The sequence below is a fragment of the Vibrio gelatinilyticus genome (genome assembly GCF_022836845.1).
Taxonomy (GTDB): domain Bacteria; phylum Pseudomonadota; class Gammaproteobacteria; order Enterobacterales; family Vibrionaceae; genus Vibrio; species Vibrio gelatinilyticus.
This window is the reverse complement of the sequence record NZ_JAJNNZ010000006.1, coordinates 173,015-214,014: the sequence shown is the minus strand read 5'-3', so window position 1 is coordinate 214,014 and position 41,000 is coordinate 173,015. Positions and strand designations below refer to the sequence as shown.

Here is a 41,000-nt window from a genome sequence, read left to right as displayed (position 1 = left end):
CCTGCATAGGGGCTTGTTTTAGCTCTAGGTTCGAGCGGCCAAGTAGGCGTCATAGTCGGGGATTTCAATATCTACTTCCTCAGGAAGTAGAGTAGAAGTAAATAAAAAATTAGCCGTTGCGCGGTTTGTCGCCACGGGAATGTTCCATACACTAGAAATTCGTAGCAGGGCCTTGACATCGGGGTCGTGTGGTACGGCGTTGAGTGGATCCCAAAAGAAAACCATCATATCGATTTTCCCTTCAGAAATCAGGGCTCCTAGTTGTTGATCGCCACCCATCGGGCCACTGATCATGCTTTTTATCGCTAAACCTGTCTCTTTACTCAGCATATGACCGGTGGTACCGGTAGCGTAAAGGAAGTGACCCTGTAGCTTTTCTTTATTTTCCTTGACCCAGCGTAGTAATTCCGGTTTATAGTGATCGTGAGCAACGAGCGCAATATGTTTATGGGCTGGCATCGTTCTTGTTGTTTTTTGCATTGATTTTCCCTAATGATTTGAATTCTATTCCAATGAACACTGATTATTCGCGATGAACATGTTGTTCAATGGTCATTGGAATCATTGTTCAAAATGTTAATCGTTTTTACCCTTGAAATGCAAACTAAGGTGTAACAATTATGATTATTAGTCAGGAGAGACGCTAAACGTAGGCCGATATCCTGAAGGAGACAGAGACTGACTAATAATATTTTGGTCAATATTTGAAGGAGTTAGCACCTCGATTTTGGGTGCTTCGTCATATTGATAGGGCTGATTATTCAAATAATGGCTGGCTTGAAGCACCGAGAGTTGTCCTTGTAACACCATTTTGTCACTCGTGGCGAACTCGACCTTATTTCGAATGAGCCCACGGTAAACCCCATGACTTAAGTACGTAGAAACAAGACCGATAATTTGCTGTTGGTTAGCGACGCGAATTTCACTTATGGCAGCTTCGATAGCAACGGCGCTACCCACGATATAAGACACTTGGTTAGATTCAATGACCTCTTGCACTAAATTCCGCTGTAGTTCTTTGTCGTTATCAGCCCACTTCGTTTGTGTGATAATAACATCACTGTTTATTATTGCTTCTTTGAATCCCGCAATAACGGGTTTGGTCCCACCACTGTGCTTTGGACCAGCCAGTAAAGCAACATTAGCCTTACCTGAACCTTTTGGGTGTTTGTCAGCAAGGTACTTACCTGCTTTAAACCCCATCCAATACCAGTCTACGCCAACCACACCCTTGAGATATTGCTTTTGCTCGCCACTGACAATCAGGTGATTGACGGTTGCGAATACAGGGATTCCCTGGCTGTGAGTGCCTAGATCATCGATGTAGGCACTCGGAGATACCGTACCTAGGATAATGGCATCGGCTTCCCACTGCGCACATTGTTCTATTTGTTTCTTCTGACGGTCTAGGTTGGGGTAACCACCGGATTCCAGGACTTTAAGTTGAAGCCCCTGTTTTTCCGATTCTTTAACCATTCCGTAATTAACAGACAACCAGTATGAGTCTTTTAGGTGGGGATAGATGGCACAAAGTTTGGTATTGGCGGCACTCACAGAAGCACTCGAAACGAGAGTCAGGAGAGCTAGTGATATAAATCTGCGTGCTATTTTCGCCATGTGATCACAGTTGATTGGTATATTGTGGCTGAACATTGCAAAATATAGCGTATATTCAGTTAGTAAAGAAGAAAACTTTTGGAGCGCTCTTATGTTACTCGCTAAAGCAAGCATCGGACGAAAACTACTTTTTTCGTTTCTCGCCATGGCGCTCTTAGTGATGTTATCTGCGACCATTGGTATGTCCGGTTTTTCATTAGTGGCCAAAACTGAGCGAACCGTTGTTGATTCAGCAATTCCCTCTATGATCGAAGCTCGTGAAGTTTCTGAGCTCAGTGCGCGAATTATTGCCTCGGTGCAAACACTTTCAACTGCAACCACTAAAGATGATCATCAACGCGCCGGAAAGCAGCTATTTACACGATTAGAAGCACTGCTATCCCATATCAAGTCGTTAGGCTCTGATACGTTTGATGAAAACTTGCTTAGTCAACTTGAGAACAATGTCCAAGAAGTAATAGACACTTTGGTGGAGCTTGGAGTCTCTGTTGAGCGTTCAATCAGTTTAGAAAATCAGATTAGTAAAGATGTAAAGCAATTACGCCTTGATGCTAAAGAGTTGGAACAGCTAACGCGAACGCAAGTCCTAAACACCAGTACCATTGCAGTGGCAAATGTCACACACATTTATGATTTGCTAGAAAGTCGTCAGATAGAACAGGTCTATCAGGCTTTGGACGCATTGGTTGAAGTCGACCTCGATCTTTCCGAACGGTTGCACGAACTCCATTTGCTTGCCTTTACGGTTCTTAATCAGATTGAAGAGACACGCACCGTGACAGATATTGGTCGTATAGAGCAGATTGAGCGAAAATACTCGGCAAACCTATCGATAATGTCAAGGCGGATCGGTGGTGTCGAAGACCCGACTCGCTCTTTACAGATGCTTATCTTGCTTGACCGATTAGCCCATGGTGACGCTGTGTTTGAGATGCTTAGAATTAAAAACAGTGAAAAAGAGCGTTCTCAAACATTGATGCAAGATTCAGTAAAGCAGCTATCCATACTCAATGGAACAATCAGCCGCTTGATTGATCACTCTAATGCTACGGCGACCAAAGCTATTTCCCAGTTATCAGACACGCTAAAATATGCTCAGTGGACGCTGTCGGTGTTATCTCTTGCTGGCTTAATCATTGTGGTATTGATCGTATGGAGAGTTGTCTATATCTCGGTTGTGAAGCGCTTGGCCGAATATTCTTCAGCATTGCTTTCAATCGCTAAGGGCCAGCTTAAAGTTGATGTGAAAGTAAAAGGTAATGATGAACTCGCACATATGGGCCAAGCCATTATAACGGCGAGAAATACGGCTCAAGCACTTAAGGTTGTTGCGGAATCAGAAGCTGCTGCGCGCATGGAGTTGCAAGAGCATAAAGTACACCTAGAGGAATTGGTTGAAGAGCGTACTATGCAACTTCAGGAAACCAATGATAGTTTAAATCTAGAGATCCTCAATCACAGTAAAGCCCGAGATCAAGCCGAACAAGCAAACAAAGCGAAATCGGCATTTTTAGCCACGATGAGTCATGAGATTCGTACTCCTATGAACGGTGTTCTCGGAACGGCCGCATTGCTCGAAGAAACCAAGTTAGACAGCAAGCAAACCCATTACTTAAATGTGATTAATCGAAGTGGCCAAAATTTACTCTCGATACTCAATGACATCTTGGATTATTCGAAAATCGAGGCAGGGCATCTCGACATACGCAAACGACCGTTTGATCTTTATCGAATGGTACAAGATTGTTACCAATTAATGCATGGGCGGGCCTTAGAAAAGAATATCGAATTTTGCTTCCATATCGAAAGCGATGTAAGGCAATTGTACAGTGGTGATGTTACACGAATTAGCCAAGTGCTAAATAACCTGGTGGGGAATGCAATAAAGTTCACTGAGAAGGGAACGGTTGATATTTATGTTTCTGTCGATTTTGATGATGAACGCTGCCTATCCTTTGAAGTGTCGGATACTGGGATAGGCATCAGTTCTGATGATCAGCTCAATTTGTTTGACGCATTTACGCAGGCTGAGGGTTCTCACTGTAAATCCGGTGGCACAGGTCTAGGTTTAGCGATCAGCTTTAGGCTTGTTCATGCTATGGGAGGGCAGGTGTATGTGGACTCTTACGAGGGTGAAGGCAGTCGTTTTTGGTTTACTGTTCCGTTAGAACAAGCCACAGAACTTGATGAACCCATTCTTCTTGAAGCCATAGAAAATCAGAAGCTTAACGCGAGGATACTATTAGTCGAAGACAATCCTGTCAATTTGATGGTCGCAGAGGGTTTTTTGGTCAACATGGGACACCATGTAATGTGTGCCGACAATGGACAGCAAGCTAAACAGTTGTTTGCACAACACGAATTTGACCTAGCGTTACTTGATATTAACCTACCTGATTGTGTTGGTACTGATTTATTGCGAGAGTTAAAAGAGTTAGAAGCCAACTTAGTCAAAGAAAAACGGCTACACCGTACGATCCCAATGATAGCAGTATCTGCCCATGTATTTACCGAAGAAGTTGAAGGCTATTTACAAGCAGGATTTGATGGTTACCTGCCCAAACCAATCGACAGAGAGGCACTGCAAGAAACCATAGCTAGGCTACTTGATGGTCAGACGCTAGTGTCGAGCTTTGAGTCGATGTACAGTCCTAGAGATCAAGTGGTTGATGATGTTCTAGATTCATCGATTCTAAAGGCTGACATCAATGTGTTAGGGATGGGTCGTGTAGGCAAAATTCTCGACGCATTTTACGTATCCGGTGAAGATATCATGCGACAGCTTGAATTGGCAGAAGACGACGACGATCTGCAAGGCGTTGTCAGTTTGTGTCATAAATTAAAGGGTTCTGCGGGCTCCCTGGGGTTAACGGCACTTTACAAGCGATGTTTATCGATTGAAAAAGCGAATCAGCCACTGCTGGAGTTCAAAGACAAAAAACATGAGCTTAATGAAACTTATCATGATTCTGTTCTGGCTCTGGTTGAGTTTCAACGCAGCAATGGTTGAGAGTTGATGTATCATGATAACGCCTTAATACTGAAATGTATCTCAGGGCGTAGCGTAGCGCTACATTATCTAAATCACCAACAAAAAGGGCCCACAATAATACATGGGCCCTTTGATCTGTTTCCTTGATCCAATCTTACATTAGAAATCATCACTAAAGTAATTCGGTGCATCTTCACCGTACAATAGTTCACTTAAGTCCTTACCAGAAAGACTCCTTAGGTGTTCTAGCTTATGTTCTAGCACAGTGACTTTATCGTAATCACCATCTGAACAGGCGACATATATCTGTTGTTCAATCGCTTCAATGCTATCTTGGATGTTCATATAGCACCTCCTAAGTGTCGTACTGAACACTCATCTGTTCTCAAACCGATTATAGTCCAAAAGACCAAATTCGATAGGCTGAGTACGCTGGTAGAAGGCGTGTACTTCATCGCTAAATGACCAGAATTCAGGCGAGGTTCGCCTAACTGCATAATTGTCGAGAAGTTTAATATAGTCTTGTTCGTTGTTCATGTTTTTCAAAGACGATACGAAATTATGAATTTGATCTTCGTTTAGAGAAAAATAGGCGGCTGGGTAACTACCGATGACACCTCTAACAAAGCTAAGACCATCATTGGAAAAATCCCTGTTTCTTTCTTCTGCAAACAGGCTAGAAATGTTGGTATGGGCGTTATCATGAAGCATGGTAAACAACTGCTGGCTGCCATTGTTGGTTTTGACCATTACCATAACAATTTGTGGTACCGCGATGAGTCCGTCACCACTAATGTTATTGATGGAAGCCAACAGGGCCTCATTGCTTTTGGATAGCCCGGTATTCACGATGTCATACCTATCATGAAGGATAGGGGCCATTTCATTTCGAATAATATCGAATAGCTCTGATTTGTGGTTGTTAGTTTTGTATTTCACCTGTGTTGGTTGGCTAAAAGGCGCTACGTTCCGCTGCAAGAACGCGCTAAATTGCGGGCTTTGATCTTTGTACCAACTAGAAAACTCATTATGTCTGACCTCATTGGGCAATAATGCAAGGAAATTGCTTTCTCCTTCCATACGCAAAAAGTCCATGAACATGCGGGTAATTAATTGGTGACCAAAGTTACCGTAGACATCAAAACCAGCGACTAGCAGATAATGAATTCGTTCTAGTAATGCATAGTCAAGGATCCAGGCTGTCTTCGGTTTGCTACCGACCATTCCTTGCACTACTGAGGCGCTATCAAAGTGCCTAAAAATAGTCAGTGCGGCATTAGGGTTCTCTTCGTTACCTTTCCAAAGAATGTCGGTTGTTAAATGTTGCCCATCTTTAAACCATTTATTCATAAATTGGGCGCGTGCTTCAAGGTAGCGTGCTTGCTGGCGAGAATAAGCAACCCAATTGGTCAGTGGCACAGTGGTACTGTCCAATTCGCTAGGAAGTTTGAGGTTATTGGTTTGTTCTTGATAAAACTGATTGATTTCGGGAATATCGGAGCTTTCGGGATCAATAAAAAATATCCAGAAATGGTCATTGATTACATTGAGTGCTAACTGGCCGCGACAAACAGGCCCCTTGATGTAAGCCATAATCGTATTCTGAGCGTTGTCGAGCATGAAACTAAAACGCGCCCTGTACGGCAAAGCCGTGAATGCCGTCATAGGGTTGGCGGCGACGTGGATTTGATAACTTGGTAGATCTGAGACAGTGTACTCCGGTTCTATAAACCATTCGTACCACTGTTGAAGCCTTCGTTCATTAAGCGCGAAAGGCATGTGTGTCTTATCGACAATCGTGCCTTGCTCTGGGATCAGCCGATAGTAGACGCGATCGACACCTGGTGGGTCATAAGGTCGACGGGTAACAATTCGCTCTACTGGTTGACCTGGTGGTGTGGCTGAGCGAATAAGAGTAAAAAAGCGGGGTTGACCTTCAATCTCAGAAAAATACAGGTGTGACAGAAATAGGTGTTCGTATATATAACGAGCTGTCAGTTGGTTCTTTCGTGCGGACTTGTTGAGCAACAATTCGTATTCATCTACCAATTGTTGTTCTTCCATTGTCAGGGGTAGGGGAGAGTTCATGGTAGCACCGCTACCTACCCAGCCAATTAACGTGTTGTATTCATTGTCGCTTAAGTTAGGCATACCAAAAGGCATTCCCCAAGTCGGGTTTTGTCTTTCGTAGTCGGCATACTCTTCTATCGTCGGGCACACTTGCTGTCTTGCAATAGAGAAATCGAACCCTTCAAGTTGAGGTACTTCTGGAAGAGGGTGGCGCTGTTTTTGCGTGAGCATACGAGCAATAAGTCCTGCATCTAGATTGGCCGATAGACTTTGTTCTCGTTCGTTAAGTACAGGGAAAAATGCATTCTGACGCCATTCTTCTGTTGTCTGTGCATCTTCGAATAAGCGTGTTGGTTTCGTCGCAGTAAGCCTGGTTCCTTCGTAGACGAGCTTTTTGCTACCACCGCGCTCAATCCCCTCTACTGAAGATAACTTAAGCTGGCATGGAGCATCATAGCAAGCGTGACATACAACACATCGTTTATCGAGTATAGGCTTTACTTCGCTAAGGAAATACGATGAATCTGGGTGATTTGGGAGTTCAGTTCGTTGCCTAACTTTCGCTGAGCCAAAGAGATCGTCAAAGTTGAGACTGGCATAAGTCGCACAACCAGAAAAGATTACAACGAATAAGAAGATAAAATAATGTCTGAAATTCATAAATTGCTCGCGAAGATATGGTTGCTTAGGATGAGCTATTTGTACGTATAGTGCTAATTTTTATCGATAAATCAATAAATTTCCACATATCAATGGAAGATAATTAAAGAGGCAGTGGTTTTCGAGGAAAATAAGAGACAAAAAAACCCAGAGTACTGGGCTTTTGAGGAATAGAAATTCAGAGTTGATTTAAGCGGCTTCTAGCTCCGCTGATTTCTCAGCGGTGACGGGTTTAGTGATAAGTGCTAGAACTATACAAACACCCATCATTACTGCTGAAATCGTGTACGCAAGAGTGTAACCACCGCCTTGTGTCATTGAGTAACCAACAACAGCGGCTCCAATCGCACCACCGATACCCCATGCTGTATACAGAACGCCGTAGTTTGTGCCGTAGTTTTTCAAACCATAGTACTCTGCAGTTAGCGTTGGGAATACAGCAAGCAATGTACCATAACCGATCGCAGCAATCGCGGTACCGATAATCAACGTTAATTCTGAATTAAACGTTGCGAAAAGCACCATATTGATACCTTGCAGGGTACACGCGATTAGAAGTGTACGCACACCACCAATCTTATCCGCTAAGATACCAGCACCAACACGACCGCCAGAGTTGAATACAGCCAGAATAGACGCAAGGTAAACAGCATTTGGTAGATTTGCTTGAACACTAGCGATATTGGTAATGTTACCAATAATCATAAGACCGGTTGACGCGGCAAAAGCATACATTACCCAAAGCGAGTAAAACTGAGGTGTTTTCAACATGGCCTTCCAATTAACGTTAACTGATTCAGTTGTTGCTTTTGGCGCCTGTCCTGCTTTTACTTTTGGAGCTTCGGGAATGTAGTCCGTCGGTGGGTTATTGATTGTGCATGCAAGAGGTACAGCAATGATCAGAACGCCAACCCCAAGGATCATGAAGCTAGTGTTGATACCTAAGCTAGTGATTAAAGCGGAGGTTACGGGCGCAAGATAAATAGCAGCCAAACCGAATCCAGCAGCAATTAAACCATTAACCATGCCTTTCTTAGAAGAGTGAAACCACTTCATCGCAGCAGGAGAAAGACAAGCATAGCCAAATCCGATACCAGCACCAGTAATAACACCGAAGGTGATGTTAAGAGCTAGAACAGAAGTAGCAAATCCAGAAGCAATCATGCCAAGACCTGTCAACGTAGTACCTAGGATTAGGATCTTACGTGGACCCATGCGGTCTTGAAGGATACCAGCTACCAAAAGACAAACAGAGAATGTGATTGTTGCAAGTGCGTAAGGAGAAGAGGCATCTGCTGCACTCCAACCCCAGTCAGACACTAGTGCTTTGTTAAAGACACTCCAGGCATACAGGATGCCAAGACAAAGGTTGATACAGAATCCAGCAAGGAGGATACGCATTGCTTTATCAATCTTGTTCATTGTTTTTCTCTGGTGAAGCGAACCGTAGTTCGTGGGGGTTAATGGTAAAACTAAAATTTAGTTTGCGTTTATCAACAGATAGTGCAAAGGAGCGCGGATTATAACCAATAATAATGTGATTGGAATCGATTTTTTAAATAAATACAAATTACCTTAGCAATGTAAATTATTTGTAATAAATATAATATGCAGATGTGAATATAAACTCATATTTATGATGATGTCACAAAAATCATTTTTAATTTTAAAGTTCTTGAAAGTTAAAATAATGTTAACAAGGGGAGGGTAACACACGTAACATACGTAACTTATTGTAATATAATGTTTCTGTGCGTGTAGAGTGTTAACTAAATGTTTCCAAAATAATATAGGTAAATGGTTGCATTAATATGTACAAAAAATGCGCTTGTTTTTGCTATAATTTAAGAGCACAATATCTACAAAATTAGTTTTCGAAAATGAAAATCGGATATTTCATTTCTAAATTGCGGAATAGTAGAGGTGATTTATGTTTATCCCTAAAATAGTAATGTTACTTGGTTTTTCTATTGGAGCTGGTTGGGCTGCGGCTGACCATATCCATTCTTATATGCTTGGATTATCAATTGCTTCACTAGCTGTCGGGGCTTGTTACTTCATCGCTTTTTTCAGCTCACGTTTCCCTGAACTGTCACTGTTTTTGCTGCTTTGCGGTGCAATGGCAAAATTGACGATTACCGTCGTTGGAATTGCGCTTAGTATTTCCCATGAACTAATTACATCTCCAATCGTTTTCTCACTATCGTATCTGTTCTACACCATTGTCGTGAGTTATTTGTGGTTTAGCTACAAGGACGCGAGAACAATAGTACCCAAGTTAGGTGCTACATCAGCGGCTTAAAATACATCATCATAATTATTTGTAAAGGAAGGGCTTGCCCTTCCTTTTCTGTTGATGGCAATCAGAATTCTGAATAAATGTTTAAAGCGTAGCTCCACAGGCGTTATTGTCTCTAACGCTAAACCAGTTTACTTATCAAAGTACCAACTAGTACGATACATATCTGACAACCATGCTTTATTGATATTTTTTTCGCTACCAATTGAGAACTTTAAACGGGAAGGCCATTTTGCATAACGAACAAAAAGGGACTTTGATTTTGGTCGCTACGACCATGCTAGCATCTTTAGGGTGGATTTTTTCTAAAGAAACCATACAAGGATTACCGCCGTTTGCCTTTATTGGATTAAGGTTTGTGCTGGCTTCACTTTTTCTTCTTCCATTTTGTTATTGCTCATTTACCAAGGTTCACCAAAAGGATATCGCTAAATCGATGGGAGTGGGCCTACTTATGGCTATGGCTTTGATGTGCTGGATCTATGCCATATCAATCAGTAGTACGCTTGGAGAAGGGGCCTTTATTCTTAGCCTTTCTATGCTATTTGTACCTATCGTCGCTTGGGCTTTGTTCAAGCAAACGCCTTCTCGTACTTTTTGGATGTCGTTGCCACTATCCATTGCAGGATTGGCGTTTCTATCCTTAGCGGACGGATGGTTGATTTCCAGCAGCCAGTTATGGTTCTTAGCATCGGCCCTATTTTTAGCTCTGCATTTCAATATGAATGCGAAGCTTGCCAGTAAAATGCCAATACTGTTATTGACCTGCATTCAGTTGTTTGTAACTGGCGGTTTCGGATTAACACTGAGCTTATTGTTTGAGACATTACCAGATTCGATCGAAGATACAATTTGGGGATGGTTCGCATTATCGACATTGGTCGCTACCAGTTTACGTTACGTCCTACAAACGACAGGTCAGAAGTATGTGTTAGCGGCTAACGCAGCTCTCATTATGTTACTAGAGCCGATAGGCACAGTGATCCTTAGTGTGATTTGGTACGAGGAACAAATGACCATGTCGAAGCTCATTGGATGCACTCTTATTTTTCTGTCTTTAGTTATCTATCGGGCTGGAGGCCGAATCCGTCGATTTTTCCACTAAGTAACTTAGTTCTACCTACTTCCCAATTTCAAAGATACGGCTCTAATGCCCAATTAATAAAATTTTTTTGTCGACAAGAGCAAAACTATTCGTTGTATCTTCTCTGAAATAACTTCTAAAGTTCACGCACTTACCGGGTCGAGTATTCACCGGTTCTTATGAACATTAAGAGGTTACACATATGCGTATTGCAGTCCTGTCTCGCAACGAAAACTTGTATTCAACTCGACGTCTAAAAGAAGCTGGCGAAGCTCGAGGACATCAAGTCGATGTCATCGATACCCTGCATTGCTACATGGATATTACGAGTGATAGTTCGAAAGTACGTTACATGGGTGAAGAATTACCTCAATACGACGCAGTGATACCACGCATAGGGTCTTCAATTACGTTTTATGGTACAGCCGTCGTTCGCCAGTTCGAAATGATGGGCACGTTTTGTGTGAATGAATCGGTAGCGATTAGTCGTTCCCGCGATAAGTTGCGCTCATTGCAACTGTTGTCTCGCAAAGGCGTTGGACTACCAAGAACAGGGTTTGCCAGCAAGCCAGACAAGATCCAAGACCTCATAAAAAATGTCGGCGGTGCACCATTAGTGATTAAGCTGCTTGAGGGCACACAAGGAATTGGTGTAGTGCTTGCCGAGACAAATAAGGCAGCAGAAAGCGTTATCGAAGCGTTTATGGGATTAAAAGCCAATATTTTGGTTCAGGAGTTTATTGCTGAAGCAAAAGGTGCTGATATCCGTTGTTTTGTTGTGGGTGGTAAGGTAATTGCGGCAATGAAACGACAGGCTAGTGAGGGTGAGTTTCGTTCAAATCTTCACCGAGGTGGTACTGCACAGCTCGTTAAACTCACTAAAGAAGAGCGCGCTACTGCCGTGAATGCAGCAAAGGCTATGGGCTTGAATTTGTGTGGTGTAGATATACTGCAATCAGATCGTGGACCCGTAGTGATGGAGGTCAACTCATCCCCAGGTCTTGAAGGTATTGAAACCGCGACAGGAAAAGATGTAGCAGGGTTAATTTTCGATTTTATAGAAAAAAATGCAAAGCCAAACAACAATAAGACGAAAGGGCGCGGATAATGGCCAAGAAACTTATGATTTCGGGCGTAGAAATACGCCCGGGGGAGCGTAAAAAGATCGACATTCCTGTGGCTAAATTGTATACCGATGCAGAAGTGAATATCCCAATTCAGGTAATACGCGCAAAGAAAGAAGGCCCGGTAGTGTTTGTGAGTGCGGCAGTGCATGGCGATGAACTAAATGGTATCGAAATTATTAGCCGTATTATTCAGGAAAATTTAAAGCTACAAATGGGCACTCTGATTTTAGTGCCTATGGTTAACGTTTATGGGGTATTAAACCAAAGCCGTTATATGCCAGATCGACGAGATCTGAATCGTTGTTTCCCTGGGTCCAAAAGAGGATCGTTAGCAGGTAGACTCGCTTATACATTTCTAAATAGTATTGTCGCGCATTGTGATTATGGTATTGATTTACATACGGGCGCAATTCATCGATCTAATTTGCCGCAAATCCGCGCCAATTTAGATGACGCGGAAACCAAACGTTTAGCAGAGGCTTTTGCGGTGCCAGTGTTATTGAATGCCAATATCCGTGACGGTTCACTAAGAGAGGCGGCTGTTAGCAACGGAGCTCGTGTGTTGCTTTATGAAGCTGGGGAAGCATTGCGATTTGATGAGCTCTCTATTCAGACCGGAGTCAAAGGTGTCATAAGGGTACTCAAAGCCCTTGGAATGATTAGAAAGCGGATGAGTAAAATCAAAATCGAACCGTTTATTGCCAACCGAAGTGACTGGACGCGTGCTAACGCCAGTGGTTTTGTAAAAGGGTATGTCGAATTGGGCTCAATCGTCGACCAGGGTGAGATACTTGCAGATATTAAAGACCCACTGGGTAACACAATTGCTCAAGTCGTATCAAATCGAACAGGGATTATTATCGGTAAGCAAAATATTCCATTGGTACAGGAAGGAGAGGCAATGTATCACCTGGCCTATTTCGGCGAGATTGCAGAAGAAGTACACGAGCACATAGAGTTAATGCAAGAGGCTATCGTTCCTATTGAAGCCAGTATTTAGAGAGAAGGTATATGCCTAATACATTTAACAACAGAATGATCATCGGCAATCTTGAGCTTTGTAGCCTGCCAGAACTGGGTATCAATGATCTTGAAGTTAGAATTGACACTGGTGCGAAAACATCTTCGTTGCATGTTGATAATCTTAAAAAGATCAAACGCGATGGTAAGCTGTACGTTCAGTATGACCTACATCCAGATATCTACCAATTGGATGAGATCGTCCATTGTGAATCGCTGGTTTCGGATTCACGAAGAATCAAATCGTCCAATGGCAATGTAGAGCAACGGTTCGTCATTGAAACGATGTTCAAACTCGGGGACAAGGAATGGGCAATCGAGCTGACCCTTACCAATCGAAATGATATGACCTATATGATGCTATTGGGGCGTGAAGCGATGGATGACAAAGTCTATGTTGACCCAAGTCGAGCATTCATTATTGATTAGTAACTTCACATAGCGGAGAGTGCCAGTGGTCTCACTACTGGCGCAAAAAATAAGCTCCCAAATGGGAGCTTAGCTTAGTAGGAGAAGAGCTACACCTCGGAAGAGGCATACGGGTAGAATCAAAGAAAATTAAGCGGCTTCAGGTGCATTATCCTCATTGAGTTCATAATCAAAATCAATAATAGGCATTTGGAATTTTGAACGGCTATTGAGGGTGTGGAATGATTTACGTCCTCGAGCTAGACGAATGTATTTTAACCATACATGCTCGAGTTTTGTTTTGGCTTTTCCTGGATGTTTTAATACTTTTACAAAGTGTTTTTCGTCGGCATTATCGGCCACAATCTCGCCATTTTCTAAAGCAAGCATTGTTTCCCCAAATGTGATAAGAATTTGTTCTTCAAGCAGAGTAAAGTCACCAGATTTAGCAAAGCCACGTGGGAACTTTACTATGTCAAAAAAGCGTTTTTTGCCGTGGCGGAATTGTGTTTCAGTCATAGAGACCTCAGAAAACAAAATAAAGACCGAGCGGAATTCTAAAGACTCAGCTCAGTTAGAATTCCAACTAAATTCCAAGCTAGAATAGGACGGGAAGTATTGTTTGAACAACGAATTTTTTTTGTCATCAACATCAAAAAAGGTGATAGAAGAAAGGTATTAAACGACGGGAAATGAGGTAGTTAGCTCTAGGACTAAAGGGAGAAAACTCTTCGTTGCGGGTAACTTTTGTTTTGACATTATTGACGAATAGGCGTCGTTACAAAACGTGTTGCGTCTTATGCAACGCAATAAGCCTTATATCGGGTATAATCTAGTTAATCGAAATGCTATTTTTTTCTTGAGCAACTTATAGACTATTCATTAAGTTTGCTTTTTATCAATTGTTTTGACATGTGAATCACGTATGGACGTAAAAGTATTTCAAACCTTTCTAGAGGTCAGTAAAGAAAAACACTTTGGTCGAGCTTCTGAGAACCTTTACATTACGCAAGCTGCTGTAAGTGCACGTATTAAGCAACTTGAAGAGCACTTTGATGTGAAATTGTTTACGCGTCACCGCAACAATATTCAGTTAACATCGGCAGGACAGCGGTTGGTCAGTTATGCCGAGGTGATGGTTTCGACACTGAAACAAGCACGCTTTGAGTTGTCCTTAGAAAGTAATAGGGCGATGCAACTCACCATTGGCGGGACTCCAAATATTTGGGATGCGTACCTACAAAATTGCTTGAGCATCGTCACCGATGCATTATGTGGATACGGTTTTGTTGCAGAATCTTTAGGTCGAGAGCAGCTAAATCGCAAACTATTGGACCGCTCGCTAGATGTCGTCTTCTCTTTTGATCCTTTCAAGCTAGATGAATTTAAAAGCCTTCAAATTGCAGAACTGAATTTGGTTCTGGTGTCGACTAGGCCTCAGAGTATTGAGACCGCCCTAGATAACCAATACGTTTATGTTGATTGGGGTACACGATTCACTTTCGAGCATGCTGATCGCCACCCGAATATTCCAGCACCTTATTTACGAACGTCTACAGGGCGAATTGCTCTAGACTTTATATTGGAAAAAGGCGGTTGTGCTTATCTGCCTCTTTCTTTGGCTGAGCCTTTTCTTGAGGGCGAGCAACTTTATAGGGTTGAAGGAGCAGATGATTGGTCAAGGCCAATGTACATTAGCTATCGTAAAAACAGCAGCTCGCTAGATGCCATTGAGCAGGTAGTAACACTCATTAATCGAATTGAACCGACCAGTTCGTTCCTTATGCAGCAGGCAGGTGAAGGAATGGAGTAGTCGCCCGATGGAATATCAAAAAGCCGCCGTTACAACGGCGGCTTTTTATGATTTACACAATTATGCAGAGGCGATGGTTAGGTTATTCATCCAGTGACGTTTTAGGTACCTTTGGAAGCAAAGCAAAAACTTAACGACTTCTTCGGTCAATATCATTGCATAAACAATCTGAAAGTCGAACTGGAAAATAAAAGCGCCTGCAGCCGTTAACGGTAAGCCAATTGTCCACATCGAAATAAAGTCCATGCGTAGACAAAAAGCGTTGTCTCCGCCCGCTCGCAATATACCATTGATGATAATCAGATTGAGCATTCGCAACCAAACCGCACAGCACAAAATCGTTACGGCGGGTGAAGCAAGTGGATAGAGCTCAGTGGTATCAAGGTTTAGCCAGGCTAGGATGTGCTCACGGCCAAATAGCAACAATACACCTATACCAATACCAAACAAAAATACCGCTTTAATAAACACTTTCGACATGCCAAATGCCTGTTCAAAATCGTCTCTGCCTAAGGTTTGTCCTAGTAAAATCGAGCAAGCGACAGAAATTCCAAAAAACAGTGAGTAACACAAGGATTCAAACGGACCAATCATGCTAAACACGGCTAACTCTGTTGTACCCATGTGGCCAAAAATAACCTGGTACATCAGGGTGCCCATTGCCCAAAGTACAGCATTGAGCGTTGTGGGTAGTGCTAGCTTTTTATAGGAGGTCCACAGTTTACTATGGTCTTCGAGTTTCTTAGCACTAATCAGCCAATGGTTACGGTAACTTAAGGTAATCCAAATCAATATAACCTGGATAAAGCGAGAGATAGTCGTTGCTAGTGCAGCGCCAGCTACGCCCATAGCATCGATTCCAAGGCCACCCTTTATTAACCAGAAGTTGAGGCCGATATTGATAATAATAGTGACACCACCGAGCAAAAGTGGCGTTACGGCGTCACCTGATGAGCGCATTCCTGATTCGGCAATAATAACTAAATGCGTTAAGATAAGTACCGGAAAAGCGTACCATAGAAAGGTTGACCCTAAGTGTATAACGGTCTCATCACTGGTTTGTAACATCATGATGTAATTAGAGAAGAGCGTAATGACCAATGTAACAGGGATCAGCAGTTTGGCACCAAACTCCATTGAAAGTTGAGTGATGGTTTTGGCTGAACGCTTGTCGTTTCTTCCCCAATACTGGGCAACAAGTACACCATTGGCTGACGCTAATCCTGCCATTATCATGATAGCGACAAAATGCCACTTAGACGCGATACCAACCGCGGCTGTTGCTTCTTTACCAAAGTCACTGACCATTAGTACATCAGCAAGTGACAAAATAGCGACCAACGCACTTTGTATAGCGACCGGAAAACCAAGCTTGAACACTGAGGTCAAAAGCTGGTTTTGAGTAGCGTTCTTGGATGAGTTAAGGTACTTTTTATTGACCATGATAGCGCTCACTGAAAATGTGATTTAATTCAAAATTATTGCGGCTACTATAAAAAAAATGAGAATTCTTAACCATGTTCAAAAATAGACAAAACCTGTGCGAATCCGTCATTGAGCAATTTAGCACCAAAAGTAGTTGGCAAGATGAGGTGTATTTATCCGAGCATTGCGAAGAGCGCTTTTTATCGTCTAAAGATATCCCTGAGTTTGCTGGTCAAGAGATCTTCATGGCCGGGCTGGCCAATTTGGAAGATGGTTACCAAGTTGAAAGACAAGGGGTTGACGTACACACGCTATTATTTACTCTGGAAGGTGGCGGCGTATTGATAACATCAGACTTCGTCGCGGCCATAGAACCGTATAGCCTTGTGGTATTACCTGCTAACTCTTCTTTTCGCTTTGAATTGAACCCGCAGTATAACCATTGGCGTATGGCCTGGTTTCTGCCAAAAAATACTGATCGATGGAAAGTGCTTAATGAAACAGGGCAAAAAGTGTTGCCTTACCATAGCTGTGAACACATGTGGGCATTATTGACTTTGCTCCATCAAGAAATAGGGGGCAGGTCGAGTTATCGCAAATTATTAGTGAGTGAAGTTTGCCGTATATTGACTGGGTTTGAATCTCAGACCTCCGGCACCCAAGTGAGGGTTCAAGCGTTGTTCAACCTGATTGAAAGTCAGTTGCATTTACCCTGGACCGTGAAAGAGATGGCAAATCGCACCTTTATTAGTGAAGAGCAATTTGCACGAATTTCTAAACAGATTTACGGTCAATCGCCAAGAAGTCGCTTAATTCAGTTAAGGATGGATAAAGCGTGTGATTTGCTAAGAAACAATGATTGGTCGATAACAATGATTGCGGAGCGCTTAGGTTATAAAGATCCGTTTAACTTTACACACCGTTTTACCAAAGAAGTTGGAGAGTCACCGAGTCGTTATCGAAAACGCATGATGAATAAAGAGACATAACAGAATCAATACAATGACTCTGTTATGTTTGGACACGTGTTTATTTGTTAACCGCTTGAGAAAGCCACTGTGTGAATTGAGTCTTTGGTAAAGCGCCATTGATGACTTCGACCCGTTGACCTTGCTTAAACACCATAACAGTAGGGATGCTGCGTATTTGATACTGTGCTGCTAATTGCTGCTGTGCTTCGGTGTCGACTTTAATAAATCGAATTGTATTGGCTTGCTCGCGCGCGACGTCTTCAAAAACGGGAGTAAAACCGACGCAAGGGTTGCACCATGGGGCCCAAAAATCGACCACTACTGGGGTGTCTGAGTTGATCAATATATTAAAGTTTTCGATGGTTCCCTCAATAGGGCTGCCATCAAGTAATGGGGCTTGGCATCGGCCACAGTTTGGGGATTCGTTGACTCTTTCTGATGGGATGCGATTAAGTCCTTTACAGGAAGGGCAACGTGTTTTGAATGCAGACATTAACTACCTCATTAAAATGTGAATTTAAGAAATCAGACTTCTTTGAGTCTATGATTATGAGTATACTCAATAAATGAATCAATCGGGATACGTAACCAATCATTGGCATTGATAATACTTGGTCAATTCATAATGGTTACTTATCCTGATTTTAAAAAAGATAAATAATAGGTACAGAATGACAAACTTTTACGCCGAAATTACAGGTTGGGGCAAGTGTCTACCGCCGGCAACGCTTTCAAACCAAGATTTAAGCACATTCATCGACACATCAGATGAGTGGATCCGTACACGCACTGGTATTGAAAATCGCCGCATTAGTCACGTTAACACTTCTGAGTTAGCGACCGTAGCGGCTCAGCGCGCATTAGCGTGTGCTGGCGTAGATAAAGATGAGGTCGATTTGATTATCGTCGCGACATGTACACCAGATTCTCTAATTCCAAATACCGCATCTCGCGTTCAACAGAACCTTGGAATTCCTGCTTCTGCAGCGTTTGATCTTAATGCTGCTTGTACAGGCTTTTTGTATGGTATGGAAACAGCCACACGATTGATTCAATCTGGCAACTATCGTCATGCTTTGGTGATTGGTGCTGAAAGATTGTCATTCTTGCTTGATTGGAGCCAACGTGACACAGCGGTACTGTTTGGTGACGGTGCAGGTGCAGCAGTACTTTCTCGTACTGAAAAGAAAGTGGGTCTTCAAGACGCTCAGATCGGTTGTGACGCTAAAGGGCGTGACATTCTGGCAATGCCAGCGTTTGGTACCGCTATGGACCGTTTCGCAGCTGACAACGGTTATTTTGAGTTTAACTTCGTCGGTAAAGAGATCTTTAAACGTGCAGTAAAAGGCATGGGAGCTGCCGCTCATACGGTTCTTTCTCGTTCGAACCTAACCAAAGATGATATTGATGTCGTGATTCCACATCAGGCTAATATTCGTATTATCCAAACCTTGTGTGATTTGTCAGGCATTGAGCAAGATAAAGCATTTGTGAATATCCAGAACTACGGAAACACTTCGGCGGCCACGGTACCAATTGCATTATGTGAAGCAGTCGAACAAGGCAAGATTAAACCGAATGATGATTTGCTCGTTGCAGCGTTTGGTGCCGGGTTAACGTGGGGTGCTGGACACATAAAATGGGGTGAGCGTGTCGAACCTCTAGGCGAGAGCGACGCATCACTTCCAGAATGTGATAAGTCAGCGCTTGAGCTTATTGAAAGTTCTGTGAAGCATTGCCAAAACAGACCTGAAAAGTAACATCGGATACCTTATTAAGGGAGGCTAAGGCCTCCCTTTTGATTTCTAGTATTTAAAAGTAATAGTTACCCTGGATCATCAACTTAGTATCTTCTTTGGTAATTTTCGATTCCCCAGTGTGATCTAATCTAAAGCCTACTGATATTGAGTCTGAAACCATATATCCGCCGCCAATCTCAGCCTGTGGCACCCATTCCTTTGCGGCTACATTGTATTGTGCTTTTGGATTAGCGTACAACCAGTGCCCGTCATCAAAGGCATACATTGCGTAGAGACCAGGTTGCACTATGTTGGAATTATTGTCTATTAACTCTCCGTTATGACGAACTGTTCCGTAGCTACGGCCGGCATCTAGCATGGGAAACAAAAGAATGTTGTCTGTTAGTTCGAATTTGTAGAGCGCACCAACAAACACCGCGTCTGATTTCGTATCGTCGGCATTTTGTGAGCCAACTACTGTTGCGGAAAATCCAAGCCCTTCTGTAACGTGAAATGCGCGCGCTCGATAGTTTTGACTACCTTCTTTATTTGGATCCTTGGATAAAGATTTATCATTGAATCCATAGTCAATCTGGAAAATGTTTGCGCCGAAGCCCGCCTGAAAATTGAGCATGGTTGAGTTCTCACCTCTCGATGCGCCAAGAGTGGAAAAAGAGGCTGTGGGGTCACCATAATTGACTTCGTCGGTGTCGAGTGACTGAGCCGAAACGGATGATAAAGAAAGTACCGTTATACAAAGTGGTAAAGCAAGCAAATTAAAAGAGTTCATAGGATTCGCCAAATGGTTAATTGACTAGTTTTCCACTTCCGTATGCAGAATATACTAGAAATCGCGCGCAAGCCTTTATGGCTACTTACGTTCCTTGCATATCAAATTATCTTGTTCTTTGATAAAAACAACCAGTTAGAAACTATTTATAATTCGAATGGCTGCAAACTTTTAACGTGTTTGATGCTGGGAAGCAAATAACATAGGAAGGCTGGAACTAAGAGAAGGTTGGATAGAGGCGCTGACAAAAAAAAGCGGCGTGAGCACTAGATCTCACGCCGTCACATCAATAATAGTGATTATACGTTAGCAAACTTATACGTTCGGTAACCACCAATAAGGTTACGAGCTTTAAACCCGTTATTGACTAATTGACGGTAAGCAACGTTACCGCGCAAACCAACTTGACAATAAATGATGATCTCTTTGTCTTTTGGTAGCTCATCCAGGCGTTGGCGAAGTTGATCTACTGGGATATTCACTGCACCCTCAATAAAGCCACCATTTTCCAACTCACCAGGGTTACGAACATCGAGAAGAAGCTGGTCTTCTGTTAAATTGTCGATCTCATCAAAGTGAATTGCAGTCGCATCACCATTGATGATGTTGTTAGCTACAAAAGCCGCTTGGTTGATGACATCTTTGGCGCTGCCATATGGTGGCGCATAAGTCAGTTCAAGATGTTGAAGCTGCTCTACAGTCATGCCAGCACGCTGGGCGACGGCAATAATGTCAATACGTTTGTCGACCCCATCTTTACCCGCAGCTTGTGCGCCTAAGATAGCTCCGGTTCTTGGATCAAATAGTAATTTGAAAGAGACAATCTCAGCGCCAGGGTAATAACTTGCATGGCTAGCAGTGTGAACATAGACTTTTTCAAATTCAACACCGTCACGTTTAAGCTGCTTTTCGTTTTTACCTGTAGAGGCGATAGCAAGATCGAAAATCTTACAAATAGCCGTACCCTGCGTTCCTTGATACGACTGATTTCTACCCAGCATGTTATCTGCAGCCATACGGCCTTGACGGTTTGCTGGGCCAGCGAGAGGAACCATTGTTTGATTGCCAGTGACAAAGTCGGCTTCTTCGATGGCGTCTCCTACAGCATAAATTGAAGGGTCACTGGTTTGCATAGTAGGCGTTGTCCAGATTCCACCCAACTCTCCAATCTTTAGACCGGCTTCTGAAGCCAGTTTCGTTTCAGGGCGAACACCAATTGCCATGATCAAAAGATCTGTATTTAACGACGTTCCGTTGCTCAGTGAAAGCTGTAGGTGGCCATTAATATGTTGGTGTTCGGTCGATTCACCTGAATTTACATCTGCTAAATGAGTCTCGGCTATATACTCTACTGCTGATAGTGCAACACCCAATTGTAAATCAACACCGTGCTCACGGATCTCAGCATGAGCGAAACCAGCCATTTCTCTGTCCACTGGTGTCATAACTTGATCAGCCAGTTCTAGTAACGTGGTTTTGATGCCACGTTGCTGAAATGCTTCCATCATTTCCAGGCCGATAAACCCGCCACCAACAACGGTAGCGTGCTCGACATTGTTTGTTTCAATAGTATTTAGAATTCGGTCCATGTCAGGAATGTTGCGCAGTGAATGCGTTAGAGGGTTTTCGACTCCCGGGATCGGCGGCACGATAGGGCCCGCGCCTGGACTGAGTAATAGGAAATCGTAATTTTCGGTATATTCACTATTGTCTATGAGATTTCGAATGGTCGCCGTTTTTGTCTGGCGATCGATGCTAACAACTTCGTTCATGACCCGTACATCTACATTAAAACGAGCTAAAAAGCTTTCTGGCGTTTGAAGGAGTAACTTACTGCGATCGGTGATGTCGCCACCGATATGGTAAGGTAGCCCGCAGTTAGCGAAAGAAACGAAAGGGCCTCTTTCAAACATAATGATCTGTGCATCTTCACTCAATCTGCGAGCTCTTGCTGCTGCAGAAGCTCCACCAGCAACACCACCAACGATTAAAATTTTAGTCATTACAAACCTCGTATAACAATCAAACTATTAGATCTAGCAATACAAGCCGAATCTTTAGTACGTTTTGGATTAAATTAGTTGCAGCTACTATAACAGTAAAATTAGCTTTGTCTAATGTAATTCAATCTAATTATATAAATACTAATTAAGCATTGACTAAATAAACATATGAATTGATAATATCTACTCTATGAAAAAGGGCCATAGGTAAGACTTACATATCATACAGCTTAGAGAGAAACGCGCCTATCCAACCATCGAAAGTGTTGTGAGAATTGCGCGGTTGTCAGCATTTTGTGACTTTAATTGTCTAATGAGTCGGTGTTATTCACAGCTTAAGAATGGCTTTTAGCGTACAGCCATTTTCCTTAGTTGATAACAGACTTCGTGGAAATGACGCACGTTAGCGTAAACCCTTTAAACGTATTCCAATTTAACTTATGCCTAGTTATAGGGGTAAGTGTGAGTTTTATTTTTTAATTTTAACATTTACGAGGTCATTATGGACTTTACTATCCCGTGGGCATCTCTGCTCGGTGGAATGTTGTTGGGCGTGTCTGCCTTTATGCTGTTCTATTTCAATGGCAAGGTTGCTGGAATTAGTGGAATTGTGAGTGGTGCACTAAGAAAGCAAAAAATGGATTTTAGCTGGCGAATTCTTTTCATTTTGGGAATGATTGCGGGTGGCGTTATCGCGGCATCGTTTACACAGACTGCTCCGGTTGAAATGCTGGTTGGTACGCCGTTACTTATCGTTGCTGGCTTACTGGTTGGATTTGGGACCAAGCTTGGTAATGGTTGCACAAGTGGGCATGGTATTTGTGGGATAGGCCGATTGTCTAAGCGATCTATTGCTGCTACTTGTGTCTTTATGGCCGTTGCTGGCATGACTACTTTTGTCATGCTTCATGTACTGTAATTGGAGTTATTAATATGTTTCGTTTAATCTCTTTAATTGCAGGCGTATTGTTTGGCATTGGTATGGTGGTGTCAGGTATGACAGAACCAGCGAATGTCATTGCTTTCTTAGATGTAGCAGGTAACTGGAGTCCAGATCTCGCATTCGTTATGGGCGGAGCTTTGGCTGTGTTTATGCCAAGCTATTTTATCTTGATCCACAAACGTTCAAAGCCTGTTTGCAATGATTCATTTTGCCTAACAGACAAAAAGAAAATCGACGCACCATTAATTACTGGTGCAGTGTTCTTTGGGGTAGGTTGGGGCATCGCTGGAATTTGTCCGGGTCCCGCCATTGCCTCTATCGCTAATGGTAGTACTGGCATTGTAACATTCGTGATTGCGATGGTACTTGGCATGGTATTGGCGGAACTACTGCTTGCTAAGCGCGAGCTAAATAAAGAGCAAGCCCGACAAGCTATTTAAGTTAACACACAAAACAGTGACGAAAACCCTTGCCTCGTGCGAGGGTTTTTTTTTGCGCATGATGTATGGTGTTACTTAGCATTGCCTGTAAATTTGTCCTGTAAAAACTGGCATAACCCATTCTGGCATCTACAATTTTGTTATAGTATCCATTATTTTAGTTATTGCTAATTAAAAATATTAGACAAACCTAAAATAAGGCTATATATTAGATATTACTAATTAAAAGTGTCCGGTATGAGGTGGAAGATGAAAGGTGTAGTTTTGACATTAGGTTTGTTTCTAGGGATGAGCGTTCAAGCACAAGAACAAGCCTATGAGACGACAATAGTTAAGATTTCTAACGTAGATTCGTTCATTCAACTTCATGGCACTGTCGATGCGGTGAACAAAGGAACACTATCAGCGCAAACTTCTGGTCGGATTGTATCTGTGAATGCTGATGTGAACGATATTGTACGACAAGGAGATGTCCTATTGGAAATCAGTGCTAAGCAACAATCCGCGTCGCTCGATGCTGCATTAGCGCGCTTAAATAGCGCCAACGCACAAAGTGTTCGTTCACAAGCACAAGTAAAACGATATAGGGAGTTGTATCCGGTCGGTGCTATATCTAAAGAGCGACTTGACTCTGCTGAGGCTGAAGCGCGCTCTGCTATTGCCGAGGTTAAGGGCGCCAAGGCATCTGTAATTCAAGCTAAAGATTCGCTCGGGTATACCAGTATCGAGGCTCCTTATACTGGTGTCGTTACTAAACGATTTGTAGAACTCGGCGAAACGGTGTCTCCGGGTACTCGATTAATGGAAGGATTCTCGTTAAGTCCGTTACGTGTCGTGACCGAGATCCCACAACGATTTCATGACAAGGTTAATTCTGCTGAACAGTTTTCGATTTCGACTGATCGCGGTCAGTTTCTAACAGCAACAGAAGCAAAACTATTTAATTACGCGAATGTCAACTCTCGCTCATTTAAAGTGAGGTTAGAGTTACTCAATGAAGACACTCAACTGTATCCAGGTTCCTGGGTAAACGTTCAATTCGTCCACGGGCAACACCAAAGCATTATGGTTCCAACATCCGCGGTGATACGTCGGGGTGAACTCAGCGTTGTATACCGCTTAATTGATCAAACACTGCAGATGAACCCAATTCGAGTTGGTGAGACTCACGGAGCGCAAATTGAAGTGTTGTCGGGTCTCGAACCGGGAGACGAAATCTTAACCAATGCATTAACATACACTGCTGCGAAGTAGGGGAGATCGTTACTATGCGAAACACTTTAGGAATATCAGGGAAAATAGCGGCGGCCTTTCAGTCATCAGCGATGACACCTCTGTTAGCTATTGTCGCTTTATTAATGGGCCTGATGGCCGTGATGGTGACTCCCAAAGAAGAAGAGCCACAAATTGACGTCACATTTGCCGATGTCTTTATCCCGTTTCCCGGCGCTTCCCCTAAAGAAGTCGAGAGTTTGGTTACCAATCCTGCAGAGCAGACCATTTCTGAAATAGAGGGAATAGATAAACTCTATTCGTTTTCGCAACCTGGCGGTGCGATGATTGTTGCAATCTTTGAAGTTGGCATCCCTCGTAATGAAGCGGTTGTTAAGATCTACAATAAACTTTACTCAAACAGTGATTGGATGCCGAAAAATGTAGGTGTTGGCGAGCCAATCATTAAGCCAAAAGGGATTGAAGATGTACCGATTGTCAACATTACATTGTCAGCAAAACAATCAGACGTCACGACCCAAACCTTAACCAGTGTTGCACACGGATTAGAAACCGAACTGAAGAGAATTTCGGGCACCCGTGATATCTATACGGTTGGGCGCCACCCTAGCATTGTTGATGTTCGATTAGATCCAAGAAGGATGAATGCATTTGGAATTACCATCGCGGATCTGAATCGAAGTTTGCCAGATGCCAACGCTTCTTCTACCATGCTTAAACTTACACACAATAACCAACAAATTCCGGTTCAAATTGGTCAATTCATCAGTAAAGTCCAAGAGGTTCAGGATCTTGTTGTCGGAGTACATGATGGTGAACCGGTATACCTAGCGGACATAGCCAATATCGAGTTTGGGAGTAATACGCCAGAGCACAATGTTTGGATGGGAGATTCAGAAGGACTTTACCCAGCTGTAACGATAGCGATTGCAAAGAAAGCTGGTGAAAATGCTGTCGATGTGGCTAAAAATATTTCCAAGCGTATAGAGTCATTACAAAGCCGAATTATCCCAGACAATATAGACGTTAAGATTACTCGTGATTACGGTGCAACAGCAGCGGACAAAGCGAATACATTAATAGGTAAGCTGGCGTTTGCAACCGCAGCGGTTGTCTTGCTCGTTTTCCTGACCATGGGGTTAAGAGAAGCCGTCGTAGTGGGCATCGCGGTTATTGTTACTTTGCTCTTAACACTATTTGCATCTTGGGCATGGGGTTTTACACTCAATCGCGTATCGTTGTTCGCATTGATCTTTTCGATAGGGATCTTAGTGGATGACGCCATAGTTGTGGTCGAAAATATTCATCGTCATATGGCAATGGGTAAAAGAAAACTAACAGAATTAATCCCTACTGCTGTAGATGAAGTCGGTGGGCCAACTATCCTAGCGACACTCACCGTAATTGCAGCATTGTTACCAATGGCGTTTGTGTCAGGTTTAATGGGCCCTTATATGAGCCCAATACCAATCAACGCATCAATGGGGATGTTTATTTCACTTGTTGTTGCATTTGTCTTGTCACCGTGGCTGTCAGCAAAATTGCTTAGAAATAGTGTGCACCATGATGAGACAAAGCAGGCTAAAGTACTGGATGGCGTTTTTCATAAAGTTATGGCGCCATTCGTTACCGCAAAAGCTCAAAAGCGCAATCGCAGACTTCTTATCACCGCAGTCCTCATCGCTATTGGGGGATCTCTGTGGCTACCTGTAAATCAATCGGTTGTTATGAAAATGCTGCCATTTGACAACAAATCTGAATTTCAGGTCATACTTGATATGCCTGAAGGAAGTAGTTTAGAGCGTACTCAAAGAGTATTGTTCGAACTGTCGAGTGTTGTTCAAAAAACAGAAGAGGTTAAGGACTTTCAGATCTATGCAGGGACAGCTGCACCAATCAACTTTAACGGATTGGTCAGACACTATTTTATGCGTCAGGGGGCTCATCAAGGCGATATTCAAGTCAATCTGGTTGATAAGGGAGAGCGAGATCGTTCAAGTCATGAAATCGCTGGCGATGTTAGACCAGAGCTCGATCGGATCGCGAAAAGCTATGGTGGTAAAGTCAAAGTTGTCGAGGTACCACCTGGTCCTCCCGTGTGGTCACCGATTTTAGCCGAGGTCTATGGACCAACGCAGGAAATCCGTGAGCAAGCCGCAGCCGATATAAGAGAGTTATTTAGAACGACTGACGATATTGTCGATGTTGATATGTATTTACCTGAATCACATCAGAAATGGCATGTAATGATAGATCGGACTCGCGCAGCAAAACTTGGTGTTTCCTATTCTGATATCGTCGATACTTTGGCTACGGCAGTGGGTGGCAAACCTATGAGCTATATGCATAGTGAGCAAAGTAAATATCCTATACCAATACAAGTCCAGGCAAGTGAGTCAGCGAAGGTTCGACTAGAGCAATTGATGAATATGAAAGTTCGGGGGCAATCTGGACAAGCTTATTTGTTAGCTGACCTTATCAAAATCAACGAGTCACAAATGGACAACTACATTGTTCACAAAAACGCTCTCCCTATGATTATGGTTGTGGGTGATATGACAGGTGAACTAGATAGTCCGTTATATGGAATGTTTGATATCTATTCACGGTTGGACGAGACTCGACCGGATATTACTCAATACTTTATTAATCAGCCTTCAGGTTTGGACAATATTGAAGTCTTTTGGGATGGTGAGTGGACCATTACTTATGAAACATTTAGGGACATGGGGATAGCCTATGGCGTTGGTATGATTCTGATTTACCTACTCGTTGTCGCCCAATTTAAATCTTATATTGCGCCTCTTATTATTATGGCACCGATTCCGCTTACTATCGTTGGTGTCATGCCAGGCCATGCTTTGTTAGGGGCTCAGTTTACGGCAACGTCAATGATAGGAATGATTGCACTTGCGGGTATTATCGTTAGAAATTCGATTTTATTGGTCGACTTCATCAATCAACAAATCGCCAACGGTGTCGAGTTAAGCGAAGCTGTGATCCAGTCAGCAGCAGTTCGTTCTAAGCCGATTATGCTTACAGCATTGGCTGCGATGATTGGCGCGTTGTTCATATTGGACGACCCCATTTTCAATGGGCTAGCGATAAGTCTAATTTTCGGTATTTTTGTATCGACGGTTCTGACGCTTTTAGTCATCCCAATACTTTTTGCGATGGCACTTAAATCGGGATTGATTAAGTCGCCGATGTAGACATTAAGTAACATGGTGAAGCGGCTCAGGAGAGCCGCATGTGTCTCCGATATAAATTAATTTAATCTAATTTAGACCTTGCTAATCTCTGTTGTTGTATTAAGATAGTTACATAAGTGTTGACTAATATATGAAGAGGTAATAGTGATGAAAGTAGAAAATGGAATCAGAATCCTAGCAGGTACAATGTTGCTTGTATCTTTAGCTCTAACGCACTTTGTGAGCCCTTGGTTTATCTTATTGAGTATTTTTGTGGGGCTTAACCTTATACAGAGCGGGTTTACAGGTTTTTGTCCACCACGTAAATTACTTTTGAAAATGGGACTTAAAGAATAAGTTTGTCTAATGAACTTTCTTATGTGCTAGGTGTTAACTAAGGTGGTTATTGATGTATGAAAGTATGCAAGTGAAATCGCAAGCGGTGAGCGAAGTCCTAAAGTCAATGGCTCACCCGGAGCGATTGATGGTGTTATGCCAGTTGGTTGAAAATGAACTTTGTGTTCAGCAGTTACAGGCAAACTCATCGTTAAGCCAATCCGCGTTTTCTCAACAGCTCAAAGTGCTGAGAGATCACAATCTAGTATCGATAAGAAAACAATCGCAAAATGTCTACTATTCATTGGCAGATGATAAGATCAAACTATTGATCAAAACCTTATACCAAACGTATTGTCATTAACTTGTTAGACGCGGTGAAAGCTAGTACACCGCAGTCGAAATTGGACAGTGGTCACTCATCTTAAACTCAAGAACCTCTTTGCTGGCTATTACGTTTTGTACAGCGGGAGACGAATTGAGATCCGGGCTCATAATAATATGGTCGATCAGCGAACGAAATTGATGAGTTTTGTGTTCGCTCTTATGAGAGCGGACTTTACATAGCGCCTTTGTTTTTTGGGTGACCAATCTCGGCGAGTGGTTCAGGCTGCTAGTCATTGTCAACCACAACCAATCACCTGCATAGGCGAGGTTATGATTAAAATCACCAAGCACGATATAGGGCTGTTGCTTTGTGTTTCTCGCTTTTATCCAACCGTTTATTGCCTCTCCTTGAACCTTCAGTGTTTTACAAGACTTTGACTTGGAATATTTACCACTGCAACCAGCCTTTAAATGAACAGATAAAAGATGGACTGATGGCAAGTCCTCTCGATGCCAGATTAAATACGAAGCAAAGCGAAGTTTACTATTAGCCGAAGAGACCAAACGCACATCTTCAACGTTAGTGACGTTAAGTTCGCTCTTAACGGCGAAACCAGTATATTGATTGGTTCCATCAAATTGTTGGCGAAAGTTTTCTGGATCTGCCCTTTGTGACAAGTAGATACTGTAGCCAGAGCCAACGACTTTCTGTATTGCCTCAATACTGTCGACCTCTTGGAACGCTAAAATATCGGGATTGAAGCTGTATAAATGACGTTGCAATGCTTCGAAGTCGTCTTCAACTCGTAGACTTTGTGGAAAACGTGGATTAGGTGTTTTTGTTAACCATTCTATATTCCACGAACTCAATGTTACTGGTGCTGCCGAGAGTGGTATTGATGATAATGCTATCAACAATCCTGTTAATAGAATGCGAGTGTTTTTATAAAATTTTAAGCTCATAAGTTATCATCGTTTTGCAATTTAACGGCAACCAATGTGCCGTAAGCCTTCCCTAAAAATCAAGAACAATTAGCCCTTTTTTTACAATTTCATGAGTTTTACATCAAGGTGCGACATCATTCATCAAGATCGGATCCTTCTTGCTCATTAGCCAATATTTGTTGATCTAAATCAATACTTTTGGGTGGCGCATCTCGTTAAATACACCACAATATATAGTGCCAATCAAATAATAAACAACCCTATATAGTGTGTTTGTGGATAAGTCTGTGAGTATACTTAGGGTAAGGAGAAAGGGTGAAACCAATCGTAATCAAGAGAGACGGCTCTCGTGCTCCGTTTACAAAGGATCGTATAGAAGCTGCTGTTGTAAGTGCAGCAGAACATGCAGACAAGGAGCTTGAACTGTACGCGAAAGAAGTGGCGTTGGCAGTCGAGGTCAAACTGAATGATTACGATGAGGTGGATATTCAGGAGATCCAAAGACTCGTTGAAAACGAGCTAATGCAAGGACCTTATAAAGGCTTAGCGCGTTCTTACATAGAGTATCGTCATGACCGAGATATCGCCCGTGAAAAGAAAAGCGCTCTGACTAAAGAGATCGAAGGCTTAATTGAAGAAAGTAATGCCGATCTCCTTAACGAGAATGCTAATAAAGACGGCAAAGTGATTCCGACTCAGCGAGATTTGTTAGCAGGTATCGTCGCTAAGCATTACGCGAAAACGCGTATATTACCGCGCGATATCGTACAAGCGCATGAATCTGGTGATATTCACTATCATGACTTGGATTACGCACCGTTTTTCCCAATGTTCAATTGTATGCTCATTGACCTTCAGGGTATGTTGACGCGCGGCTTTAAAATGGGTAATGCGGAGATTGATACACCTAAGTCAATCTCAACAGCAACGGCAGTGACCGCTCAAATTATTGCTCAGGTTGCGAGTCATATTTACGGTGGCACTACGATTAACCGTATTGACGAAGTTCTAGCGCCGTACGTAAAGGCAAGTTTTGACAAGCACCTTCAAATCGCCCAAGAGTGGGACATTCATAACCCAGAAGCATTTGCGAGTGCCCGCACCGAAAAAGAGTGTTACGACGCCTTTCAATCATTAGAGTACGAAGTAAACACTTTGCATACAGCAAATGGACAAACTCCCTTTGTGACCTTTGGTTTTGGTCTTGGCACAAGTTGGGAATCAAAACTGATTCAGCAATCAATTTTGAAAAATCGCATTGCAGGTCTGGGTAAAAACAGCAAAACAGCAGTCTTTCCTAAATTGGTTTTTGCTATCAAAGATGGCCTTAACCACAAAGAAAGCGACATTAACTATGATGTTAAGCAGCTAGCGTTAGAGTGTGCTTCTAAGCGTATGTATCCTGATATTCTTAACTATGACAAAGTAGTTGAAGTCACTGGGTCATTTAAAACCCCAATGGGCTGTCGTAGCTTCTTAGGTACGTACGAAGAAAATGGCGAACTACAGCACGAAGGCCGTAATAACCTAGGTGTTGTTAGTTTAAACCTTCCCCGCATCGCGATTAAAGCGAAAGGAAGCCTCGATGCGTTTTATGAGATCCTAGATGAGAGAATGTCATTAGCTCGTCGAGCTCTAGAAACGCGAATCAGCCGTTTAGAAAATGTGAAGGCTCGTGTCGCACCTATCCTGTATATGGAAGGAGCATGTGGTGTTCGCTTAAATCCGGACGATTCTATTGCACCCATCTTTAAAAATGGTCGTGCATCGATTTCTTTAGGTTACATTGGTATCCATGAAACGATGACAGCACTATTTGGCACAGAGACACACATGTTTGATGATGCGAAAATTCAAGAATACGCATTAGACATTATCAAATACATGAAAGAAAAAGTGACGAGTTGGGGCGAAGAAACTGGGTATGCCTTTAGCTTGTATGCAACACCAAGCGAAAATCTGTGCAGTCGTTTTTGCCAGATTGATACCAAAGAATTCGGTGTTGTCAAAGGCGTTACTGACAAAGGCTACTACACCAATAGTTTCCACTTGGACGTTGAAAAGAATGTCAATCCATACGACAAGATTGATTTCGAAATGCCGTATCCGGAGATCTCATCGGGCGGGTTTATTTGCTATGGCGAATTCCCGAATATGCAGCGAAACATTGAAGCCCTTGAGAATGTATGGGACTACAGTTACAGCCGAGTTCCTTACTACGGAACTAACACACCAATAGATGAATGCTATGAGTGTGGCTATACGGGGGAGTTTGATTGTACTAGCAAAGGCTTTACATGCCCTAAATGTGGCAATCATGACGCAACAAAAGTTTCAGTGACACGCCGTGTCTGCGGATACCTGGGCAGTCCTGATGCAAGGCCATTTAACTTCGGTAAACAAGAAGAAGTTAAACGCCGTGTGAAACACCTATAAAGAAACCTAAGTAACAGTGAGCGACAGTAAACAATGAATTACCACCAGTATCATCCAATTGACGTTGTAAATGGACCCGGTACGCGCTGTACGCTCTTTGTCTCAGGCTGCGAGCATCAATGCAGAGGTTGCTATAATCAAGCGACCTGGTCCCCAAGCTCTGGTCATCCTTTCACACAGCAACTCGAAGACAGGATCATCGCGGATCTTAATGACTCTCGAGTTCAAAGAAGAGGACTGTCGCTGTCTGGCGGGGATCCTTTACACCCCCAAAACGTTGCGGCTATTTTAAAACTGGTTGAACGTGTAAAGTCGGAATGCCCTGACAAAGACATTTGGCTATGGTCAGGTTATCTTCTTGGCGAGCTGACTGAAGCCCAGCAGGCTATCGTTGACCAAGTCAATGTACTTGTTGATGGCAAATTTGAACAAGATTTAGCCGATCCAGCGCTTGACTGGCGAGGCAGTTCAAACCAAATTATTCATTGCTTCAAATTGGAATAATAGAATTCACTATTTTGTATCGCTCAGACAGCAAAAAAGAGTTCTTATTTTTTTAAACTAGTGTTAACGTGAGCCCACTACTTGAATTTCAAAGGGTTGTGACTTTCATGTTTTCCCATTTACCCGAGCCAGTTCTCGATCCAATTTTATCTCTTTCAGTTGCTTATCGTAATGATCCCCGCGTGGACAAAGTTGACCTAGGCATAGGTGTCTATCGCAATAGCGAAGGGCAAACACCTATCATGGCAGCTGTCGAAAAGGCACAAGAAATCGTCACTCAAACACAAAAAACCAAAGCGTATGTTGGCCTTGCTGGTTGTGAAGAGTTTAACGCATCTATCGCCAGGGTTGTGCTAGGTGATACTCCTGTTTATGACAGAATGTCGGTCATTCAAACTCCGGGTGCTAGCGGTGGCCTTAGAATGTTGGGTGATTTACTGCATGTCGCACAGCCAACGACCACAGTATGGCTGTCTAATCCAAGCTATGTTAACCACCAACCTGTAATGGAAGCGGCTGGTTTACAAGTACGCCATTACCGTTATTTCAGTCCTGAAACAAAACAAGTCGACGTTGCCGCTATGCTTGAGGATATTTCGCAAGCGAAACAGGGGGATGTGGTATTACTGCACGGCTGCTGTCACAACCCTACTGGCGCGGACATCGATCTGGATACCTGGAAATTAGTAACAGAACTTGCCAATAAAAATGGTTTCGTGCCATTTATCGATCTTGCTTATCAAGGTTTTGGTGATGGCCTTGAACAGGACGCTTATGGTTTACGTTACATGGCAGAAAACGTTGAAGAAATGCTGTTAACGACTTCATGTTCTAAGAATTTTGGCTTGTATCGCGAGCGAACGGGCGCTGCTATGGTCATTGGCAAAAATGCTAGAGATGCGGCCAATGCAAAAGGAAAGCTTCTGACACTTGCTCGCTCGACATACACGATGCCGCCCGATCATGGTGCCGCATTAGTCAAAACGATTTTGACCAACAGTGAACTTGATTCGCTGTGGCGACGCGAATTGTCAGAAATGCAGCAAAGATTAAAAGATCTTCGTTCAGGATTATGTAATGAGTTAAGAAACATCCAATTATCTGACAAATTTGATTTTATTCTACAACACAAAGGTATGTTCACTGTGCTAGGATTTACAGCACAACAAATGCTACAGCTTCGTGAAGAATTTGGAATTTACGGTGTTGGCGATGGCCGCATTAATATTGCTGGTTTATCCGAGACACAATTACCTTATGTCGCAAAAGCGATAGCAGCAGTGGGCGAGTAAATAGCCACAGTTGTATAGAATTTGTTGCGATGATTAAGTGACAAGTTTTAGCAAAATTAATAACGTTAGAAATCACAAGAATAACCGTTTAAGAAGGTGAATCAATGAAGCCGTGGAAAGCGATTTTACCAATCATGTTGTCAGGTGGTTTGGTGGCGTGTTCAAGCACTCCCACCGAAGAGACTGAAGTACAAACTAAGCCTCAAGTCGAGGAGACTCAACCTGAAAGAGTGGATGGTTCTGACTCGTCAACCGTCGCTGAAGATAAGCTGATGATTGAGTCTGAAAAAGAAATTGAACAGACTACGCCTAAGAAAGAGGTTGAGCCAGAAGTTAAGCCTGAACCTAAACCAGAGCCAAGACCTTTGCCTAAGAAAACGGTAGAAGGAAAACTGATCCTAGGTGAGCAAGAATATGTTCGATTAGCTGATTTAAAAATCACCACTAAATCTCGCATAGATACAGGTGCAACTACGTCTTCACTTAGCGCAGTCGATATCGTTCCATTTGAAAGAGATGGAAAAGACTGGGTTAAGTTTAAAATTAAGCATGACGGTGTTGAGTCAAAGGAAATAAACCTCCCTGTAGAGCGTTGGGTGAAGGTTAAGCAATCAAGTTCAGATGGAACAGACAAACGTGCTGTTGTGTCAACCGTTATTCAAATTGGTGACATGCGCGAGAAGACCGAGTTTACTTTGGCCGATCGTACTCACTTAAAATATCCAGTATTACTTGGACGTAGCTTCTTTAGAGACGTTGCAGTAGTCGATGTTAGCCGAAAATACGTGCAACCAAAACCGAGCAGTAAATAAACTAAAAAGGGCTTTCGTTAGAAAGCCCTTTTTTAACTGTATGGAATAAACTTAGTAAGTGTAATTCATATCAAGCGTAGTCAAACTAGAACCCGAATCGTACTGACATCACAGCTTGAGTGCCATAAATACCACCATCTTTCACATCCACCCCTAAAGATAGTTGGTCTGTTGAGTGAAAACGTGCGCCAATATCCCATATAAATCTAGTTTTATCGTTGCCATTCAGCATACCGATCTGCCCGACGACTTCGACCTGTTGCATTAACCAAACTCGTGTTCCGATGTTGAATTCTGACAAAAAGCTGGTATCTAAGCCTTCGTCACCTTTGTACTTAACGTTATGGATTAATAATTGTCCGTAAGTATCTGCGAATTGATTAATTGGCCCATTAAACCCAAGCCCTCCGGCAATATCCCAATCGCCTTCAAAGCGACTGTCAGCTTTGACGATAAAATGAGTATTCTGCGTAAAATAGGTAGAGAACTCGGCTCCTGTGGTGCCAGGATCTGCTCCCAAGCGGACCTGGAAAGAGTTATAGTTGAAATTATTGGCTTGAACTACAACAGGCGCGATGACCGCGATGCATAGTAGTGCCCGACGAGTTGCTTTACCTAGCATGAAAACTCCATGGTGTGTATCTATCGATATAGGTCCGATTAATGCGAGTCCTCGTTAAATATAAAAAGGTCCGCAATATGCAGACCTTTTTATACTATGTACAAGATTTATTTACAATATTTGAATGTGGTCAACTTCTATTTCTGGCGTGTTTCCGCCCTCATATTCACCAAAAATACGTATTCTAGTTTCATTATTTAGAGCCTGCTCCAAATATACATCATCGAGTTCAACTTGGATGTCAGTTTCGGAATCTGAAAAAATAAAGGTGTCTTTGTTTATTTGACGAACAATGTAACCATCAACAATGACATTTTTTTCAGTAAACATACTGGTATCGTTTAATAGCTCAGCGACGGATGTTGTTTCAATAGCACCAGTATAAGCTAGAGGTTTTTGTTGTTCATGATGGTGATTGCCTCCCGCTAGTGTAAGAGTCGGTGTCATAATCATTGCTGAAGTAAGAGCAAATGTAATAATTGTTTTTTTCATTGTTAGCTACCTGTTTTATGGGCTGTTTCGTTATGATTCTATTTAACGACTTTTCGGCTGAACTGGTACTGAGTGTTGTATTCATATTGAGTTCAGCTATTTGTCGTTGGGTTAAACGGTTAAAAAAGGTAAACTGATGAACGAGGTTTTCAGACGTTATTCAAGGACATAGACATTTGCAACAACATATTTTAATGGTCCAAGGGACAACTTCCGACGCAGGAAAAAGCGTCCTGGTTGCTGGCCTATGCCGAGTGTTATCAAGAAAGGGCATCTTGGTTGCGCCATTTAAGCCGCAAAATATGGCACTGAACAGCGGGGTGACAGCTGATGGAGGAGAAATAGGCCGCGCTCAAGTTGTGCAAGCTCAGGCGGCAAAGGTTGAACCCACGGTTGATATGAATCCTGTATTGATCAAACCAAACTCAGACACGGGGGCGCAAATCATTGTTCAAGGTAAGGTATATGGTAACCTTGATGCGGTTGGCTTTCATGGCTACAAGAAAATAGCGATGCCATATGTACTCGAATCATTTTCGAACCTAAAATCACAGTATGACAGTGTCATCATTGAGGGAGCTGGTAGTCCGGCTGAAATTAACCTGCGCGAAAATGACATCGCAAATATGGGTTTTGCTGAAGCAGCGGATGTGCCGGTGATCATTGTTGCTGATATTGATAGGGGCGGTGTTTTCGCGCACCTCTACGGAACTCTTGCGCTTTTGTCCAAATCAGAACAGCAGCGAGTTGTTGGTTTTGTTATCAACCGATTTCGTGGCGACATTGCGTTACTTGAACCGGGCCTTAAATGGCTAGAAAACAAAACGGGTAAACCTGTTATTGGAGTTATTCCATATCTGCATGGGCTTAATATTGAGGCCGAGGATGCTATCGATACTAAACAAGTTCACGGAAATCAGTCAAAAATAACGGTTGTTGTACCTGTCTTTACACGAATTAGTAACCATACTGATTTCGATGCGTTTCGTTTACATCCAGATATCAATTTTCGTTACGTAGGCAAAGGGGAAGCGTTGGGTGCTGCCGATTTGATCATTTTGCCTGGCACTAAATCAGTTCGTGACGATTTGAGTTATATGCGAGAGCAGGGTTGGGACAAGGAGTTATTGCGTCATCTGAGATTCGGTGGGAAGGTCATTGGGATTTGTGGCGGTTATCAAATGCTAGGAAAGACTATCTCAGATCCAACGGGTATTGAAGGTCAGGTCGGAGAGAGTATTGGCTTAGGTCTGTTGGACGTTTATACAGAGTTGAAAAACACAAAGCAACTGACCAATGTGCACGGAACACTGACCTTGAACAATAGTACTTATTCGGTTAAAGGATATGAGATACATGTAGGTAGCAGCGTCGTATCCAACAAAGTACAACCAGTGAAGTTGTCGACTGGTCAGTCTGACGGCGCACTGAGTGACTGTGGGCAAGTTCTTGGAACATACTTGCATGGATTCTTCGACAACCCTGACATTCTAAACGCTGTGGTTGAATGGAGTAATGGTCAATCAGTATCGAATTTTTCTGTATTAGACGAGAAAGAGCACGCAATTGATCGGATTGCAGATGCTATCGAACAACACCTTGATCTCGAAAAACTATGGTCATTAAAGGTCTGATAATATGAAGTTTAAACTCCTGTTAGTGTGCCTTTTGGTGACGTTGTCACAGGTTGTAATGGCTGAAAAGCTAAAAGTTTATGCCGCATCATCGATGACTAACGCTGTCGGAGAACTAATCGACACTTTTTCAAAGAACAGTGGCATAAAAGTCGTCTCAGTATTCGGTGGTTCATCTTCGATAGCTCGTCAGATTGAGCATGGTGCTCCCGTCGATGTTTTTATCTCAGCGAACACTTTATGGGTCGATTACCTTATCGAACAAAAAGTTATTAATGAGGCTTCTAGAACCAATATAGCCAGCAATCGCCTAGTTGTTATTCAAAATAAGACACTTGAAGCAGGAGAAGGATTTGAACTGGAGAATGACTCTGAATGGCTACGATTGCTCAATGAAGGACGCCTTGCTATCGGTAACACCCAATCTGTACCCGTTGGTATTTACTCTAAACAGGTTTTAGAGAATCTTGAGGTGTGGAATAGCGTTTTAACAAGTCTGGCACCAGTTAACAATGTTAGGCAGGTGTTAGCGCTTGTCGAAAGAGGCGAAACTCCATTGGGAATCGTTTATAAAACGGATGCACTACAAAGTGATAAGGTTCGAGTGATTGCTGAAGTGGATTCATCATTACACCAACAAATTGTTTATCCGATGGTTATCGTTAAACCGAGCAAGGCTTCTGTGGGTTTTTCTGCATTTGTGAAATCACCCCAAGGAAAAGCAATCCTACAGCGCTACGGATTTGATACGCTTTAAATGAGCATGAAGAAACGGTACTGAACATGATATTAACGGAATATGAGTCACAGGCACTTTTTCTGAGTTTAAAAGTCGCAGCGGCATCGATTTTGTGGTTAATCCCAATAGGGCTATTGTTCTCTTGGCTATTAAGCCGAAAAGAGTTTAAAGGAAAAAGTGTATTAGACAGTGTTGTCCATTTACCCTTGGTTTTGCCCCCTGTTGTGATTGGTTATCTGCTGCTAATCCTTATGGGGAGAAACGGTGTTGTGGGCAGTTGGTTATATAAATACTTCGGTATTTCTTTTAGTTTCAGTTGGAAAGGTGCTGTTCTTGCGTGCATTGTTGTTTCTTTACCTTTGATGGTGAGGTCTATACGCTTATCGATGGACAGCGTTGATAACAAACTTGAACAAGCCGCGCGAACACTTGGGGCGTCCCCATTGAAGGTGTTCTTTACTATTACATTACCTCTCATCGTTCCCGGTATTATTAGTGGTAGTATGTTGTCGTTTGCTCGTAGCTTAGGAGAATTTGGCGCTACGATAAGTTTTGTCTCAAATATTCCTGGCGAAACCCAGACTATTCCCTTAGCTATGTTTAATTTCCTAGAAACTCCTGGAGCTGAAATGGCCGCAGCACGGTTGTGCGCAATTTCAATTGGTTTATCACTATTGTCTCTATTGTGCTCCGACCGATTGAATCAGTGGATGTCACGTCGTTTAGGAGTGTTACGATGAGAGAAAAGATCGTAATTAAGATTAGTAAAAAATTTGACGCTAGAAACTTTTGCATTGAATGTGAGTTGCCTTCCAGTGGCATCACTGCGATATTTGGCCGTTCGGGAGCTGGAAAAACAACATTAATCAATGCGGTAAGTGGTTTACTGACTCCTGACAGTGGAATGATTACGGTTGGCGATAGAGTTCTGTTTTGTAAAAAGTCCAAAGTGAATATTGACATTGAGGATAGGCGCGTTGGTTACGTTTTTCAGGATGCGCGCTTATTTCCTCATATGAATGTCCAACGTAATCTCGAATATGGCATCAGAGAGTCCGACACGTCTTTTTTTCAAGAGATCATTGAATTACTGGGTCTTAGTGAACTTCTATATCGGCACCCATCAGAACTGTCCGGAGGCGAAAAGCAACGCGTATCGATTGGTAGAGCCTTATTAAGTAAGCCCGATGTTTTGTTAATGGATGAGCCCCTAGCGTCTTTGGATCTCCCGAGAAAGCGCGATGTTATGCCTTATCTTGAGAGGCTTGCTCAAAATATCAATGTACCGATTCTATATGTAACCCATAGCTTAAATGAGATCCTTAGGTTGTCTAATCATATGGTTATCGTAGACGACGGTAGGGTAGTTGAGTCTGGGCCAATTGAAAAAGTGTGGCGTTCACCAAGCATGAAACCATGGCATGCCTTCTCCGAGCAGAGCTCGCTTTTTAAAGGGATTATCTCAGACCAAAATAAACATTACGCGCTGACTAAAGTATCCCTATCGGCAGATATTCATTTATGGGTTCAATTCATCGAAGGGGAGATAGGCGATGCTGTGCGTCTAAGAGTTCGTGCAACAGATGTTTCGATTACACTAGAAAAGCCGGCAAAGACCTCGATAAGAAATGTTATAAACTGTGACGTTGTCACTGTTGGCGGGGATTCAAATAATACCCATCGCCGAAGTGCAGAGGTCAGCCTTAAGCTTGCAGAGGACTGTTATTTGAATGCTGTTGTGACCCAATGGGCAGTAGAGGAACTTGATATCAGACCGGGAATGACGGTCTATGCACAAATAAAAGGTGTGAGTGTCGCACAGCGAGATATTGCTTTGGAAAGGTGATAGTTGAAAAGGCCGGCGTGAATGCTGGCCTATCCTTAATATTGTGTTACTTGGTGAAAACTTCTTTGAAATCGCGCTTTAAGATAGCATCACGACGTGCTTTCTTTATTTGCTTGACCATGTCTTTGACGCAGTTATGCAATACTTGATCAAGTAACTGTGCACGATACTCTTCTTTTCCTTCTTCAGTCATATCCTCTGGCAACTTCAATGTAGGAAACTCTTCCATAACATTAACACCAGCAAAGGCCTGGCTTACAGAAATCAAAGCATGAAATTGTTCGAAATTATCTAGGATATTCTGTGCACTGGCTGGTAGTGAATCCCACGATTCTCTCACTGCTTCTTCCGAAACCTCATGAATAGAGACCACCATATGATGAAGCTCTTCGGGTACCGCATCGAATTCAATAACTTGGCGCAACTCTGGCGATACTGTAGAGAGGTCTACTTTAGCCTGCTCATTATTTACAACTTCTGACATAGTCATTTCTCATCATGTATAAAGATGAGGGATATGCTAGGAGAACCAGATGAAAAGTCAATAGAGGTTTCACAAGAACTTGAGCTTTAAGGTAAGTGCTATGCATATAGGTATCAGTAGAAAATATGTGTTATAAGTTAATAATGTGGCCAACTTAAGCGATGGATGAGGTATGGCGGCGATAAAGTCTTCAATGAGAGTTTTGTTAATAGATGATGCACAAGTAGAACGTCTGCAGTTGCAATTACGGCTTAAGAAACTTGGTCATGAAGTAGAAACGGCGGCAAGTGGGCAAGAAGCTTTAGAAATGTACCAGGACTTCGATCCTGAACTCGTCCTTCTGGACATCACTATGCCAGAAATGGACGGCTTTCAGGTCGCAATGAAGATCAGACAATCTTTCCAAGATTGGATACCCATAATATTTTTGAGTGGTCATGACGATCCTGAAATGATCGCACAAGCCATTAACGCGGGCGGAGATGACTACCTGGTAAAACCTGTAAATAAGTTGGTTTTGCAATCTAAGCTAACGGCAATGCAACGTATTGCTTTAATGAGGCGGGAGTTAAAGCAAACTTCAGCGGAACTCGAGTTACTCAACAAAACTCTGCAACATCAAGCGAATGAAGATGGTTTAACTAAACTGTTTAATCGGCGGTTTATGGATAGCAAACTTAAAGAGTTGATTAAATTGCACGGTCGT

General features: G+C 42.7%; 38 protein-coding genes (1 of these 38 cut by a window edge). 24 read left to right on the top strand and 14 right to left on the bottom strand.

The genetic code is table 11. The annotated features are described in order from the left end of the window. Nucleotides 1-24: 24 nt before the first annotated feature. Together LNL84_RS10210 and torT are read right to left on the bottom strand one after the other, a co-directional pair. A complete protein-coding gene (locus tag LNL84_RS10210) occupies nt 25-480 on the bottom strand; it encodes a methylglyoxal synthase (RefSeq protein WP_244357136.1) in 456 nt (151 codons plus the stop codon). A gap of 147 nt (nt 481-627) precedes the next feature. Next, entirely contained in the window at nt 628-1,617 is a 990-nt protein-coding gene (gene torT, locus LNL84_RS10205) for a TMAO reductase system periplasmic protein TorT (protein WP_244357135.1), read from the bottom strand. A gap of 91 nt (nt 1,618-1,708) precedes the next feature. On the opposite strand from torT, the gene torS reads away from it, so the two are divergent. Continuing rightward, nucleotides 1,709-4,627, top strand: a complete 2,919-nt coding sequence (gene torS / locus LNL84_RS10200) for a TMAO reductase system sensor histidine kinase/response regulator TorS (protein WP_244357134.1) — start codon at nt 1,709-1,711, stop codon at nt 4,625-4,627. A gap of 141 nt (nt 4,628-4,768) precedes the next feature. Here the strand turns inward: torS and LNL84_RS10195 are convergent, their stop codons facing one another. The 3 genes from LNL84_RS10195 to LNL84_RS10185 form a co-directional block, all read right to left on the bottom strand. Continuing rightward, the gene (locus LNL84_RS10195) at nt 4,769-4,954 is read right to left on the bottom strand and encodes a hypothetical protein (protein WP_244357133.1); all 186 of its coding nucleotides are present in this window, start codon (nt 4,952-4,954) and stop codon (nt 4,769-4,771) included. A 30-nt stretch (nt 4,955-4,984) separates the two neighbouring features. Beyond that, nucleotides 4,985-7,339, bottom strand: coding sequence for a fatty acid cis/trans isomerase (locus tag LNL84_RS10190; protein WP_244357132.1), 2,355 nt, complete (start codon nt 7,337-7,339; stop codon nt 4,985-4,987). Nucleotides 7,340-7,528: 189 nt separating this feature from the next. Beyond that, nucleotides 7,529-8,761 (bottom strand): L-lactate MFS transporter, encoded by a 1,233-nt coding sequence (locus tag LNL84_RS10185; protein WP_244357131.1) that lies wholly within the window; start codon nt 8,759-8,761, stop codon nt 7,529-7,531. 508 nt (nt 8,762-9,269) lie between these two features. On the opposite strand from LNL84_RS10185, the gene LNL84_RS10180 reads away from it, so the two are divergent. The 5 genes from LNL84_RS10180 to LNL84_RS10160 all read left to right on the top strand — a co-directional run bounded on the left by LNL84_RS10180 (nt 9,270) and on the right by LNL84_RS10160 (nt 13,298). Beyond that, nucleotides 9,270-9,641 carry an NADH:ubiquinone oxidoreductase gene (locus tag LNL84_RS10180; RefSeq protein WP_244357130.1) on the top strand — a complete coding sequence of 124 codons (372 nt, stop codon included), beginning with the start codon at nt 9,270-9,272 and terminating at the stop codon, nt 9,639-9,641. A 226-nt stretch (nt 9,642-9,867) separates the two neighbouring features. After that, nucleotides 9,868-10,743, top strand: a complete 876-nt coding sequence (locus tag LNL84_RS10175; RefSeq protein WP_244357143.1) for a DMT family transporter — start codon at nt 9,868-9,870, stop codon at nt 10,741-10,743. Nucleotides 10,744-10,924: 181 nt separating this feature from the next. After that, a complete protein-coding gene (rimK, locus tag LNL84_RS10170; protein WP_244357129.1) occupies nt 10,925-11,830 on the top strand; it encodes a 30S ribosomal protein S6--L-glutamate ligase in 906 nt (301 codons plus the stop codon). Further along, entirely contained in the window at nt 11,830-12,849 is a 1,020-nt protein-coding gene (locus LNL84_RS10165; protein ID WP_244357128.1) for a succinylglutamate desuccinylase/aspartoacylase family protein, read from the top strand. The genes rimK and LNL84_RS10165 overlap by 1 nt, the downstream gene beginning before the upstream one ends. A gap of 11 nt (nt 12,850-12,860) precedes the next feature. Further along, nucleotides 12,861-13,298 (top strand): ATP-dependent zinc protease family protein, encoded by a 438-nt coding sequence (locus LNL84_RS10160; RefSeq protein WP_244357127.1) that lies wholly within the window; start codon nt 12,861-12,863, stop codon nt 13,296-13,298. Between the two features lie 129 nt (nt 13,299-13,427). Here LNL84_RS10160 and LNL84_RS10155 read toward each other — a convergent pair whose 3' ends face one another. Then, a complete protein-coding gene (locus LNL84_RS10155) occupies nt 13,428-13,796 on the bottom strand; it encodes a MaoP family protein (RefSeq protein WP_244357126.1) in 369 nt (122 codons plus the stop codon). A gap of 406 nt (nt 13,797-14,202) precedes the next feature. On the opposite strand from LNL84_RS10155, the gene LNL84_RS10150 reads away from it, so the two are divergent. Beyond that, entirely contained in the window at nt 14,203-15,090 is an 888-nt protein-coding gene (locus tag LNL84_RS10150) for a LysR family transcriptional regulator (protein WP_244357125.1), read from the top strand. Nucleotides 15,091-15,150: 60 nt separating this feature from the next. Here the strand turns inward: LNL84_RS10150 and LNL84_RS10145 are convergent, their stop codons facing one another. Continuing rightward, nucleotides 15,151-16,533, bottom strand: a complete 1,383-nt coding sequence (locus tag LNL84_RS10145) for an MATE family efflux transporter (RefSeq protein WP_244357124.1) — start codon at nt 16,531-16,533, stop codon at nt 15,151-15,153. A 74-nt stretch (nt 16,534-16,607) separates the two neighbouring features. On the opposite strand from LNL84_RS10145, the gene LNL84_RS10140 reads away from it, so the two are divergent. Then, the gene (locus LNL84_RS10140) at nt 16,608-17,504 is read left to right on the top strand and encodes a helix-turn-helix transcriptional regulator (protein WP_244357123.1); all 897 of its coding nucleotides are present in this window, start codon (nt 16,608-16,610) and stop codon (nt 17,502-17,504) included. A 40-nt stretch (nt 17,505-17,544) separates the two neighbouring features. Here LNL84_RS10140 and trxC read toward each other — a convergent pair whose 3' ends face one another. Then, nucleotides 17,545-17,979 carry a thioredoxin TrxC gene (trxC, locus tag LNL84_RS10135; RefSeq protein WP_244357122.1) on the bottom strand — a complete coding sequence of 145 codons (435 nt, stop codon included), beginning with the start codon at nt 17,977-17,979 and terminating at the stop codon, nt 17,545-17,547. Between the two features lie 178 nt (nt 17,980-18,157). Here trxC and LNL84_RS10130 point away from each other — a divergent pair, with 178 nt between their 5' ends. Then, nucleotides 18,158-19,246, top strand: coding sequence for a ketoacyl-ACP synthase III (locus LNL84_RS10130; RefSeq protein WP_244357121.1), 1,089 nt, complete (start codon nt 18,158-18,160; stop codon nt 19,244-19,246). Nucleotides 19,247-19,298: 52 nt separating this feature from the next. Here LNL84_RS10130 and LNL84_RS10125 read toward each other — a convergent pair whose 3' ends face one another. Continuing rightward, nucleotides 19,299-20,015 (bottom strand): hypothetical protein, encoded by a 717-nt coding sequence (locus LNL84_RS10125; protein WP_244357120.1) that lies wholly within the window; start codon nt 20,013-20,015, stop codon nt 19,299-19,301. Between the two features lie 299 nt (nt 20,016-20,314). Next, nucleotides 20,315-22,018 (bottom strand): FAD-dependent oxidoreductase, encoded by a 1,704-nt coding sequence (locus LNL84_RS10120; RefSeq protein ID WP_244357119.1) that lies wholly within the window; start codon nt 22,016-22,018, stop codon nt 20,315-20,317. A 502-nt stretch (nt 22,019-22,520) separates the two neighbouring features. Between LNL84_RS10120 and LNL84_RS10115 the strand changes: the two genes are divergently transcribed. The 6 genes from LNL84_RS10115 to LNL84_RS10090 all read left to right on the top strand — a co-directional run bounded on the left by LNL84_RS10115 (nt 22,521) and on the right by LNL84_RS10090 (nt 28,525). Further along, entirely contained in the window at nt 22,521-22,937 is a 417-nt protein-coding gene (locus tag LNL84_RS10115) for a YeeE/YedE family protein (protein WP_244357118.1), read from the top strand. Between the two features lie 14 nt (nt 22,938-22,951). Continuing rightward, the gene (locus tag LNL84_RS10110) at nt 22,952-23,401 is read left to right on the top strand and encodes a YeeE/YedE family protein (protein WP_279610999.1); all 450 of its coding nucleotides are present in this window, start codon (nt 22,952-22,954) and stop codon (nt 23,399-23,401) included. 249 nt (nt 23,402-23,650) lie between these two features. Further along, on the top strand, nt 23,651-24,655 hold the full coding sequence (locus LNL84_RS10105) for an efflux RND transporter periplasmic adaptor subunit (protein WP_244357117.1): 1,005 nt from the start codon (nt 23,651-23,653) through the stop codon (nt 24,653-24,655). A 14-nt stretch (nt 24,656-24,669) separates the two neighbouring features. Then, nucleotides 24,670-27,846, top strand: coding sequence for an efflux RND transporter permease subunit (locus tag LNL84_RS10100; RefSeq protein WP_244357116.1), 3,177 nt, complete (start codon nt 24,670-24,672; stop codon nt 27,844-27,846). Between the two features lie 147 nt (nt 27,847-27,993). Continuing rightward, complete coding sequence (locus LNL84_RS10095; protein WP_244357115.1) at nt 27,994-28,182, top strand: YgaP family membrane protein; 189 nt, start codon at nt 27,994-27,996, stop codon at nt 28,180-28,182. A gap of 52 nt (nt 28,183-28,234) precedes the next feature. Beyond that, nucleotides 28,235-28,525, top strand: coding sequence for an ArsR/SmtB family transcription factor (locus tag LNL84_RS10090; protein ID WP_244357114.1), 291 nt, complete (start codon nt 28,235-28,237; stop codon nt 28,523-28,525). 20 nt (nt 28,526-28,545) lie between these two features. Here the strand turns inward: LNL84_RS10090 and LNL84_RS10085 are convergent, their stop codons facing one another. Further along, nucleotides 28,546-29,451, bottom strand: coding sequence for an endonuclease/exonuclease/phosphatase family protein (locus LNL84_RS10085; RefSeq protein ID WP_244357113.1), 906 nt, complete (start codon nt 29,449-29,451; stop codon nt 28,546-28,548). Nucleotides 29,452-29,748: 297 nt separating this feature from the next. On the opposite strand from LNL84_RS10085, the gene nrdD reads away from it, so the two are divergent. From nrdD to LNL84_RS10065, 4 genes are all read left to right on the top strand, one after another. Next, nucleotides 29,749-31,869, top strand: a complete 2,121-nt coding sequence (nrdD, locus tag LNL84_RS10080) for an anaerobic ribonucleoside-triphosphate reductase (RefSeq protein ID WP_244357112.1) — start codon at nt 29,749-29,751, stop codon at nt 31,867-31,869. A gap of 33 nt (nt 31,870-31,902) precedes the next feature. Beyond that, nucleotides 31,903-32,373, top strand: a complete 471-nt coding sequence (nrdG, locus tag LNL84_RS10075) for an anaerobic ribonucleoside-triphosphate reductase-activating protein (RefSeq protein WP_244357111.1) — start codon at nt 31,903-31,905, stop codon at nt 32,371-32,373. A 107-nt stretch (nt 32,374-32,480) separates the two neighbouring features. Next, nucleotides 32,481-33,665: an amino acid aminotransferase gene (locus LNL84_RS10070; RefSeq protein ID WP_244357110.1), complete on the top strand. Its 1,185-nt coding sequence runs from the start codon at nt 32,481-32,483 to the stop codon at nt 33,663-33,665. A 104-nt stretch (nt 33,666-33,769) separates the two neighbouring features. Further along, nucleotides 33,770-34,477, top strand: a complete 708-nt coding sequence (locus LNL84_RS10065) for an ATP-dependent zinc protease family protein (protein ID WP_244357109.1) — start codon at nt 33,770-33,772, stop codon at nt 34,475-34,477. Nucleotides 34,478-34,562: 85 nt separating this feature from the next. On the opposite strand, the gene LNL84_RS10060 is transcribed toward LNL84_RS10065, so the two are convergent. Together LNL84_RS10060 and LNL84_RS10055 are read right to left on the bottom strand one after the other, a co-directional pair. After that, on the bottom strand, nt 34,563-35,099 hold the full coding sequence (locus LNL84_RS10060; protein ID WP_244357108.1) for a hypothetical protein: 537 nt from the start codon (nt 35,097-35,099) through the stop codon (nt 34,563-34,565). Between the two features lie 111 nt (nt 35,100-35,210). Then, nucleotides 35,211-35,591, bottom strand: a complete 381-nt coding sequence (locus LNL84_RS10055; RefSeq protein ID WP_244357107.1) for a YgiW/YdeI family stress tolerance OB fold protein — start codon at nt 35,589-35,591, stop codon at nt 35,211-35,213. Nucleotides 35,592-35,785: 194 nt separating this feature from the next. Between LNL84_RS10055 and LNL84_RS10050 the strand changes: the two genes are divergently transcribed. The 4 genes from LNL84_RS10050 to modC are packed head-to-tail and all read left to right on the top strand — an operon-like array spanning nt 35,786 to nt 39,810. Continuing rightward, entirely contained in the window at nt 35,786-37,225 is a 1,440-nt protein-coding gene (locus tag LNL84_RS10050; protein WP_244357141.1) for a cobyric acid synthase, read from the top strand. A 4-nt stretch (nt 37,226-37,229) separates the two neighbouring features. Continuing rightward, nucleotides 37,230-37,982 (top strand): molybdate ABC transporter substrate-binding protein, encoded by a 753-nt coding sequence (gene modA, locus LNL84_RS10045; protein WP_244357106.1) that lies wholly within the window; start codon nt 37,230-37,232, stop codon nt 37,980-37,982. A 26-nt stretch (nt 37,983-38,008) separates the two neighbouring features. Further along, entirely contained in the window at nt 38,009-38,704 is a 696-nt protein-coding gene (gene modB, locus LNL84_RS10040) for a molybdate ABC transporter permease subunit (RefSeq protein WP_244357105.1), read from the top strand. After that, entirely contained in the window at nt 38,701-39,810 is a 1,110-nt protein-coding gene (modC, locus tag LNL84_RS10035) for a molybdenum ABC transporter ATP-binding protein ModC (RefSeq protein ID WP_244357104.1), read from the top strand. Before modB ends, modC begins: the two co-directional genes overlap by 4 nt. 46 nt (nt 39,811-39,856) lie before the next feature. On the opposite strand, the gene LNL84_RS10030 is transcribed toward modC, so the two are convergent. After that, nucleotides 39,857-40,294 (bottom strand): DUF3069 domain-containing protein, encoded by a 438-nt coding sequence (locus tag LNL84_RS10030; protein WP_244357103.1) that lies wholly within the window; start codon nt 40,292-40,294, stop codon nt 39,857-39,859. Between the two features lie 172 nt (nt 40,295-40,466). Here LNL84_RS10030 and LNL84_RS10025 point away from each other — a divergent pair, with 172 nt between their 5' ends. After that, nucleotides 40,467-41,000, top strand: the 5' portion of a protein-coding gene (locus LNL84_RS10025; protein ID WP_244357102.1) for a GGDEF domain-containing response regulator. It continues 429 nt past the right edge of the window; only the first 534 of its 963 coding nucleotides appear in the window; its start codon is at nt 40,467-40,469; the stop codon falls past the right edge of the window.

Bases quoted from the DNA above. Each gene is read 5' to 3' on its own strand.
- trxC (WP_244357122.1), bottom strand. From the start codon at position 17,979: ATGTCTGCATTCAAAACACGTTGCCCTTCCTGTAAAGGACTTAATCGC.
- LNL84_RS10115 (WP_244357118.1), top strand. From the start codon at position 22,521: ATGGACTTTACTATCCCGTGGGCATCTCTGCTCGGTGGAATGTTGTTG.
- LNL84_RS10120 (WP_244357119.1), bottom strand. From the start codon at position 22,018: ATGACTAAAATTTTAATCGTTGGTGGTGTTGCTGGTGGAGCTTCTGCA.
- LNL84_RS10160 (WP_244357127.1), top strand. From the start codon at position 12,861: ATGCCTAATACATTTAACAACAGAATGATCATCGGCAATCTTGAGCTT.
- torS (WP_244357134.1), top strand. From the start codon at position 1,709: ATGTTACTCGCTAAAGCAAGCATCGGACGAAAACTACTTTTTTCGTTT.
- LNL84_RS10195 (WP_244357133.1), bottom strand. From the start codon at position 4,954: ATGAACATCCAAGATAGCATTGAAGCGATTGAACAACAGATATATGTC.
- LNL84_RS10085 (WP_244357113.1), bottom strand. From the start codon at position 29,451: ATGAGCTTAAAATTTTATAAAAACACTCGCATTCTATTAACAGGATTG.
- LNL84_RS10165 (WP_244357128.1), top strand. From the start codon at position 11,830: ATGGCCAAGAAACTTATGATTTCGGGCGTAGAAATACGCCCGGGGGAG.
- rimK (WP_244357129.1), top strand. From the start codon at position 10,925: ATGCGTATTGCAGTCCTGTCTCGCAACGAAAACTTGTATTCAACTCGA.
- LNL84_RS10095 (WP_244357115.1), top strand. From the start codon at position 27,994: ATGAAAGTAGAAAATGGAATCAGAATCCTAGCAGGTACAATGTTGCTT.
- LNL84_RS10210 (WP_244357136.1), bottom strand. From the start codon at position 480: ATGCAAAAAACAACAAGAACGATGCCAGCCCATAAACATATTGCGCTC.
- LNL84_RS10070 (WP_244357110.1), top strand. From the start codon at position 32,481: ATGTTTTCCCATTTACCCGAGCCAGTTCTCGATCCAATTTTATCTCTT.
- modC (WP_244357104.1), top strand. From the start codon at position 38,701: ATGAGAGAAAAGATCGTAATTAAGATTAGTAAAAAATTTGACGCTAGA.
- LNL84_RS10100 (WP_244357116.1), top strand. From the start codon at position 24,670: ATGCGAAACACTTTAGGAATATCAGGGAAAATAGCGGCGGCCTTTCAG.
- LNL84_RS10140 (WP_244357123.1), top strand. From the start codon at position 16,608: ATGTTCAAAAATAGACAAAACCTGTGCGAATCCGTCATTGAGCAATTT.
- LNL84_RS10105 (WP_244357117.1), top strand. From the start codon at position 23,651: ATGAAAGGTGTAGTTTTGACATTAGGTTTGTTTCTAGGGATGAGCGTT.
- LNL84_RS10125 (WP_244357120.1), bottom strand. From the start codon at position 20,015: ATGAACTCTTTTAATTTGCTTGCTTTACCACTTTGTATAACGGTACTT.
- LNL84_RS10065 (WP_244357109.1), top strand. From the start codon at position 33,770: ATGAAGCCGTGGAAAGCGATTTTACCAATCATGTTGTCAGGTGGTTTG.
- LNL84_RS10150 (WP_244357125.1), top strand. From the start codon at position 14,203: ATGGACGTAAAAGTATTTCAAACCTTTCTAGAGGTCAGTAAAGAAAAA.
- modA (WP_244357106.1), top strand. From the start codon at position 37,230: ATGAAGTTTAAACTCCTGTTAGTGTGCCTTTTGGTGACGTTGTCACAG.
- LNL84_RS10130 (WP_244357121.1), top strand. From the start codon at position 18,158: ATGACAAACTTTTACGCCGAAATTACAGGTTGGGGCAAGTGTCTACCG.
- LNL84_RS10030 (WP_244357103.1), bottom strand. From the start codon at position 40,294: ATGTCAGAAGTTGTAAATAATGAGCAGGCTAAAGTAGACCTCTCTACA.
- LNL84_RS10185 (WP_244357131.1), bottom strand. From the start codon at position 8,761: ATGAACAAGATTGATAAAGCAATGCGTATCCTCCTTGCTGGATTCTGT.
- LNL84_RS10060 (WP_244357108.1), bottom strand. From the start codon at position 35,099: ATGCTAGGTAAAGCAACTCGTCGGGCACTACTATGCATCGCGGTCATC.
- LNL84_RS10155 (WP_244357126.1), bottom strand. From the start codon at position 13,796: ATGACTGAAACACAATTCCGCCACGGCAAAAAACGCTTTTTTGACATA.
- LNL84_RS10180 (WP_244357130.1), top strand. From the start codon at position 9,270: ATGTTTATCCCTAAAATAGTAATGTTACTTGGTTTTTCTATTGGAGCT.
- LNL84_RS10190 (WP_244357132.1), bottom strand. From the start codon at position 7,339: ATGAATTTCAGACATTATTTTATCTTCTTATTCGTTGTAATCTTTTCT.
- nrdG (WP_244357111.1), top strand. From the start codon at position 31,903: ATGAATTACCACCAGTATCATCCAATTGACGTTGTAAATGGACCCGGT.
- LNL84_RS10090 (WP_244357114.1), top strand. From the start codon at position 28,235: ATGTATGAAAGTATGCAAGTGAAATCGCAAGCGGTGAGCGAAGTCCTA.
- LNL84_RS10055 (WP_244357107.1), bottom strand. From the start codon at position 35,591: ATGAAAAAAACAATTATTACATTTGCTCTTACTTCAGCAATGATTATG.
- LNL84_RS10050 (WP_244357141.1), top strand. From the start codon at position 35,786: ATGGTCCAAGGGACAACTTCCGACGCAGGAAAAAGCGTCCTGGTTGCT.
- LNL84_RS10145 (WP_244357124.1), bottom strand. From the start codon at position 16,533: ATGGTCAATAAAAAGTACCTTAACTCATCCAAGAACGCTACTCAAAAC.
- LNL84_RS10110 (WP_279610999.1), top strand. From the start codon at position 22,952: ATGTTTCGTTTAATCTCTTTAATTGCAGGCGTATTGTTTGGCATTGGT.
- modB (WP_244357105.1), top strand. From the start codon at position 38,009: ATGATATTAACGGAATATGAGTCACAGGCACTTTTTCTGAGTTTAAAA.
- torT (WP_244357135.1), bottom strand. From the start codon at position 1,617: ATGGCGAAAATAGCACGCAGATTTATATCACTAGCTCTCCTGACTCTC.